Raw genomic sequence first — 42,500 nt, 5'->3', positions numbered from 1 at the left:
CACGATAATATTTATTTGGCAAGGGTTTTTTAAAGAAAAAATGGCGGTCCCGACGGGAATCGAACCCGCGATCTCCTGCGTGACAGGCAGGCATGTTAACCGCTACACCACGGGACCAGTATTTTGATTGTGTATAAGAAAGTGACCCATACGGGATTCGAACCCGTGTTACCGCCGTGAAAGGGCGGTGTCTTAACCGCTTGACCAATGGGCCTTGATATAAAAATGTGTAACTGGCGGAGAAGGAGGGATTTGAACCCTCGCGCCGCTTACGCGACCTACACCCTTAGCAGGGGCGCCTCTTCAGCCTCTTGAGTACTTCCCCAAAAAATGGCTCCGCAGGTAGGACTCGAACCTACGACCGTTCGGTTAACAGCCGAATGCTCTACCACTGAGCTACTGCGGAATAATGAAAATTGGGTTCCTTTTTCACGCTCAAGGACCTTAGTGTTTGTCGTTAAGGACAAGTTGTTATCTTGTCGACTCTTATGATTATAAAGAGGTTGCAACCTAAAGTCAAGAGTTCTTTTGTGCTTTTTTATTTTTTTGTTTTTTGCTCCTTAAACCCTTGGTAAATCAATGTTCCACGACATTTACCACAAACGAAACGGGTAGTGTCGATTCGTTTTTTTCTTATATATACCTGCTGACAGTCTTCACATTTATATTGAATTGTATTCATCTTTTTCTTTAATTGGTTAGATGGCAGCGGCTCGCAAAATCTCGGTGCCCCCACTTTTTTGAGTAAATGCTTAAAGTCCGCATCACGATGCTGGTACCCCTTCTTCTCGATGTGCAGATGGTAATGGCACAATTCATGCTTAATGATTCCAATCATTTCTTCCACACCGCGTTCATCAAGATACTTCTTATTTATTTCTATATTGTGTGAACGGAGCAAGTATCGTCCTCCTGTTGTCCGGAGACGCGGATTAAAACTCGCTTGGTGTCTAAAGGCCTTTTTAAAGTCTTTCAACGAAATTTCTTCTACTAGTTTTTGCAATTGACGATTATCCATTTCCCCCTCCCTTTCCTTGGTAACATGACAACCCATTATAACATAGACTAATAATACAATAGGAAACTAAGGGAGGAAAAGCTATGCCTAATTGGTTCCAGAATCAAATCCGCAAAGCCTTTTATGAAAAGGATTATTATCAAGTGAAGATGTTGAATCAATGTTGGTTTTTTTATCAAAAGAAAGAAAGTCTCAGGTTATAGATTCGACATTGTTCCAAGTATAAATACATCATTTCAAAAAAAACCCCTTCTAATATAGAAGGAGCTTACCTTAGGCTAGTTTTGATCCTTTGGCTCGAGCATCGTTAAAGATACCCTTTGCTTTTGGGAGTCAACAAGTTCGACCCAGACTGTGACAACATCCCCAACGGCAACTACATCCAATGGGTGCTTTACAAACCGGTTGCTCAGTTTAGAAATATGCACCAGTCCATCCTGTTTAACACCGATGTCCACAAACGCACCAAAATCCACAACATTCCTCACTGTACCTTGTAATTCCATCCCAGTTTGCAGATCCTCCATTTTTAGTACATCCTGCTTAAGCAGCGGTTTTGATAACTCATCCCGAGGATCTCTTCCCGGTTTCATCAAATCATCGATGATATCTTTAATCGTAATTTCCCCAATTTCCAATTCATTGACCAAATCAGCCGGATTTAATTTACCTAACTCTTCATTCAGTGCATCACTGCCTAAATCATCAGATGTGAATCCCATTTTCTTCAATAATTTATTCACGGCACTGTAGTTCTCAGGATGTATCGCGGTTTGATCTAAAGGTTCATCTCCATTAATGATACGTAAGAACCCTATACATTGTTCATATGTTTTGGAACCCAGCCGGGGAATCTTCTTTAATTCCTTCCTGCTTGAAAACTTTCCTTCCACTTCCCTTTTCTTCACAATATTTTGAGCAACCGATTTTGATAAACCAGCTACATATTGTAATAGAGACGATGAAGCGGTATTGACATTAACACCCACCTGGTTAACAGCTGTTTCCACTACAAAGGTGAGGGATTCCGTTAACTTTTTCTGAGACACATCATGTTGATACTGGCCTACTCCCACCGATTGCGGATCAATTTTTACAAGTTCAGCAAGGGGATCTTGAAGCCTTCTACCTATCGAAACGGCGCTTCTCTGTTCTACTTGAAGATCCGGAAACTCTTCACGGGCAATATCCGAAGCTGAATACACACTAGCTCCCGCTTCATTAACAATTATATATGAAATGTTCCCTTTCACTTCTTTTAGAATATCTGCAATGAATTGCTCTGATTCACGTGATGCCGTACCATTGCCGATTGCCACGATCTCAACCGAGAACCGCTGAAGTATTTCGATCGTTTTTTCACGGGCAGCATGAAGTTTCGCAGCAGGAGGATGCGGATAGATCACACTGATATCGAGTACTTTTCCGGTTTCATCAATGACAGCAAGTTTACAGCCAGTCCGATATGCCGGATCTAAGGCGAGGACCACTTTTCCTTTAAGCGGAGGCTGCAAGAGCAGGTTCCGGAGGTTTTCAGAAAAAATGTGGATAGCTTGATCCTCCGCTTTTTCCGTCAGCTCTTTTCTGATCTCCCGCTCTACAGAAGGCATGATCAAACGCTTAAGTCCATCCTCAATCGAAGATTTAAGAACAACTTGGGCTTCAGATTTGTTATTTTTAATGATTTTACGTTCCAGATGACCAATGATGACTTCAGTCCTGGGCTGAATGGAAATTCGCAAAACCTCTTCCTTTTCACCTCTATTCAGCGCCAATACCCGATGTGGTACGATTCTTTGAACCGGCTCCTCATATTCATAGTACATTTCGAAGATTTTTTTCTCGTCTTTCTCTTCATTTTTCACAGTTGAAACCACTTTTCCAGCTTTGAAAATTTCAGCCCTTATCCACTTCCTTAATTCCGCATCATCGGATATATGTTCAGCTATGATATCCTGCGCACCTGCAATAGCCTCTTCAATAGAAGGAACTTCTTTTTCTGCCGATATGAATTCAGCTGCTTTTTCGCTGACTCGAGGATGCATTTGACATTCCAAAAGCCAATTAGCCAGTGGTTCAAGACCCTTTTCTTTAGCAACTGTCGCTTTCGTTCTCCTTTTTTGCTTGAATGGCCTGTATAAATCCTCGACTTCCTGCAGTTTTGTTGCCTTCTCGATTTGTTTTGTTAATTCTTCCGTCAATTTTCCCTGTTCACCAATTGAACGCGTAACTTCCGCTTTCCTCTGGCCAAGGTTTTCTAGATAGTTCCATCTTTCCATAATGGAACGAATCTGCACTTCATCAAGTGAACCAGTCATTTCTTTTCTATACCGTGCGATAAAAGGGACAGTATTCCCCTCTTGCAGCATCTGTATGACGTTTTGGACCTGATGATTTTTCAAAGTCAGCTCATTGGATATTTGTTTTATCAATTCTTTTAATGTATCTTCTATAACGATCATTTTGTATACCTCCAACCTTTTAATCTAATATATATAGTCTAGCAAATGAGCGATGAAGTTGCGAATTCCATACAAAAAAGCTCACTTCCGAATCATGGCGAAAGTAAGCTTCCTAAAATGAAAGTTGTATCATCTGCAGTTAATGGACTGCTTTTTAATATGCATTGGGCGTTCTTATCGATAGGGACCAGCCTTTTTAAAAAAGACTTAGCTCCCTTAAGTTCCAAACCATCGGAATGAAGAATGAATTTTGCATTTGGTTCATATTTGTATCTCTGCGTCCTGTATTTTTGTTTCCTGCCGGATAAATACCCTGTAACAGGTAAAGGGTAAACGAGTTTATCGTCGCTTGGATTATACAGGAAAAAGCGGATGTTACCCACTGAACTGTATACAAATTCATTCTTGTCATAAAAGATTTTCAAAATGGAAACGGCTGCCCCCCGTTTATCGACTAAAACTTGATTGCACACTGCCATTAATGCATCCACATCCAAATCATGATTACGTTTAACTTCCTCGATGACGGCATGGGATGAATCGTATGCATTTTTCCCGCTGCCTAGCCCATCTGCCAGGACACATACAAAGTATTCTTCCGTATGAAGAAAAAAGTAATCATCGCCACAGTAAACCATCCCATTTTTAGACGATTGAGAGACAAGGACTTCTATTTTTTCTCCCCTCAGAATATCTTTGATCACTGAATTAACTCCGAGTTTTCAGCATTAATGGCTTCTTGAAGTTTCTTGATCGCTCGGCGTTGGAGCCTTGACACATGCATTTGGGAAATCCCAAGCTTATCGCCAGCTTCTTTCTGGCTTAAATTCTCTAAATAAGTATGTTGAATGATCATCTTTTCACGGTCACTCAGCACATGAAGCACTTTTTCAAGCACAAGACGCTGATTGACCTTTTCAAAACCTTCATCGACATTTCCGAATATATCAAGCAATGTGACAGTGCCGCCATCAGAATCCGCCTCAATAGAATGATCCACGGATAAAGCTTGATAGCTTTTTCCCATTTCCATCGCCTCTAAAACTTCTTCCTCGGTCACGCCTATACTATCGGCTATTTCATCTATTCTTGGTGAACGGTGCAGAGTTGTCGTTAACTCCTCGACAGTCACCCTGATTTTCGGACCTAGTTCCTTAATTCTCCTTGGCACATGGACACTCCATGTTTTGTCACGAAGGAACCTTTTGATTTCCCCGATAATAGTGGGGACGGCAAATGCCTCAAAGCTCTTGCCGAAGGATTCATCATATCGTCGAATGGCACCTAATAGACCAATCATGCCGACTTGGGAGATATCCTCCTGAAATGATTTCCCTTTCGCATACTTACGGGAGATTGTTTCAACCAAACTTTTATAATGGATGACGAGATTACTCTGCGCTTCTTCATCTTGATTCTGCTGGTAAGCTCTGATCCATTCATTTACCTGTTCTCTTTGTGCCTGATTAGGTTGAGACTGTTTTTGCATCCATCTCCACCTGCTCTCCTTCTAAAAACTTAGTCATAAATACAGTAACCCCATCATGCTGATGAATTTTTACATCATCCATCAGAGTTTCAATAAGGTAAAGACCCAAGCCTCCTTCTCTCAAAAGTTCGACTTTTTGTCCATTTTCGTATGGACCTAGCCCTTGACGAACCTCCTCGAAATTACAGCTCTTGCCACTATCGGAAACCATGACCTCCAAACGGTCAGGATAAAGGCCGAAACTTACTTTCACTTCACCTTTTTCAGAATCCTTATATGCATGCTGTACCGCATTTGTACAAGCTTCACTGGTAGCGATTTTCAAATCCTCTATTTCATCATACGCAAATCCCATCCGGCTTCCAATTCCAGAAAGCGTTAAACGAATGACACCGATGAATTCTGGTTTTGCAGGTATTTTCATTTCGATGTAATCATATACTTGACTCATTCTAACCCACCCTCTGTACCACTTTTTATATCAATGATATCTGCAAGACCTGTTATATCAAATAAACGTCGTAACCTTTCCGATAATCCAACTAACGTGAACTCGCCATTATGCGCCCTTACGCTTTTAAAAGCACCGACGAATACCCCGAGTCCCGTACTATCCATATACGAAACTTCAGTTAGATCAATAGTAATCGAAACATTTTCCTGCTCTGAAATTGGAAATAATGATTCTCTTAGTTTCGGTGCAGTATAAGCATCGATTTCACCTTTTAGTTTTACATTAAATTCAGTATTCAATTCATTAACATCTACTGTTATATTCATCCTTGACCCACCTCTTCAAATCCTCTTCATTCCTATATCTATACCCAGCAGAAACAATACTAAACATTTGATTTTAAAATTATTAATGTAAAATCATCCCTCAGTTGGAAGTTCTGCATTTTCTCCAATTGTTTATATATATTATTCACCATTTCCTGGGCTTGCAAATGCATATTCTTTCTAATCAAACCAATAAGCGTTTCCCTTTCTATGAACCCATCATTCGTGCGGCACTCCGTTACTCCGTCAGATAATAAAATGATCATGTCTCCACGATTCACCGTTTTTTCATATTGGCGATACCTTGTTTTCTTATCAACGCCAAGCAACAAGCCCTTTGCATCCAAATCGCTAAAAGTACCTGTAGCTGCGTCATAGTAAAATCCAGGTTCATGTCCGGCTGAAGCATAGGAAAATTGCCTGTCATGCGGATCATATAAACCATAGAACATGGTTATGAACATGCTTGGATCAACATTATGCTCCACAACCCGGTTCAAGCTCTCAAGTACACTATTCGGTTCATGACGATGCTCCGGAAGACTGTCCATCGCATATTTGATCATCGACATGCACAGCGCAGCAGGGATCCCTTTTCCTATGACATCGGCTATCCCTACCCCTATACGCTCATTTTCATCCTGGACGAAGTGATAGTAATCCCCGTTCATCTGCCTCGCAGGAACACTGATCGCCCCAATTTCAAGAGCTTTGATATCAGGGATTTCCGTTTCCAAAAGAGTGTGTTGAACGTTTGCCGCTATCTCGATTTCCGTTTTCAGTTCCTGCTGTTGATGTCTGAGGCTTTGATGTTCACGGTATGCAATGCCGTAGCCCATCATGACTTCTAGCAGAAAATCGAAAGAATCCAATACTTTTCCCGGTAATTCCGGGTAAAGTTCCATTAAGTTATTTTTATGCATACTTATGATTTCTTCTGGAGATATATTGTATTTGATATGTAGGCGGCTAATCTTCTGCCCTTGATAGAGTGCCTGCTCATTTTGGTCTTTAAGATAAGTAGAAAGCGCCTCATGATACTTTTTCTCCATGTTCTCCCTAATATCCATAGTCCCCCCCTAACGGAGCCATTTCGTCGCGATAATCTTAGTCCCTTCACCTGGTATCGATTCAATATCAAAGTCATCCATTAAACGTTTGGCTCCAGGAAGGCCTGCCCCCAGCCCCCCTGAGGTGGTATATCCATCTTCCATGACTCTGCGGATATCCTCAATTCCCGGCCCTTGGTCTTCTGCAATGATTTTCAATCCTGACTTCCCATTTATATTTAGCTTTTCTATGCTAACACTGCCTTGTCCAGCATATAGGTATATGTTTCGGGCCAATTCGCTAATGGCCGTTGTGATTCTGGCCTGGTCTACAGTACCGAACCCCAACTCTTTAGCGACATTTCTTCCGAGCTGCCTTGCAGCTACGATGTCCCATTCATTTATGATTTTTACGCAGGATTGGAACTCCATTCTTTAATCCCCCAATTCCTGTTGTAATTTCTCCAGGCCTTTCTCTAAGTCTAATGCTGTCAGAACATCATCGAGACTAATTCCTAGTTCAATCAATGTTATTGCAACAGCAGGCTGGATTCCCGTAATTACAACTTTGGCCCCCATAAGCTTAGACATGCTAAAGACATCGCCTAATACCTTTGCGATAAAAGAATCAATAAAATCGATTGAGGTAATATCTATAACAACGCCATTCGCGCTTGTTTCATGAATCTTATGCAGTAAATCCTCTTGAAATTGAAGGGCTGTCACATCATCCAATTCCCACTGTATAGAGACTAACAAGCAGTCATAAAGCTTTAATATCGGAATCCTCATACTTATCCCTCCACCTTTACGATCTTACGGCTCGTTAATTCCAACGCAACTTCTATCCCTTTTTTCAACGTATTTTTTGTAATCACTTCATTTAAATTAATGCCAAGATTAACGATGGTTTGAGCTATTTCAGGGCGGATGCCGCATAGTATACATTTGGCGCCCACTAATCTGACTGCCTCAGCAGCTTGAATGATATGGTGGGCAACCATGGTATCCACAACCGGCACGCCCGTAATATCAATAAGAACGACTTCAGATCTATGCTTAACCACGCCAGTCAACAGGTTTTCCATTATCTGTTTGGCACGTTCCGTATCAATCGTACCAATCAGCGGCATTACCGTAATTCCTTCCAATACAGGAATGAGCGGTGCCGAAAGTTCTTGCAACGCTATTTTTTGCATGGAAACGGTTCTTTCCCAAGTTTGAGTATATATATTGACTATTTCATTATTTATCGGTGTCGCCCATTTATCCAAATGGTTAACGAGATTGACTTGATTATCAGGAGTAACGAGACCCTTTTCCACCATTCCATTAATGACAATTAACGTGAACTTATGAAGTCCTTCATTGACGAAAGTAAGAGGCCATCCCAATTGGACGACTTTCTCGGCAAAATCTGAAAGCTTCAATGTGAATTCCTTGTTTTTACTATCAACGTTCGTGATGATCATATCTATAAATTCACTGCTCGTTTGCGTGAACATTCGATCTGAGACAACTTTAATTAATCTTTCGTCCGTACTTTCCTTCATGATGCCCATCCACTCAGTAAGGATGTAATCTTGATTTTGCTTAATAAAATCGTAAACCAATTGATTCATAATATCCTCCCATTCTAACACAATTGCTATGTTTCCCTGTCCACGTCACAAGGATGTTAACTAACTGTAATGTTATTTCCATTTGGATTTCCTTCGAGTTTCTCCACTGCACTTTTGCTTTTTTTAGGTATTTACAACATAACTACATACCCGAAATTCAGGTAAGAAAAACATAAATTAATGAAAAGTTAGGGAGATACCATAAAAAACAATGACATTCCATCCAATATCTAACTGTATAATGTTTTTATTCGTCAAATTTTTCATATTTCCTCCCTGTTTACTTTTTGGACACATGTTTATGTTATTTCATAAAAAAACACGATTCCCACAGTACAGGAATCGTGCCATCTAAATAATATCAAGAATGATTTGTATTATAATAACGCCCGGTTTAACGGGAAAAATTCTCTTTAAAACTCAATGAGGCCTAAACTTATTTGCAAAGCTTCATTGACTTTTTGCATCATCGGTTCGTCAAGATGCGTAATTTTATCAGTTAAACGCTGCTTATCGATAGTCCGGATCTGTTCTAATAAAATGACGGAATCCCGTTCGAATCCGTACTTTTTTGCATTAATCTCAACATGCGTAGGCAATTTCGCTTTTTGAATTTGAGCTGTAATGGCTGCCACGATCACAGTCGGACTAAAGCGATTACCAATATCGTTTTGTAAAATTAGTACCGGACGGGTTCCACCCTGCTCTGAACCGACTACCGGGGAAAGGTCTGCGAAGTATACGTCACCACGCTTAACAACAATCAATGGCTCAGCCTCCGCTAACTAATCGTTCAACGCAATGACCAGCCTCGAATTCAGCCTGGAAGGCTTCAGAAGCAATCGTTAAATTAATGGCCGCCATTTCAATATAACCGCGTTTCATCGATTCACGAAACTCTTTCTTTTTACGTTCGCGAAGATACATTTTTGTGGCACGATAAATAAATTCACTGCGATTCACATTTTCCTCACTCGCATACCCGTCTAACTCTGTTAAAAAATTTTGAGGTAATCGAATTAATATCTCTCTTGTTGCGCTGGATTCAGACACAAACATACACCTCCACCATCACTACACACCTTTATTATATATCCTTTTCAATATTACCATTAAATTGCCTATCTGCAAAGAGTATATTCTATTCTCAATCCTATTATCAGCATAATAAAGGAAATCTTATTCACAATCTTAGGATTTTTTTACAATCCGCTCATTCCAAAATGAAGTTGCGTGCATGATTCATCTGATTGTCTTTCATATATATGCGGGGCACTCTTGCTCCTATCATGCATGTCACCTCATAGTTGATCGTTTCCAGTTTTGCCGCTATCTCATCGACAGTGATCGATTCATCCCCATCATTCCCGATTAATGTGACCACTGTTCCTACAGGGTATGGTCCAGGAAGCTTGATCATGCATTGATCCATGCAAATCCTTCCGACTATGGGCACTCTTTTTCCATCCACAAGAACTTCCTGACCTTGCAGCTTACGGATCCAACCGTCAGCATACCCGATTGGCAAAGTTCCAATCCATTCATCACCTTCAGACGTATAAGTCGCTCCATAACTAACGCTTTCACCCTTAGCAAGCTGTTTAACCGCGACCATTTCCGTTCTCAATGATATAGCCTGTTTTAATGGAAATGGCAATATCGGCTTCATTTCCATGGAAGGACTCAAACCATACATGGAAATCCCCATTCTTATTGCATTCCATTCTAAATCGGTGAACCTTAAAGAAGCTGCACTATTGGCTGCATGAACATATTCCGGCTTTCCCGTCAATTCGGAAAGCATCCCTTTAAAGAAAGCAAGCTGCTTTTCATATAAGTCCGTCTTCATTTCATCCGCAGTCGCGAAATGAGTGAATATCCCTTGGAAATTGAAACAAGCTTCCCTCTTAAGCAAACTTTCCACTTTCATGAGTTTACCTTTATCTCGAATGCCGATTCTCCCCATGCCGCTATCCACTTTTACATGGATTTGCAAAACTTGTCCCGGTTTCAACAAATCCTTTGCCTTCTCCAACCATGCTTCATCGAAAACCGTCACGGAAATCCCATGCTCGGCAGCAAGCGCTGCACTTTCAGGCCTAGAAGCCCCAAGGACAAGAATCGGAGCCAATATACCTTTTTTCCGTAAGGCAAGAGCCTCATCCAAAAAAGCTACACTTAAAAAATCCGCCCCCGCATCAAGCGCCGTTTTAGCCACTTCATAGTCCCCGTGGCCATAAGCATTGGCTTTAACGACAGCGAAAAGACTAACGCCCTTTCTCAGACTTTTTTTCATTGAAGAGATATTTTCAAAAATATTATCCAAATTTACTTCTGCCCACGTATCTCGATGAAATATTTTCGTTTCCAAGACCTTTTCCTTCTTTCCTGCACTCACCATAAGATTCTTCCCAGTAGCGAAGTTTTCGTTTCATTATAGGACCATTCTATAACCAACCGCTAGAAAGATAAAGTGCTTTTTCACCTTGATCCTCTTTTCCCAGCTAACAGCCTAAATCAAATAATGGGTTAAAAATGTCAACAAGCCGCTTCCCCGCCTATCCTACCCAGAAGAAACCTTCGTAAGGAGACGGGAAACATCAGCTTGTTATGTAATCCTATTTGACTGGATCTTCCCCAACCGAACGGGCGACTTCTATCATCTCTTCCTGTGTCAAATCCTTTGATGCTAGCATGTAATCGACACCTTCAAAAGTCCATGCAATCGTATTTCCCGTCATGGCACCGACAGTATAACCCAAATCAACAGGTTCTCCATTCACATTCGTCGAAACGGAAGTTTGGACTACCTCAGCTTTTTCCTGAACTAATGTAAAACTTTTTGTACCCTCATAGGTCAAAACGACACGTTCTCCCTTTTCCGTCGTAATTTCTTTTTCTTCCGTTAAATTCATATCACCAATATTTTCAGGGTATTTCACTGCAAACCCCTCATTTTGGACTTCTGCCATAACGGGAGCTTCAAGTTGTGCACTTGTCATGTTTTTCTTCATGTCGAATGAATCTTTATCAAAACTCGTATCGAATTTTACTTTTGAGAATTCAACAAGAACCAAAGCGGTCCTATCAGGGTCCATGACTTTTACACTGACTGGGGATAAATCCTTTTTGTTTATAGTAATCTCTTGAAATGGTAACATTTTATTGTTTTGGTAGCGCGTTTTCGTTTCAAAGACATAATGTTTATCCGTTTCTTTATATGTCGCACTTTTATCTTCCGTAATGTCTTTCACCAACGACTCGAACAAATAGGCCTGACTGCTGTTCTCCGGCCACTCGCTTTGAAATTTAAAACTTTTATTCAAAGCAGGCGTCAAAACATATACACCATCATCATTTTTCAAAATCATCTGGCTTTGATCTTTCTCTTCATTTTTCAGATTCACGCGGTAAAAAGAAGGGTCCTTATGCCAAATCTCCACATTATACACTTGAGGTTCCGTCCCCATCTTTAATGTCATCTTCGCGTTAGCTTTATATCCTTTCATTTCACCAAGCTTCTCATTCAATTCACTTACTACATCACTCTGCGATTTTTGGCCGCAAGCAGAAAGAGCAAGCAAGAGCATGATCCCTGCAAAAAGCATTACCATCTTCTTCATCTTTTCAACCCCTTTTTGTCATTTGAACGTAAAAGGGAGAGGAAAAGGCAGGATCCGGACATTGGCTCGACTGATGTCTTAAATTCCTCAGTATTTTAGACAGGACCATTTCTCGATCCGGCTAAAAACTTTTCGAGAGCACCTACTCTGCCATGTACCTTTTACCGGGCCTTGTCTCCCTATAGCACTAAATGTATATGAGACAACCTTAAGGTTTATGACCCGATTGGACAAAACTCCACTCACCCTTCAATTACGACTTGAGCAACCGCATAATCCCTGCTATGGCTAATCGAAAGATGGACACCTTCAGAAAACGGCTTAGAAATCACCGGCTTTCCTTTATCATCCGAGATGATTTCAATATCCAAAAAGGATAAGTGTTTACCGATCCCTGTACCGTTCGCTTTTGAAAAAGCCTCCTTTGCCGCAAAACGCCCAGCAAAATACTCGACCTTCCTTCTTCCATTTAACTTTTCGAAAATCAAGATTTCACTTTCCGTCAATATACGATCCTTTAAACGGGGTTGCCGATTAATCAATGTTTCCATTCTATCCAACTCAGTAATGTCCACGCCTATACCTTTAATCACTTTGACACCTCTTCTATTAATTTAATAAGTTGCATATCATTAGGAGGACTCTTTTACCTGAAAATGATAATATTGTATCTAATTAAAAACGATTTATAGGAGGAATTTATGTTTACAAGAACAGAAAGCTTCCGCGAATATGCAAATTCTTATCGAGCTGTAACTGTGCTCATACTCATTATGATGCTTGTATTCGTTCTCGTCCTTTTCCCCGTACTTCCCGGCAATGTACTCTTTTATTATGGCACAGGTGTGAATTTATACATCGCTGATGGACAATGGTGGCGTTTGATCACCCCCATCTTTCTACATAGCACGTTTACACATTTACTGTTTAATGGATTCTCACTTGCCATCTTTGGCCCATTCCTGGAGAAATTACTTGGAGCCTTCAAGTTTTCAATCTTCTTTTTATCGACAGGGATCCTTGCCAATATCGCAACCTTCCTGATTAACCCACTGACATATAACCACGTAGGTGCTAGCGGAGCAATTTTTGGTTTACTCGGATTCTTTCTATATCTTGTACTGTTCAATAAAACCAATTTTACGAACAACGAAAGAAATACAGTATATACATTGACCGGAATTGCCATTATCATGACTTTCATCCAACCGCAGATCAACGTTGTCGGTCATTTGGCTGGAATGGCAACCGGCTTTTTAACAGCTCCATTATTCTTAAGAAAAAAATGGTAGGCCAAACAGCCGACTCTTCCTTTCAATCATTGGGAGTCGACTGCTTTTTTAGGTGAATACCATGATTTAATTATTAGGCAATCCTTTTCTTCCACATCAGCAACCATACCGACCCGGGAGGTAATTCCTGATTTAATCGATGCTGTAATGGTGGCTAATTCTTTTCGATTCTGAAACCAGCTTTTTTTATATGTGATTGATTGAATTCTGCTTCTCTGCATGATCAATGTTTGCTTCGAGAAAAAACGGCTGCTCATTAGCAATAAATTCCCTTCTATGCTCCAACCTGAATCTCTATATTGCATGTATGCCCAAAAAATCGCCAACGGTACAAGCAAGAAGGAAAGATAACCCCAAGGTCTGAAAAACCATACCAAGGCACCGATGATCGGGATGAGGTATAGAAACTTTCGAAACACATACCTGGAAAGTGCACGCTTGGGTATTGGTGTCATCTCCGTATCCGTTTCATAAACCGGTAAGATTTCCAGGATTTTCTTCTGTAAATGCTTCTTCCTGATTAAAGGGAACAGCATGATGGAAAGACTTTCTTTATCTTCCATGCTCCCTCCCGCATATTCAATATAAACCGTCGCCAATCCCAATGGCTTTCGAATTAAATTCTCCATGATCCGGATACCTTGAATTTTATGGATAGGGATTGTCAGCCGTCTTTTCTCGAGAAGCCCCCTGGAAATAACGATCTCCTCATCCGTTTTTATCACGGTAAAGGAAGCGTATTTAATTACCATACTTAATGTGGCCAGCACATAAACCGCCAATAAAGCCACAAGGGCAAACAAGGTCAGAATGAAGGTCCCCATTTCAATAAAATCTTCATAATCCTTAAATATTCTCTCAAAAGGTATCATTTCATCGAACTGTGAAATAAAAGCGACTGCCCCGGATAGGAAGACACCTACCGCTCCCGAAGTGGCAGCCATAGCGAATAACTGCGGCAGCGTCTGCTTAAAAACGGCAGATGATTTTGCTGTAATTTCATTATCCACGACTTCATCTTTATCCCTATCAAATGGGTTATACGCATTTTTTTCCTCACTTATATAAGCATTGATTCGATCCGCATCACTTTTGCTTATGGCTGATAATACGGCATCCGCCTGAGACCCGCCTGCCGTTTCAATATTCAGCTTCACCAGGCTGAATACCCTCTGGATGATGCCCTCTGATATATCCATGCTATGAATCCGATCAAACTTTATATACCGTTTCTTCCTTACGAATACCCCGGACTCAATTCTGAATTCGCCCTCTTCTATCCGATATGTAAAGCGTAACCATTGCAAGAATGCATTCCCTATAATCAAAAGTATAATAATGGCAATGACCAGCGGTTGTATCCATCCGGGAATTCCTTCATTCTTCCCAGGAATGACGACCACTAATAAAAAAGGGATGACTAACTCCTTAATCGATTTAATGATGTTAAGCAATACAGCTATGGGGTGAAGCCTTTTAGGATCAGACATCTTCTTCCTCCACACTTGCCATTCTCGAAATATAATGCCGCAATTCATCTGCCTCTGCAAGGTCCAAGGCAGGGATAACATGAAGAGTAGCTGCAGTGGAAATTTCAACGGAGGCTAAATCGTATTTTCTTAATAATGGCCCTTGCTTCGTTTCAACATGCTGAACCCTTATCATGGGTATGAGTGTTCTTTTAATGACGAAAATACCACTTTGGATATCAATTTCAGTATTTCTTACTTCGTAACGCCACCTCTTCCATTTAACCGACGGAATCAGAAAGATGGCCAGATAGGATTGGATTATCGAAATTAGGACCAACGCGCCAATCACCCAATATGTCCAATCAAAAATGATTGTAAGCACGAGTACGGCGATGCTTATAATCCAGGTTATTGAACAGCTTATAAGACCACTGATTTTCCATACGGTTAAGGCCTTATTCGATATACGATTTTCAGGTTCCATGTGCTTCTCCTATTCCGGACAGGTAATGCTAATTGAATCATCATCATCCATCCTTGCTTTCATCCATTATACTATATTTAAATACTGGAAATTAACCCCTTTTCAAACAAAGGCTGTGAGCATTCCATCCAAAAACCGCGGATACCTTCATGAAGAGTTGGAGATGCACATAAAAAAATGCCGCTCAAATGAGCGGCATTCCCAATTCAATTAAATCTTATTAGTTTTTTCTCTTTTTTGGCTCGTGCTGCGGTTTCCGTAACCATTCGATTTACGGTTCGTGCTTGGGCGTTTCCCTGATCCGCTGCCGTAATCTTTTCTGCCTGAAGAACTGCGGCCATTGCGCTGTCTGTTGCCAGAAGATCCGCTTCCTCCGCGATTGCGACGCATTGGAGATGGAGATTCTTCCGTTAACTTGATAGGCGTTTGATCCGGTTCTTTTGTCATTGATTTAAGCATGGCTGCAACTAAATCCGCTGCGCTATGTTTTTGCAATAACTCTTCCGCTTGACCAAGATATAAAGTTAAATCCTCATTCTCGATTGTATTAAGGATTTTTTCCGTTACTGCTTTTTGTTGACCTTCCAACGCTTCAGTTAACGTAGGAGTCTTAAGTTTCTCCATACGTTTTTTCGTTGTATGTTCAACTGCATGCAGTTGGCCTCTTTCTCTTGGTGTTACAAACGTAATGGCTATACCATGTTTACCCGCACGTCCTGTACGTCCAATACGGTGAACGTAGCTTTCCGGATCTTGAGGGATATCAAAGTTGTATACGTGAGTAACGCCGGAAATATCAAGTCCACGTGCAGCAACGTCAGTAGCAACGAGCACATCGATGCTACGGTCTTTGAACTTTTTCAATACAGAAAGGCGTTTTGCCTGGCTAAGGTCACCATGAATGCCTTCAGCCATATAACCGCGGATATTCAATGCAGATGCCAATTCATCTACACGGCGTTTCGTACGTCCGAAGACGATCGCAAGATCCGGTGTTTGAATATCGAAAAGGCGTGCAAGTGTATCGAATTTTTCACTTTCTTTTAACTCCAAGTAATATTGTTCGATACGATCCACTGTCATTTCTTTTGCTTTTACACGTACAAGAACTGGTTCTTGCATGAATCTTTCAGCAATTTTACGGATCGGATCAGGCATTGTAGCTGAGAAAAGCAATGTTTGCCTTTCATCAGGAACCGTTGAAAGGATTAATTCAATATCCTCAATGAATCCCATGTTAAGCATTTCATCCGCTTCATCAAGAACTACAGTGTGAACTCCGCCTAATTTAATATTTTTACGTTTGATATGGTCTAAAAGACGACCAGGCGTACCAACGATAATATGTGGTTTTTTCTTTAAAGCACGGATTTGACGGTCGATGTCTTGTCCACCATAAACTGCAAGTACACGAGCACGTTTTCCGTAACCAAGCTTGAAAAGTTCCTCGGAAACTTGAATGGCAAGCTCACGTGTAGGTGCAATGACGATCCCTTGCACGTTTTCGTTATTGATATCGATGTTTTCCATCAATGGAATACCGAATGCTGCTGTTTTACCTGTTCCTGTTTGCGCTTGACCGATTATATCTTTACCTTCAAGTGCTAGAGGTATCGTTTGGGATTGAATCGGGCTCGCTTCCTCAAATCCCATTTTTTCTATTGATTTCATGGACGTTCTATCTAATCCTAATTCGCTAAACAATGTCAATGTTTTCGTACTCCTTTTTATATCGTAAATTTACACGTGCATTCATGGATCATGCACAGATGTTTTAGTTCAAATCCTCATCATCATGACGGATGTTCTTCTTTATCTCTTAATAAAAAGTTTATCATTATCACCTAAAAGTATGTCTGCCTTTTAGTTCAAATGAACTCAATATGATTTTTTAAAAAGGAAATATACCAGTACGGACATTCACTGGCATTTTTAATTTCGCGCACGTGTAAACTTATCATTAACCTACGCTCATCTTTTTAAAAGTACATGTAACCAAAATTAAATTCAATATGGAAAATTAAAAGTAGCATAAACGGTGTTTGACCGTTTTATTCAGGTGAGGGCTGCTGCACCTATTATTCATCAAACTTAAAAAGGCTGGATGAACAAAACTTGACGAGAGCCAAGATTCTTATACAAAACAGGCCCGGTGCGTTGAGGATTTGCAGAAGTGGAAAAGCGCTAAAAATGCGGCTTGATTCCCTAATAGCTACTAAAGCCGCCAAGAGATGCAGCTTTTATATATGACCAGACGCGCGGCCTATTTAATCTAAAATAATCTCAAGAATGAACTCATGAAACATGTAAGAACATACAATTTTGTTGCCTCAACCTGATTAATTTAAATAATCATCAATGATAAGACATTTAAACTCATACTCATATTACCATTTTCAAACTGTTAATGCAATAAAGGATATCGCCCCATTCACAGTTACTAAAACTTTGGATCGTTTCAAGAACGGTGAAATTGGATATCACCACCTGATAAATGTACAACTGATTTATTCAACAGAATTACCTTAGTTACTATAACCTATCATGCGTAAGTGGATTCAGACCGGAAACGACAGTTGGCTTCAGGAATCCAGTTGGGAGGATTTCAGTAACCTATTCCTGTTTTAAAATAACGGTTCGGGATAAACCATTCCAGACCACTTACTATATCCATGTGAATTTTTCACAAAACGAACATCCATTTATATATGATATGAGTTTAAATCAAATAGTTTCAACAAACCTTTTTCAGGAAGGATTAAATCTAATGATAACACCCTTCCACGGTTGCCCCCGTTGGAAGAAAGGGCTTATCATGATTGAATTTCCAGGTACATGGGATCATTCATTTTTCCGAAAATTACATCTTTTTGTCTAAAAATTATAGTAAATAACTCTAAATACAGTATGATTGACCTATCAACAAATCAACGGGGGGTTATATGAACATATTCACAATAGATGTTCCTTTATGTAAGGATTTTGGTCGAATCTTAAAGAAAATGAACAAGAAAGTCACTTTTTTGGAGGATCCACTCAATCAAAGTCATCTATTCGAAGATTCATCGGACTTAATGAAATCATTATTTATTTTGCCTTTACACATATCAAAAGATTCTTGGCAGCAAACTTCTTTATTCGCCTTAGCTGAATCTCACGAAATCCCTATCTTATTCATTTACAAACGCACTTTAGGAATGGATCCCCCTCAGACCTTACCGGAAAAGACCTTTTATGAAACCATGGCAGTCCCTGCCGATTCAGTAGAAGTCCGGATTAAATTAAGGTCACTCAAAAACATCAGCATGCAATTGTTTTCGGCAAAACTGAAGGGGCAGGAGCTTGAAAAGATACACCAAAAATCGGCAAGGAGCCTGCGAATTGCAAAGGGCATTCAACTTTCAAGTTTACCTTTGTCGATAAATAATGAAGATATAGAGATCAAAGGCCTTTTTCAGCCTTCGAGTGACCTTTCTGGGGATTTATTTTACTGGGCGGAGGTTGATGACAGTATATACGGCTTCATCATGATCGATGTATTTGGAAAAGGCATCCACACAGCCCTTATAAACATGTCCATAAGGGCTTTGATGCCCGACCTTATCAAACGGGTAAAAGACCCCATTTACATAACAGAGGAACTGGGCAAACATATTCGGGACCTATTTCAAGGAGTTAATCGGCAAAACAAAAAACATGCTCGTATTACAGCCTTCATCGCATACGTGAATACAAAGGATCGACTCATCGAATATGTGAACTACGGACTTCCTTCAGCCTTTTTGTATTCCCCATGCACCAACCAAATTCTCAATTTAAACGAAGGGGCCACCCCAAGCGGACCGATCCCCGAATTGCCCATAAAAAAAGTAGTCTTTCATTATGAACCAGGAAGCCGATTCATCATCTATACAGATGAACTGTCTAAAACGCCTACACCTTCCGCCATTGACCGATCTGACAATATCGAGAGGGAATTCATTGAAAATGTCCATCTCGATACAAATGACCTTCTTCAGAAGCTATTGGTCTCAAGGATGAGGCATTCAGTGATTAACGATGACATCTGCATTATAGCCGGGACACTGTTTTAAACACAATAAAAAAGGCCGTTTCAAAAAAGAAACGGCCTCAGTTTGTAGACAAAAGGGGTTCGGAATTAAAAAATTCTGAACCCCTTTTGAAATTCCCTTTGAATTTTCGCCTAAAGTTTAGAGATTGGGGCTCTACGAGCCCACTATGTTAGGCCATTTTTGGACCTTGCCATGTCCAATTGGCCATCTTCTTTAAATTAATGGCAGCGAAAGTAAGCATCGCCTGCATCGACAATTTTTTAAGTCCCCTTAAAGTAGTCCAACGCATACCATGCTTTTCTTTTGCATCTGCGAATACACGCTCAATCGTTTCTTTACGTTTTGCATATATAGGTTTTACATCTTGATGATGACGCAGATGATCTGCTTCTTCCACATGTGTTTGCCAGATATGCCGTGTCACCACTTTTTGACAGTCTTTGCTTTCTGTACACCGAGATAAAAATGAGCATGTTGTACAAATTTGTTTTGGCGATTTGTACTCGCGATAGCCCTCTTTATTTGTTGTTGAGTACTTTAAAGTTTCGCCCGAAGGGCAAAGGTAACAATCAAAATGTTCATCGTATACATAGTCCTGTTTGCGGAAAAATCCTTCTTTGGTGCGAGGACGTGTATAAGGTAAAGCCGGTATGATTTCTTTGTTAAATAGGTAGCTTGTAATCGCTGGTGTTTTATAAGCTGCATCTGCGGCAACGGCTTCCGGTTTTCCAACTTTCTCAATCACTTGTTCAACTAGTGGCTCTAAGATCTGACTGTCATGTGTATTTCCAGGTGTTACAATCGTTCCCAATACAAAACCGTTGCGGTCTGCGGCCGCGTGGAATGAATAGGCAAACTGTTTTGTTCGTTCATCTTTCACATAGTAGCCACTCTCAGAATCCGTTGTACTTTCTTTAATCTCTTTGGTCTCTTCTTTATCAAATTTATCTGGTGGAAAAGGCTTTTTTCCATGGTTTTCACGATCTTGATTGATTTCTTCTTGAAGACGTCCTTGATACGCTCGTGTTTCTTTACGAACGATTTTCTTTTCAAATTTCCGTTTATTCGCACTGGCTTTCACATGTGTGGAATCCACGAAAACGTGTTCAGCACTTATTAACTTTTTATTAGCAGCTGTCATTAAAATGCGATAGAAAATCTGTTCAAACAGATCTGTATCTTTGAAGCGTCGCTCATAATTTTTCCCGAACGTAGAGAAATGAGGTACTTTATCATGGAAACCATAGCCTAAGAACCAACGGTAAGCCATATTGGTTTCAACTTCTTCAATCGTTTTACGCATGGAACGAATACCGAAGGTATATTGAATGAAAGTCAGTTTAACTAAAATAACTGGATCAATACTTGGGCGTCCTACCTCTGAATACATATCTTTCACCAAGTCATAAATGAAAGTGAAGTCAATGGCAGCCTCCATTTTACGAACCAAATGGTTCGGTGGCACCAATTGATCTAAAGTAATCATTTCAAGTTGATCTCGCTGAATAGAATCATGTTTAGAAAGCATCCTCATCACCTCAAGTTTTAATACTTCTATTTTAAAACAAACATGACTCCAGGCAAAAGTGTTCTATCTAAAAGGTAAGACAAAGTTGATTGGAGCGGGTGTTCGAGACTCCTGCGGGAAAAGCGCGTCTAGGGGAGACCCCGCAGGCGAAAGCCGAGGAGGCTCCCCGACCGCCCGCGGAAAGCGAGTGCCTGGAGTGGAAATCAACGTCCAAATTGTACAAGCCATAAAAATAGACAAACTCGATTTTCATCGAGTTTGTCTACAGTCTGAGGCCGTTTCAAAAAAGAAACGGCCTTTTCTTTATTTTTTATTTTTGTAGAGCTTGAACGACTTCCTCCAGCTTCATGCCCCTGGAAGCTTTAACAAGTATGATGTCATTTTCCTGTGTGGACGACTTAAGTTCCTCTATAAGCTCCTGCTTATCTTGAAAAGGGCGAACCTGCTCCGATGAAAAAGACTTGCTCGCTCCCTTGGCAATAAACTCGGCTAAAGTACCATATGTGAAAATCTTATCAATCCGCTCATTGGAAATCAATTCACCAATTTTCGTATGAAAGTCTTTTTCCTGCGGCCCTAACTCCAACATATCTCCCAATACAAGGATCTTATTCTCGAACCCAGATAAGCCCTCAACCAACTCCACTGCCGCCTTGACTGAAGTTGGACTGGCATTATATGCATCATTGATGATTTTCTGCCCTTTTGCGCCTTCAACCAATTCCATCCTCATATTAGTTAACTGAATGGCCGATAGGCCTTTACGGATCGCCGAATCATCTACATTGAATTCTTTAGCAACCAAGATGGCAGCCAACGCATTAAGAACATTATGATGACCTAAAACAGGTATCTCATAACCGATTTCCTTATTACCGCTTGCGATTGTAAACGTGGTACTGTCTGCCCCTTGGCTAATGGCCTGTGGATATAAATCATTTTGTTCCGTACGTCCAAAAGATATTACGTTTAAATCAGGAAAATCCTTTTTGATCCGATTGCGAAGCAATGGTTCATCACCATGATATATCAGCGTTCCATCTTTCGACAAACCTTCGACAATTTCCAACTTCGCATTCGCGATTTCCTCGCGTGATCCTAAATCCAATAAGTGTGATTCACCGATATTGGTAATGATCGCTACATCAGGCTTTGCCATTTTGGATAAGAACTCGATTTCACCGCGGCTGCTCATTCCCATTTCCAAAACAGCCGCTTCCGTATCCTCTGCCATAGAAAGCACCGTTAACGGCAAACCTAAATGATTATTGAAGTTTCCATTTGTTTTATGAACCTTATAGGCAGTGGCCAGCAGCGCAGCGGTCATATCTTTCGTAGTGGTCTTACCGTTGCTCCCTGTTATCCCAATGACTTTTATATTCAACTCCTGGCGGTAAGAACGCGCCAATTGCTGAAGTGCTTTCTCAGTGTTTTCGACAATGATTATCGGTAAATCAACAGGAGGATTCGGAACATCCCTTTGCCAAAAGGAAGCTGCAGCCCCTTGCGCTAAAGCCTGCTTGACATACTGATGGCCGTCAACCTGCTCACCCTTAAGCGGAATGAACAAACACCCTTCCTTAACCGTTCTTGAATCGATGGTAACCCCATTAATTCCTTTGGACTGGAATGGACTGATATCATTCAATCCCTCTGCCATTTCATGTACTTGTTTTAACGTTCTCTTTATCATTTTGTTCCTCCTACATTCATCGAACCGTTAATCGCTCTCCGTTAACCAAACGAAGCAGAAACCAGTTTAAATCGCACCGGTTCCTGCTGATTGGAATCCATCAAATCAAGGCTTGATGGATTGTGGAGTTTACTGATACTTTACCTGCATGATCAAACTGTATATTTGATTTGTTGTTTTTCCTGATGACGTTCCAAGGCAAGTTTCACGAGTGTTTCAATTAATGCTGGATAGTCGACACCTGTGTGCTTCCACAATAACGGAAACATGCTGAATGGAGTAAACCCAGGCATTGTATTCACTTCATTAATATAGATTTGCCCCTCATGCGTCAAGAAGAAATCTGCGCGAACCAATCCAGAGCAATCCAATGACTTAAAGGCAGTAATGGCCATTTCGGATAAAGCTGCATACTCGCTTTCCGTTATCTCCGCCGGAATGACCATCGCTGAATTACCGTCTACATATTTTGCTGAATAATCATAGAAGGCAAAATCTTTCTTAGGGATGATTTCGCCTGCCACTGAACAAGACGGTTCATCATTACCAAGAATACCAAACTCGAGTTCACGAGCAATGACCCCTTCTTCAATGATGACCTTCCGATCGAATTGAAAAGCTTCCGCTACCGCTTTTTCCAGTTCATCAGCATCATTACATTTGCTGATACCGACACTTGAGCCTAAATTGGCAGGTTTGACAAAACAAGGGTACCCCAAATCATCCGCTACCTTTTTGATGGCACTTTCAGTATTCTTCTCCCATTCAGAACGGATGAACCAAGTGTATTTCACTTGAGGAAGTCCCGCCTGGGCAAAAATGTTTTTCATGATGACCTTATCCATTCCTGCTGAAGAAGCTAAAACGCCATTCCCTACATAAGGGAGGTTCAACAGTTCCAGCATCCCTTGTACGGTTCCATCTTCTCCATTCGGTCCGTGAAGCAATGGGAAAATTACGTCATACCCTGTTGATTCACTATTTTCATCAGTTGAATGTGCTTGCAAGGCAAGAGGCGAGCTCGATTTTTCCGGTGAAAATGTCAATGCCTCCACGTTCTCGGCAGGACCTGTTAACTTTGGTCCATTAATCCATGAACCATCTTTTGTTATGTAAATCGGATATATATCAAACTTTGCTAAATCGAGAGCTTTAATGACCGCTAAAGCCGTCTGCATAGAAACCTCATGCTCCGCAGATTTTCCACCATAAAGCAAACCAAGTTTAGTTTTCATGAGTTATTACCCTCCAATATTCTTTTAACCATGTTCATTGTATCACTTTACACTAAAACGGATAAAGCGAAACTTCCATCATTGAGGCTTTTCCAATGATTACTATTTTGCAGAACACAGGATAAAACCGCCACATCCTGTGGCAACTCCTGTGCTAGCACATCCTGTGCGTCGCAATCGGGCATTTACAGGCTGTTGGCTCACCACATTTCTTTTTCATTACATTTGTCACCGAGCATCCTTACAGCCTGTTAATGCGGGGTAAAGCGAAACTTCCATCATTGAGGCTTTTCCAATGATTACTATTTTGCAGAACACAGGATAAAACCGCCACATCCTGTGGCAACTCCTGTGCTAGCACATCCTGTGCGTCGCAATCGGGCATTTACAGGCTGTTGGTTCACCACATTTCTTTTTCATTACATTTGTCATCAGGCTTCCTTACAGCCTGTTAATGCGGGGTAAAGCGAAACTTCCACCAATGAGTATTTCCAATGATTACTAATTTACTGAACACAGGATAAAACCGCCACACCCTCTCTTATCTCTTATGCATGAGACGGTAAGTCTTACACCTAAAAAGTTCAAGGACTTCAAATAAAATTAGGAGGATGGTGTATTTTTAATAACACTTTCCCAAATCTTCTCTTTTCGATTGAAGATAATAAATGCATCGGGCTCCTTACTATCTCTATCAGAAAAGGAATCATGCATCTCATCCATGTTTAAATAATCCCCTACGACCCATGCCGGTATCTCAATTTTCGTTCTAGTATACTTAACATCCCGAAAGGAAAAAACGAGCCCCTCTGCCAGAATATGAGCCAAAGAAGCAATGATTTCTGCAGGAATCGCCGTCAGCTCTTTTTTCTTTCTGATTCCAAGCCACGTCCTCTCTACTTTTAATGGCTCCAGCTTTAGCGGAATCAGACTTCCTAACATCATATAATATGTCGAAAGAGAACGAAAATAAATTTTATTGAACCAGCCATCATCCTGGGCAAGGTACACAAATTGGTTATTCAATTTACGAAAAAACGGGGGATCCAGATGGGTTTTAGCATGTCCTAAATATAAAAGTTCCGCTATTTCCCTTCCATCCAATTCATCCAGCCCTTCCGCTTCTTCAAAATCGATCCAACAGAAATCTCCATATGCCCGGACATTTTCTTTAACGAGCTTCGCAATAGCTTCAGATGAAGCGCTCTCAAGCAGGACATTCAAATTGTATTCCCCACCATCGAATTGATGTTTCAATAATAAGATCGAATCCAAGGTATACGGAAGCGAATTGACGAATTCACGAAAATTGAGTCCATTAAAAAGGACAAACCGTTCGGAAGCCTGCATATACATGTATAAGATATCATTGCTATCATTCTTCATAACCTGACCCCCTCCGAGCTCTCAATCAATAATGTTATTTTATCAAACTTTTGGAGTTTCACGTAAGTTATATAACCCCAATATTAATCATCATCTGCATCGTTTAAATAACATGAATCAAAATCCATTTTAACCAATAGGAAAAAATATAGAATTCGAAGAATGGATCATGACTGGTTTTATCATTCATTCACTCATTTCATGTGGCCGCTCCCCTTTATGCTGATGATCCCCTGCGCAAAATACCCGACATTAGTCAAATCAACCGTAATTTAAAGCCTGAAGGTAGTTTCATTTCACAACACATGACCTTCTGGGAGGAAGAGGATATGATTTGGTTTTGGGGTAAACAATGAAAGGCTTTATGAATTTGGGGGTATTTTGACATCCAGGAAGACCCGTCAAGAAGTAGTTCCCTCCATAACACCTGAAGGAAGCAGATTTTTACAGTATCGAGAAAAATTAAGGAAGCGCTTTTTCATTCAATAAAAAAAATCCAGAGTGACATTTCACTCTGGATTTTTTGTATCAAGAAACTTGTTGTTCTAGTTCTTTTTTGGAAGGAGGGTTGAATTGACCTTCCCATTTAGAGATAACGATTGCCGCAAGTGAATTACCAATAACGTTTACCACTGTACGTCCCATATCAAGAATACGGTCGATACCGGCAATAAATGCTAGACCTTCAATAGGAATACCGACAGTTCCCAATGTCGCTAAAAGAACTACGAAAGATACACCTGGTACACCCGCAATCCCTTTGGATGTGATCATTAACACTAGCATTAGCGTGATTTGCTCATACATGCTTAAATCGATTCCATACATTTGAGCGATGAAGATAGCTGCTAACGCTTGGTATAATGTAGAACCATCAAGGTTAAAGGAGTATCCAGTCGGAATAACAAATGTAGCAATATGTTTCGGACATCCCGCTTTCTCCATTTTTTCCATGATTTTCGGAAGAACCGCTTCTGAACTTGCAGTAGAGAAAGCAAGAATCAATTCTTCTTTTAGAAGTTTAATCAAAGTAAAGATATTGAATCCTACAAATTTTGCAATAAGACCCAGAATGACAATTACAAAGAAGATCATTGTTCCGTAAACAGAAAGCGCTAACTTTCCTAACGGAATTAGAGATTCCAAACCGAACTTGGAGATAGTCACACCGATTAGTGCAAATACACCGATAGGAGCGAATTTCATGACCATGTTAGTTAGGTAGAACATTCCTTCAGCTACACCTTGGAAGAAACGGAATACTGGTTTACCCTTTTCACCGATGGCCGCAATACTTAGTCCAAACAACACGGAGAAGAAAATGATCGCTAGCATATCGCCTTCTACCATGGCTTTAACTGGATTGGATGGCACGATGTGTACAAGTGTATCTACGAACGATTCATGCTGCTTAGTTTCTGCTGTATCAACATATGTCGAGATATCAGTTTGTTCCAGGTTATTCATATTCACACCAGCACCAGGCTGGATGATATTCGCTGAAATTAAACCAACAGCAATCGCTATCATAGTTACGACAACAAAGTATGATAATGATTTAGCACCTAGTTTTCCTACCGCTTTCAAGTCACCTACACCGGCAACTGCAACGATAAGGCTGGATACGATGATCGGCACTACGATCATTTTAATCATTCGTAGGAAAATGTCTCCGAATGGCTGTAAAAAGCTTTGGGCCGACTCATTACCATAAAAAATGGCACCAACGATAATCCCTAGAATTAAACCAATGAAAATTTGGCTAGCTAAACTTAATTTGAATTTCTTCATTTACTTTCCTCACCTTCCATAAAGTCTTTGATGCAAAAACATTTTTGTCTCGGTAAGGGAAACAAGATACTAATAAAAAGAAAGTAATTTTTCTTTTTTTGAAAAACTCTGTCTTTACGCCGAAAAAAAAGACACTTCATGTGTCGATTTCTTATTGGCGTGAATATTCACACATGTTCCCTTAAAGACGCTGACGAGGTTAGCTGTCGGGTTAGGAATTGGAAACACAAATGCCCTTTCATTTCTGAATTCACCCCTAGCGGATAAAATCCACAAAAATGGGTCCCCCGTTCTTGGAATAAGATTAAGCGAGTTAACTTATAATAAAATATTATACTAAAAATGATAATCTGTAAATATTTATTCGCATCAGTTCTAGAAAAAATCTTTTAATATGTCTGAATATTCTGCATTAAAGGCTGTTGTATCTATAATTACGTTTCCCGATTTTTAATCAAATAAGTTATATTGATATAATTAATTCCTAATTTAACATCACCTCTCTTGTGAAAAAAGCGGTTATTTTTCCAGAATGCCAAGTAACAGATATCTTACTTTTTCCCTAGAGGTGAATTTTTTATAAGTTCTAGCTTTCACTTTTTCAAATTGAATCGGGGTTATAAAATAAGAATGGTTCTTCACTGCCGCATTCGACTCCAGCAGGATGACGTCACCTACAGACGGTCCCTTTATGATTTCTTGCTTCCCTTCAGCCTTAAGACCTTTTGTAATGTAATGTTTATCCACATGGCCTTTATTAGTCAACTTGTAAATATAAGGCTGCTTTTGGTATTGTACGGCCTCTATCGGAATGGAGGGTACACCGGCTTTCTCATTGGTTATTACAGTAAGATTCACTTTCGATCCCACCAACAATGGTTCAGTTTCTTCGCCTTCCGGTTCGATTAAAGCCTGAAATGGAAATCTGTTATCTTTTTTTAATGATGGTTCTTCAGCGGGATAGGAATGGATACGGCCTATCTTCCCTTTCAATGCCTTTTTTGAATCAGAGGAACTTGCTTTTATAGTCATGCCCACTTCAGCCTTTTTCATTTCCTCTTCGGAGAAATCCCCTTCAATTGCCATATTTGTCGAAACAATGGATATAATGGGATTATTCAGGTTTTTATTGATATTTTTAACGACACCATCAGCCTCGCTAGTCGTTACAATTGCACTGGACTGCTGCTCAATCGAACTTAATTTAGCATCAAGCATTTTTACTTTTTCATCCAACCTGTTTTTTTCTAGTTCCTGCTTGTACATTTCTTGCTCAATGTTACTTTTAATAAGATCTGAAGAGCTTGTCGTTATATCAATATTCAAGTTCTTTTCCACCGATTCATCAATTGCAGCTTCAGGTTCACTGGTCACGGTCCCCTGATAAGACCTCAACTTCCCTATGTATTCCTCAATCCCTGCAATTTCCCCCTCGGCGGCCGTTTTCTCCGCTTCCAAATTCGTCTTAAGCGCATCAAGTTCGGTCGTCGTAAACTCAAACAACGAGGAGCCAGCCGTAATCGCATCGCCTTCTTTTACAAGGAATTTCTTAAAATCATTTTTCTTGGCATCAAAATAAATATCATACTCTTCTACTGGTTTAATTACCCCATTTGTTTGAATAGTATCCGTAATTGTATCTTTTTTTACCTTAGTCCAGTTTTCAACGAAAACCGTCCGTTCCACTTTGCTTTCTTTTTTTTCAATAAGGTATAAGTTAACGGTTATTAACACTATCGACGCAATGGAGACCGCCGCTATTTTCCATTTACCGCTCATTCATTTCACCCGCTTTATACAAATACGCCTACTTGGATGTATCCTAAAAAGGCTTTAACAAACCATGTGGCCAAATAGAATAGAACAATCATTAAAAGGACCAAATAATTATTACGTTCTGTAAATTCCTTTAAATAAAAATATTGCAGAGCAATAATAAGAAATTGAAAAATGGTAATTCCGCTGAAAAAGTGAATGAAATAATCACTTCTGAGAAAATACTGACTGATGATCCCCAATGAAAAAGGATTGGCATCGCTGCCTAAATCCATTAAAACGAATAAGGGAATCAATAATGTTTTTTCTATTAATTGCAAGCCAAAAAGAATCATTTGAACGATAACTAATTTTATATAGGGGATATCAGTAACGATCCAAAAGAATAGAGCTGCTAAAAATATGTATATGGAAGGGTCGATTATTCCTGTTATTATATTGCCGCTCAAAATCAGCAACTTTGCTGCTTCGAATTCATTGGCGCTCATCTTCGTGATTTCTTTGGAGAATGATTCTGAACCAATGCCAAAATATCCCCCAACGGCGAATACTATAAGACTAACAAAATATAAAACTATTAATTTCAATCCAAACTTTGTGACTGCCTCTGCATTTTGCAGCTGATAACGACTCCGATAAGGCTCTAAAATGCCCTTTAACAATCCGACCTGGTACACCATAATTGGTCCTCCTGCAAAAAATGATATATCATCATACATTTTATCCTATTTTGGAAACAATTGCAGAAATAAGGAATGAATATACAAAAAAAACACATAAGCCTTTCCCTTCAAATGTAATCCTCATACTAATTTGGTGTTAATACTGACAAATGGTGGGCGAGGACTTTAATGCGCGAAGGAGTTTGCCTATAGTTCTCTCCATCCATATCCACATCAAGCGGCCTCTTGGATTCAATAGTCAAGGTACCTGCTTGTAAATAAGTCACCCCAGAGTCAGAACTCATATTTTCAGTCCATGAACGTTTCATCGCTATTATTTCTAAAAATGCACCAAGGCTTGCATTTTCCAAGATGGCAACGCCAAAGAGCCCATCGTCTGGACTAATCATGGGGAAGGGTAATAAATTAGTGCCGATAAAACAACCATTCAAGACCAAAATCATAACGGCTTCCCCTTCAATGAAATTCCCATCATATTCTAGTTTATAGGAAAAGGGAGCATTCTCACCAATCGTCCTTACAGCGCTTAATAAATATCCTATCTTTCCGAACCTGCTTTTTTCCTGCTCATCAATATTGTTAAGCATCTGAAATAAGTCCCACTCCCCAGAAATTGAAAAAAAATCGTTATTGGACTTCCCAATATCAATTGGACGAACCTTGCCATTTACTAATGCTTCCGCAGCTTGACGAACTTTTTGAGGAATCTTTAATGTCCTGGAGAAGTCATTGCAAGTCCCTCCAGGTAAAATCCCAAACAAAGGCCGCCTCTGAAGGGGTGAAAGGCCATTTACACACTCATGTACCGTTCCATCTCCTCCCAATACGAAAACTACATTCATTTCTTCACCATATTCCAAACAATAACGGCATGCATCGCCTTTTTGCTTGGTTTGTAGAATGAGAAACTCATCAATATGTGGAGCTAATACCGGAAGACAACCCTCTAAATTCCTTTCGAGTTTATCTTTCCCTGCATTTTTATTATAAATCAGCATTCCTTTTTTCCATCGCACGATTCTTGCCCCCATATCATTGAAAGAATGGTCTTCTTCCCATCACTTTTTACTTTTTCCTAAACCTCCGTTTTTAACACTCATTAAAAATTCAAATGAAAAAGAGGCTATTCGCCCCCTTTCAGTAAAGCCTTCATATATACAACAAATAATCCTTCATCATTAAGATAAGCTTTGAACACAAGGGACTTCTTTTTTCATTTTTTTCCAAAAATAATAAAAGGCTTTCCAAGATGATGGAGCTTGGCCTAACTTTTGAAAATTCTTCCTGGAGCGCTTTTAAAGCTTCCGTATTTTTACGCGTTTCCATCCCCTCTTCTTTACGTGTTTCCACTTCCAGCATCCTGGCGATAATCGAATGGATTTCTTCTTTTGGGCTCATATCCCGCATCGAGCAACCTGGTAGGGGAAATTGTTTCAATAATGGATCTTCCATGTTTTCCAGACTTGTGACAATGGAATCCATCCGGTTCAATATGAAGCTAGGTAACAATTCCACATCGAAAGCATTTTGTTTCCTGATCAATATTCCGATATATCCTTTGAAAAGCGAATCTAAAATAATGGTGCAATCGGGTAGAAGATCAGATGAAAGCCCCGGGTATAACTCAATGATTTTACGCTTGAACCAAATCAAGCCCTCTTCATGGATATAATGTAAAAATCCATCTAGTTCCTTGCTGATATGAACCATTTGTTCCTGCATCATCATTTGAATCAAGTTGGTATTTCCCGTCATATGCTCAATGTGAACAGTGATCTGCCTCATGAATTTGTCTTTACTGGACAATGAAGCATCCAGTTCAAGATCAAGTAATGAGTCTGTCAACGCTTCATAATAAAATTTAAAAATGGAGACTAGTAATTCCTCCTTCGATTTAAAATAATTATAAAAGGACCCTTTTGCTATCCCGCATTTTTCAACAATTTCCTGAACCGAAGTTGCATGATAGCCTTTCTCCGCGAAAAGCTCTACAGACTTATCTATGATCATCTTATTTTTTTCTTTCATCAAATTCATCCTATCTCTTAAAATTGTCCATTGGTGACCAATGGGTCACATCTTCCAAATTGTATCCCAAAACCCTTGAAATCACAACGTTAACACTAACGGATATTATCTGTTGCAATCATAATCCATATACTATATATTTGAGTTTGTGACCGACTGGTCACAATTTTATGTATGGAGGGTACAAGCTTGAATTCAATAATTAAATTTTCATTAAAGAATAAATTGGCAATCTGGTTGCTTACCATCATCATCGTTGCAGCTGGTTTATACTCCGGTTTAAACATGAAACAAGAAACCATACCAAGCATCTCCACTCCTTTAATTAGCATCTCCACTGTTTATCCTGGAGCTGCACCTGAAGAAGTAGCAGATAAGCTCACCGACCAGATTGAGCTAAAAGTAACAAATTTGCCAGGAGTCGAATTAGTCAGTTCTTCGTCCATGGCCAATGCCTCTTCCATCCAATTACAATATGATTATGATACGGATATGGACGATGCAGTAAAAGAAGTGAAAGAAGCTTTAGAGAAATTGGAACTGCCAGAGGGAGTAGATGACCCGAGCGTATCTAAATTAGAATTAAACGCTTTTCCTGTCGTCGCACTCAGTGTAACAGATAAGGCTTCTGATTTACCAGCCCTTACAAAAAATGTCGAAGAGGTGTTAGTACCTAAACTTGAAGGAATTGACGGCGTGACATCCGTATCCATTTCCGGACAGCAAGTAAATGAAGGCAGCCTTGTATTCGACCAGGACAAGATGGCTCAATACGGGCTCGATGAAGAAACCGTAAAGAAGGTTATCCAGGCCGCAAACGTCAGTATGCCGCTTGGCATATATAACTTTGATGATAAAGAGAAAACGATCGTTGTGGATGGAAACATTTCCACATTAAAGGACCTGAAAAATGTAAAGATACCTTTAACCGGCGGCCCGCAAACAGGAGCTCCAGCACAAACTGGACAGGAAACCAATCAATTATCTCCTGAAATGGCAACAGGTCCTGCCCAAATGCAAAATGTGAAATTATCAGACATTGCCGATGTTAAAATCACCGGTAAGGCTGAGTCGATTTCAAGAACAAACGGTAGCGAATCGATTGGAATTCAGGTTACAAGATCACCTGATGCCGATACAGTTGCAATCGTCGACGAAGTAAATGAAGAAGCATCGAATTTCAAAGAAGAATTTAACGGGGTAAGTGTACACACTACTCTCGATCAAGCTAAACCGATTAAAGATTCTGTTGAAACCATGATCAGCAAGGCACTCTTCGGCTGTCTGTTTGCCGTCATTGTTATCATGCTGTTCCTTAGGAACTTTAAAACGACTCTCATTTCCGTCATTTCGATTCCATTATCCCTATTAGCAGCCCTTTTGGTGCTCAAACAAATGGATATTTCATTGAATGTCATGACACTTGGGGCCATGACCGTTGCGATTGGCCGAGTCGTCGATGACTCCATTGTCGTCATAGAAAATATTTATAGAAGAATGGCTTTAAAAGGCGAACAATTAAAAGGCGGCGAATTAATACGATCTGCCACTAAGGAAATGTTCATCCCCATCCTTTCATCGACAATCGTTACTGTAGCCGTATACCTGCCTTTAGCAAGCGTTACAGGACCTGTCGGGGAACTATTCATGCCATTTGCCTTAACAATGGTGTTTGCATTAGTCGCTTCATTAATAATCGCCATCACACTTGTTCCGGCAATGGCAGACTCTTTATTTAAAAAGGGACTATCTAAAAAAGAATTACAATCACATGAAGAAAAACCAAGCAAACTATCAGCATTCTATCGAAAATCACTGGATTGGTCGTTAAACCATAAGCTAATCACTTTCGGTACAGCCATTGTATTATTAGTTGGAAGCTTATTCCTAATCCCAAGCATCGGTGTCAGCTTCATGCCTGCAGATGAAGAAAAAACGATCATCGTAACTTACACTCCCGCACCTGGAGAGTTAAAAGAGGATATTGAAAAGCAAACAGAAAAAGTGGAAAAATACTTCATGGATAAAGACGATGTGAAGACCGTTCAATACACACTTGGTGAAAGCATGATGGGCGGCGGCATGATGGGCGGTTCGAGTAACTCGGCTCTCTTCTATGTACTCTATGACGAAGACACCGAAAATTTCGGGGACAAAAAAGAAACCGTCATAAAAGAATTAACTGAACTTGATTCACCTGGAACATGGAAACAACAAGATTTCACATCAACATCAAGCAACGAAACCACTCTATTTGTTTACGGAAATACACAAAAAGATATTGAACCGGTAATTGATGATATTCAAAATATCATGAAGAAAAACGAAGATTTAAAAGATGTTGATACAAGTCTTTCGGATGCTTATGAGCAATACACTCTAGTAGCAGACCAAGAAAAGCTAAGTGACCTTGGACTGACAGCTGCACAAATTGGCATGTCCATTGCCAATACGAATAAAGATGATGCTTTAACTACCATTAAGAAAGATGGAGAAGAAGTCAAAGTATATGTCGAGACAAAAGAAACGACATTCGAAGACAAAAAAGATCTAGAGAATACGAAAATTTCTTCTCCAATGGGAATGGAAATCCCATTGAAAGAGCTTGTGAAAATCGAAGAAGGCAAAGCTTCCGATACAATCAGCCGCCGCGATGGAAAAATTTATGCCGACGTGTCTGCAACAATCAAATCGGATGATGTGGCCGCAGTGACAGCTGAGGTACAGAAGGAAGTTGATAAATTAGATCTTCCTGCAAGCGTATCTATAGACTACGGCGGAGTGACGGAAGATATCCAAGAATCATTCACTCAACTTGGTATCGCTATGTTAGCGGCAGTTGCTATCGTATACTTTGTCCTAGTCGTTACTTTCCATGGTGGTTTAGCACCAATAGCCATTCTCTTCTCCTTACCATTTACGGTAATCGGGGCATTGGCAGGGCTATTCATTGCAGGTGAGACCATCAGCGTTTCGGCAATGATGGGTGTCCTGATGCTTATTGGTATCGTCGTGACCAATGCCATCGTATTAGTGGACCGTGTTATCAAGAATGAAGAATCCGGGCTATCTACCAGGGAATCTTTACTCGAGGCAGGATCCACCCGTCTACGCCCTATCCTGATGACTGCCCTTGCCACAATCGGCGCTTTAATACCTTTGGCAATCGGTGCGGAAGGCAGCGGATTAATATCACAAGGTTTGGGAATTACCGTTATCGGCGGACTGGTGAGTTCTACATTGCTAACACTTGTAATAGTGCCGGTAGTATATGAAGTTATAATGAAAATAGGTAAAAAGAAGAAAAAAACAGTTAAGTAACGAAGAAAAAGAAGAGGGGATTCCTGATATAAGGAATCCCCTCTTTTTTGATTCAACAATGCATCAATATGTTCGGCCCTTTTGACTGAACTATATTCCTCTTCTTTCAACCTGTCCCGTCTCTTAAGATAAAACGTCCTATTCGTCATTTCCAAGGAAATCTGTTTGTTTAAACAAAAAAAGGAAAGATCTCGCTTCCCCTTTTAATTTCTATATATTAGTGTTTGGTGAAAGTTTGATCTATCGCATTTGCCAGATCCAGAGATTTTTCTTTTAGATAACGCTTCGTTACGTTTAAATCTTTATGACCGGCAAGCTTGGATATCGTTTGTATATCTATTCCATTATCCACTAACCTTTGACAAAAAGTATGTCGCAGTTTATGCGGATGCACATTGTATTTTTTCAATATATATTGAACTGACCTCGGAGTGATCCTTTGATTATAGCTTGAGATGAATAGCGGATCTGCTTTTTCTTTTAAAGACAAAAGATAATTTTGTACATGTTGTATAGCCGATATCGTAAGGGGTACGGATCTGTCGATTTCACCTTTTGCGTTCCGGACAAGTATATAATTACGCTCTGTTTCCATGATGACATCACGGCCATTTAAGTCACATAATTCGGAGACACGAATTCCAGTATGTAACAAAAGGTAGACGATGGCAATATTCCTTAGATTTCCTTCTGCTTCTATATCTCTTAACAGTATCTGCTGCTCATTGAGGCTTAAAGTTTCAGGTACCTCAAGCTTGTGCTCCTTAACTTTACGTTCCACAGAAAGCATCACTTGCGGTTTGCCTAAAAATTTAAAGAAGACATTTAATGCGATATAGTGTTTTTCGATTGTCCCTGGGCTTTTCTTGCAATTTTCTAAATAATCAAGATAACCCTGAACATCTTCAGAATGGATCTCCATCAATATCTTTTGTGTCTGGTCACAAAACTGTGAAAGGACACCAGTATACGTTTTGATCGTATTAGCTGATTTGCCTTGGTCTCTCAACCATTCAGCAAACGAAAAAATCATTTCATCTTTAGCAGAGGTATCCATCGGCTATTCCCCCAATGACAGTTTCAGAACTATGTTAAGTTTAACATATATCCCTACAGAAACGAAGAATTCTGTCCCTTTGTCTTAAACTGATATGGATAAGACAGATAGCTGTAGAAATTCAGATACATTAATAGAATGTCCTACCATTTACCCTGCATATAACTTTCTTTAAGGTCTTTAACAGGTTTAAATAATAAGTACTGAAGATAACGACCTCAAAAAAAGACCAGCCGGATGGCTGGTCTTTTCAAATGGCTTGGCGGCGTCCTACTCTCACAGGGGGAAACCCCCAACTACCATCGGCGCTGAAGAGCTTAACTGCCGTGTTCGGAATGGGAACGGGTGTGACCTCTTCGCTATCGCCACCAAACATAAAAGGAACGTTGTTCCTTCAAAACTAGATAATAAGAAGGTATTTCATTTTTTAAAAAGCGTTGGTTAAGTCCTCGATCTATTAGTATCAGTCAGCTCCACATGTCACCATGCTTCCACCTCTGACCTATCAACCTGATCATCTTTCAGGGATCTTACTAGCTTGCGCCATGGGAAATCTCATCTTGAGGGGGGCTTCATGCTTAGATGCTTTCAGCACTTATCCCGTCCGCACGTAGCTACCCAGCTATGCCTTTGGCAAGACAACTGGTACACCAGCGGTGCGTCCATCCCGGTCCTCTCGTACTAAGGACAGCTCCTCTCAAATTTCCTGCGCCCGCGACGGATAGGGACCGAACTGTCTCACGACGTTCTGAACCCAGCTCGCGTACCGCTTTAATGGGCGAACAGCCCAACCCTTGGGACCGACTACAGCCCCAGGATGCGATGAGCCGACATCGAGGTGCCAAACCTCCCCGTCGATGTGGACTCTTGGGGGAGATAAGCCTGTTATCCCCGGGGTAGCTTTTATCCGTTGAGCGATGGCCCTTCCATGCGGAACCACCGGATCACTAAGCCCGACTTTCGTCCCTGCTCGACTTGTAGGTCTCGCAGTCAAGCTCCCTTGTGCCTTTACACTCTACGAATGATTTCCAACCATTCTGAGGGAACCTTTGGGCGCCTCCGTTACTCTTTAGGAGGCGACCGCCCCAGTCAAACTGCCCACCTGACACTGTCTCCCACCCCGATAAGGGGCGCGGGTTAGAATTTCAATACAGCCAGGGTAGTATCCCACCAACGCCTCCACCGAAGCTGGCGCTCCGGCTTCTCAGGCTCCTACCTATCCTGTACAAGCTGTACCAAAATTCAATATCAGGCTGCAGTAAAGCTCCACGGGGTCTTTCCGTCCTGTCGCGGGTAACCTGCATCTTCACAGGTACTATAATTTCACCGAGTCTCTCGTTGAGACAGTGCCCAGATCGTTACACCTTTCGTGCGGGTCGGAACTTACCCGACAAGGAATTTCGCTACCTTAGGACCGTTATAGTTACGGCCGCCGTTTACTGGGGCTTCGGTTCAAAGCTTCGCTTGCGCTAACCTCTCCCCTTAACCTTCCAGCACCGGGCAGGTGTCAGCCCCTATACTTCGCCTTGCGGCTTCGCAGAGACCTGTGTTTTTGCTAAACAGTCGCCTGGGCCTATTCACTGCGGCTTTTCTGGGCTATTCACCCTAAAAAGCACCCCTTCTCCCGAAGTTACGGGGTCATTTTGCCGAGTTCCTTAACGAGAGTTCTCTCGCACACCTTAGGATTCTCTCCTCGCCTACCTGTGTCGGTTTGCGGTACGGGCACCTTACATCTCACTAGAGGCTTTTCTTGGCAGCGTGGAATCAGGAACTTCGGTACTATATTTCCCTCGCCATCACAGCTCCGCCTTAATGGAAACGGGATTTGCCTCGTTTCCGGCCTAACTGCTTGGACGCGCATATCCAACAGCGCGCTTACCCTATCCTTCTGCGTCCCCCCATCGTTCAAACGATGTATAGGTGGTACAGGAATATCAACCTGTTGTCCATCGCCTACGCCTTTCGGCCTCGGCTTAGGTCCCGACTAACCCTGAGCGGACGAGCCTTCCTCAGGAAACCTTAGGCATTCGGTGGAAGGGATTCTCACCCTTCTTTCGCTACTCATACCGGCATTCTCACTTCTAAGCGCTCCACCAGTCCTTCCGGTCTGACTTCAACGCCCTTAGAACGCTCTCCTACCATCGACACCATACGGTGTCAATCCACAGCTTCGGTGATACGTTTAGCCCCGGTACATTTTCGGCGCGGAGTCACTCGACCAGTGAGCTATTACGCACTCTTTAAATGGTGGCTGCTTCTAAGCCAACATCCTGGTTGTCTAAGCAACTCCACATCCTTTTCCACTTAACGTATACTTTGGGACCTTAGCTGGTGGTCTGGGCTGTTTCCCTTTCGACTACGGATCTTATCACTCGCAGTCTGACTCCCAAGAATAAGTATTTGGCATTCGGAGTTTGACTGAATTCGGTAACCCGTTGGGGGCCCCTAGTCCAATCAGTGCTCTACCTCCAATACTCTCATCTTGAGGCTAGCCCTAAAGCTATTTCGGAGAGAACCAGCTATCTCCAGGTTCGATTGGAATTTCTCCGCTACCCACACCTCATCCCCGCACTTTTCAACGTGCGTGGGTTCGGGCCTCCATTCAGTGTTACCTGAACTTCACCCTGGACATGGGTAGATCACCTGGTTTCGGGTCTACGACCTCATACTCATTCGCCCTATTCAGACTCGCTTTCGCTGCGGCTCCGTCTCATCAACTTAACCTCGCATGAAATCGTAACTCGCCGGTTCATTCTACAAAAGGCACGCCATTACCCATTAACGGGCTTTGACTACTTGTAGGCACACGGTTTCAGGATCTATTTCACTCCCCTTCCGGGGTGCTTTTCACCTTTCCCTCACGGTACTGGTTCACTATCGGTCACTAGGGAGTATTTAGCCTTGGGAGATGGTCCTCCCTGCTTCCGACGGGATTTCTCGTGTCCCGCCGTACTCAGGATCCACTCAGGAGGGAACGAAGTTTCAACTACAGGGTTTTTACCTTCTTCGACGGACCTTTCCAGGTCGCTTCATTTACCCCGTTCCTTTGTAACTCCATGTTGAGTGTCCTACAACCCCAAGAGGCAAGCCTCTTGGTTTGGGCTAATTCCGTTTCGCTCGCCGCTACTCAGGAAATCGCGTTTGCTTTCTCTTCCTCCGGGTACTTAGATGTTTCAGTTCCCCGGGTCTGCCTTCAGTACCCTATGTATTCAGGTAAAGATACTGTTCCATTACGAACAGTGGGTTTCCCCATTCGGAAATCTCCGGATCAAAGCTTACTTACAGCTCCCCGAAGCATATCGGTGTTAGTCCCGTCCTTCATCGGCTCCTAGTGCCAAGGCATCCACCGTGCGCCCTTTCTAACTTAACCGTTAAAAAAGATCTTACAGATGCTTTGAAAAAAATTAATTGCCTTCTATCTATTATCTAGTTTTCAAGGAACAAAGCAGAAAGAATCCATCACATCGTGATGACTGTCTTTCCTATTTGAATGAATTACTCATTCAAAACTGAACAAAACAAAAGCGCTCTCGTAATTATCCTTAGAAAGGAGGTGATCCAGCCGCACCTTCCGATACGGCTACCTTGTTACGACTTCACCCCAATCATCTGTCCCACCTTAGGCGGCTGGCTCCATGAAGGTTACCTCACCGACTTCGGGTGTTACAAACTCTCGTGGTGTGACGGGCGGTGTGTACAAGGCCCGGGAACGTATTCACCGCGGCATGCTGATCCGCGATTACTAGCGATTCCGGCTTCATGCAGGCGAGTTGCAGCCTGCAATCCGAACTGAGAATGGCTTTATGGGATTCGCTTACCTTCGCAGGTTTGCAGCCCTTTGTACCATCCATTGTAGCACGTGTGTAGCCCAGGTCATAAGGGGCATGATGATTTGACGTCATCCCCACCTTCCTCCGGTTTGTCACCGGCAGTCACCTTAGAGTGCCCAACTGAATGCTGGCAACTAAGATCAAGGGTTGCGCTCGTTGCGGGACTTAACCCAACATCTCACGACACGAGCTGACGACAACCATGCACCACCTGTCACTCTGTCCCCCGAAGGGGAAAGCCCTATCTCTAGGGTTGTCAGAGGATGTCAAGACCTGGTAAGGTTCTTCGCGTTGCTTCGAATTAAACCACATGCTCCACCGCTTGTGCGGGCCCCCGTCAATTCCTTTGAGTTTCAGCCTTGCGGCCGTACTCCCCAGGCGGAGTGCTTAATGCGTTAGCTGCAGCACTAAAGGGCGGAAACCCTCTAACACTTAGCACTCATCGTTTACGGCGTGGACTACCAGGGTATCTAATCCTGTTTGCTCCCCACGCTTTCGCGCCTCAGTGTCAGTTACAGACCAGAAAGTCGCCTTCGCCACTGGTGTTCCTCCAAATCTCTACGCATTTCACCGCTACACTTGGAATTCCACTTTCCTCTTCTGCACTCAAGTTCCCCAGTTTCCAATGACCCTCCACGGTTGAGCCGTGGGCTTTCACATCAGACTTAAGGAACCACCTGCGCGCGCTTTACGCCCAATAATTCCGGACAACGCTTGCCACCTACGTATTACCGCGGCTGCTGGCACGTAGTTAGCCGTGGCTTTCTGGTTAGGTACCGTCAAGGTACCAGCAGTTACTCTGGTACTTGTTCTTCCCTAACAACAGAACTTTACGACCCGAAGGCCTTCTTCGTTCACGCGGCGTTGCTCCGTCAGACTTTCGTCCATTGCGGAAGATTCCCTACTGCTGCCTCCCGTAGGAGTCTGGGCCGTGTCTCAGTCCCAGTGTGGCCGATCACCCTCTCAGGTCGGCTACGCATCGTCGCCTTGGTGAGCCATTACCTCACCAACTAGCTAATGCGCCGCGGGCCCATCTATAAGTGACAGCGTAAACCGTCTTTCCATCTTCTCTCATGCGAGAGAAGAACGTATCCGGTATTAGCTCCGGTTTCCCGAAGTTATCCCAGTCTTATAGGCAGGTTGCCCACGTGTTACTCACCCGTCCGCCGCTAATCTCAGGGAGCAAGCTCCCATCGATTCGCTCGACTTGCATGTATTAGGCACGCCGCCAGCGTTCGTCCTGAGCCAGGATCAAACTCTCCGAAGAAATGTTTGACTTGCTCATTTGCTTTTTTGATAGTGTGTGCTCACTTAAAATTTAACGTTGGCGCTTTGTTTTGTTCAGTTTTCAAAGAGCAATTTCCACAATCGTTCTTTCGAACGGCTGTTTATTCATCATAACATCTTATTGATTAGTTGTCAACTTCTGCGAAGTTTTTAACTTATTTTAAATCGCTGTGTTTTTCAGCGACCATTTCATCTTATCATTTTCATAGTAAGAAGTCAATAGTTATTATTTCTTTCAGCAAATGCCAAAAGCGATGAAGTTTTTTGCATGTCTTAGTTGGTGCTTATTTATATTAATCCTTTTCCACCATAAAGTCAATACATTTCACAATAAATAATTCCTTTTCTTAAAGTTAGGTGAAAAATGTTTCAAGGTCCGTTTTGCTAGTTGAACAGATCTGAAGGCAACCCGTCCAAAGCCTTAATACATTTTATCTTTTGAGCTGTTTTGGTAACGTCTGTTGTTTTGAACAAAGGAATAGTAGTAGAAGCAACCTTTTCAAGGGGTGATTAAACGGCATATGCTTATACTTTATTTATTATCGGCTGATTAAAAAGAAATCAGTACCTTCAAATAGATACACACCTTATGATGACATCAAAATGGGAATTAAAGATGACGATATAAACCCGATACAGGATACTACAAATGATCACATTCAATATGAAGAGAAATCAAATAACGACAAGACCGTTTAAAGCAGCCAAGATATGCGAAAAAAGATGGCAGTTTTCGTGACCTTATGAAAACAAAAAAAGACCAGCCAGATGGCTGATCTTTCAAATGGCTTGGCGGCGTCCTACTCTCACAGGGGGAAACCCCCAACTACCATCGGCGCTGAAGAGCTTAACTGCCGTGTTCGGAATGGGAACGGGTGTGACCTCTTCGCTATCGCCACCAAACATAAAAGGAACGTTGTTCCTTCAAAACTAGATAATAAGAAGGTATTTCATTTTTTAAAAAGCGTTGGTTAAGTCCTCGATCTATTAGTATCAGTCAGCTCCACATGTCACCATGCTTCCACCTCTGACCTATCAACCTGATCATCTTTCAGGGATCTTACTAGCTTGCGCCATGGGAAATCTCATCTTGAGGGGGGCTTCATGCTTAGATGCTTTCAGCACTTATCCCGTCCGCACGTAGCTACCCAGCTATGCCTTTGGCAAGACAACTGGTACACCAGCGGTGCGTCCATCCCGGTCCTCTCGTACTAAGGACAGCTCCTCTCAAATTTCCTGCGCCCGCGACGGATAGGGACCGAACTGTCTCACGACGTTCTGAACCCAGCTCGCGTACCGCTTTAATGGGCGAACAGCCCAACCCTTGGGACCGACTACAGCCCCAGGATGCGATGAGCCGACATCGAGGTGCCAAACCTCCCCGTCGATGTGGACTCTTGGGGGAGATAAGCCTGTTATCCCCGGGGTAGCTTTTATCCGTTGAGCGATGGCCCTTCCATGCGGAACCACCGGATCACTAAGCCCGACTTTCGTCCCTGCTCGACTTGTAGGTCTCGCAGT

32 protein-coding genes, 4 tRNA genes, 5 rRNA genes and 1 riboswitch (1 of these 42 cut by a window edge) are annotated in these 42,500 nt (G+C 41.5%); of the genes, 4 read left to right on the top strand and 37 right to left on the bottom strand.

Features of this window, described 5'->3' with window-relative positions:
• Positions 1-41: 41 nt before the first annotated feature.
• From MHB45_RS26150 to MHB45_RS26130, 5 genes are all read right to left on the bottom strand, one after another.
• A tRNA-Asp gene (locus MHB45_RS26150) sits at positions 42-117 on the bottom strand.
• A gap of 25 nt (positions 118-142) precedes the next feature.
• Positions 143-214, bottom strand: a tRNA-Glu gene (locus tag MHB45_RS26145).
• 20 nt (positions 215-234) lie between these two features.
• Positions 235-325, bottom strand: a tRNA-Ser gene (locus MHB45_RS26140).
• Positions 326-331: 6 nt separating this feature from the next.
• Positions 332-406 (bottom strand) — tRNA-Asn (locus tag MHB45_RS26135).
• Positions 407-538: 132 nt separating this feature from the next.
• Entirely contained in the window at positions 539-1,018 is a 480-nt protein-coding gene (locus MHB45_RS26130) for a SprT family protein (RefSeq protein WP_048682064.1), read from the bottom strand.
• Between the two features lie 83 nt (positions 1,019-1,101).
• Here MHB45_RS26130 and cmpA point away from each other — a divergent pair, with 83 nt between their 5' ends.
• Entirely contained in the window at positions 1,102-1,221 is a 120-nt protein-coding gene (gene cmpA / locus MHB45_RS26125) for a cortex morphogenetic protein CmpA (RefSeq protein WP_089364909.1), read from the top strand.
• 75 nt (positions 1,222-1,296) lie between these two features.
• On the opposite strand, the gene MHB45_RS26120 is transcribed toward cmpA, so the two are convergent.
• From MHB45_RS26120 to acpS, 14 genes are all read right to left on the bottom strand, one after another.
• The gene (locus tag MHB45_RS26120; RefSeq protein WP_105718971.1) at positions 1,297-3,480 is read right to left on the bottom strand and encodes a Tex family protein; all 2,184 of its coding nucleotides are present in this window, start codon (positions 3,478-3,480) and stop codon (positions 1,297-1,299) included.
• Between the two features lie 92 nt (positions 3,481-3,572).
• Positions 3,573-4,184, bottom strand: coding sequence for a SpoIIE family protein phosphatase (locus tag MHB45_RS26115; protein WP_226990439.1), 612 nt, complete (start codon positions 4,182-4,184; stop codon positions 3,573-3,575).
• Positions 4,181-4,969 (bottom strand): RNA polymerase sigma factor SigB, encoded by a 789-nt coding sequence (gene sigB / locus MHB45_RS26110; protein ID WP_034306363.1) that lies wholly within the window; start codon positions 4,967-4,969, stop codon positions 4,181-4,183. The genes MHB45_RS26115 and sigB overlap by 4 nt, the downstream gene beginning before the upstream one ends.
• Positions 4,947-5,420, bottom strand: a complete 474-nt coding sequence (rsbW, locus tag MHB45_RS26105; protein WP_034306366.1) for an anti-sigma B factor RsbW — start codon at positions 5,418-5,420, stop codon at positions 4,947-4,949. The genes sigB and rsbW overlap by 23 nt, the downstream gene beginning before the upstream one ends.
• The gene (locus tag MHB45_RS26100) at positions 5,417-5,749 is read right to left on the bottom strand and encodes an anti-sigma factor antagonist (protein WP_034306369.1); all 333 of its coding nucleotides are present in this window, start codon (positions 5,747-5,749) and stop codon (positions 5,417-5,419) included. Before MHB45_RS26100 ends, rsbW begins: the two co-directional genes overlap by 4 nt.
• Before the next feature lie 59 nt (positions 5,750-5,808).
• The gene (locus MHB45_RS26095; protein WP_048682059.1) at positions 5,809-6,819 is read right to left on the bottom strand and encodes a PP2C family protein-serine/threonine phosphatase; all 1,011 of its coding nucleotides are present in this window, start codon (positions 6,817-6,819) and stop codon (positions 5,809-5,811) included.
• Positions 6,820-6,828: 9 nt separating this feature from the next.
• The gene (locus tag MHB45_RS26090; RefSeq protein WP_048682056.1) at positions 6,829-7,230 is read right to left on the bottom strand and encodes an anti-sigma regulatory factor; all 402 of its coding nucleotides are present in this window, start codon (positions 7,228-7,230) and stop codon (positions 6,829-6,831) included.
• A 3-nt stretch (positions 7,231-7,233) separates the two neighbouring features.
• Entirely contained in the window at positions 7,234-7,590 is a 357-nt protein-coding gene (locus MHB45_RS26085; protein ID WP_048682053.1) for an STAS domain-containing protein, read from the bottom strand.
• Between the two features lie 2 nt (positions 7,591-7,592).
• A complete protein-coding gene (locus MHB45_RS26080; RefSeq protein WP_048682050.1) occupies positions 7,593-8,420 on the bottom strand; it encodes an RsbT co-antagonist protein RsbRA in 828 nt (275 codons plus the stop codon).
• Between the two features lie 413 nt (positions 8,421-8,833).
• Positions 8,834-9,184, bottom strand: coding sequence for a type II toxin-antitoxin system PemK/MazF family toxin (locus MHB45_RS26075; RefSeq protein ID WP_034306610.1), 351 nt, complete (start codon positions 9,182-9,184; stop codon positions 8,834-8,836).
• 7 nt (positions 9,185-9,191) lie between these two features.
• Entirely contained in the window at positions 9,192-9,473 is a 282-nt protein-coding gene (locus MHB45_RS26070; RefSeq protein WP_034306380.1) for a CopG family ribbon-helix-helix protein, read from the bottom strand.
• Between the two features lie 160 nt (positions 9,474-9,633).
• On the bottom strand, positions 9,634-10,821 hold the full coding sequence (alr, locus tag MHB45_RS26065) for an alanine racemase (RefSeq protein ID WP_048682044.1): 1,188 nt from the start codon (positions 10,819-10,821) through the stop codon (positions 9,634-9,636).
• Positions 10,822-11,038: 217 nt separating this feature from the next.
• Complete coding sequence (locus MHB45_RS26060) at positions 11,039-12,043, bottom strand: LolA family protein (RefSeq protein ID WP_048682041.1); 1,005 nt, start codon at positions 12,041-12,043, stop codon at positions 11,039-11,041.
• A gap of 242 nt (positions 12,044-12,285) precedes the next feature.
• A complete protein-coding gene (gene acpS, locus MHB45_RS26055; protein ID WP_048682039.1) occupies positions 12,286-12,636 on the bottom strand; it encodes a holo-ACP synthase in 351 nt (116 codons plus the stop codon).
• A 108-nt stretch (positions 12,637-12,744) separates the two neighbouring features.
• Between acpS and MHB45_RS26050 the strand changes: the two genes are divergently transcribed.
• Complete coding sequence (locus MHB45_RS26050; RefSeq protein WP_048682037.1) at positions 12,745-13,335, top strand: rhomboid family intramembrane serine protease; 591 nt, start codon at positions 12,745-12,747, stop codon at positions 13,333-13,335.
• Positions 13,336-13,361: 26 nt separating this feature from the next.
• On the opposite strand, the gene MHB45_RS26045 is transcribed toward MHB45_RS26050, so the two are convergent.
• The 3 genes from MHB45_RS26045 to MHB45_RS26035 form a co-directional block, all read right to left on the bottom strand.
• On the bottom strand, positions 13,362-14,825 hold the full coding sequence (locus MHB45_RS26045; RefSeq protein ID WP_340908147.1) for a PH domain-containing protein: 1,464 nt from the start codon (positions 14,823-14,825) through the stop codon (positions 13,362-13,364).
• Entirely contained in the window at positions 14,818-15,291 is a 474-nt protein-coding gene (locus MHB45_RS26040; RefSeq protein WP_048682031.1) for a PH domain-containing protein, read from the bottom strand. The genes MHB45_RS26045 and MHB45_RS26040 overlap by 8 nt, the downstream gene beginning before the upstream one ends.
• Before the next feature lie 210 nt (positions 15,292-15,501).
• Positions 15,502-17,001: a DEAD/DEAH box helicase gene (locus MHB45_RS26035; protein WP_048682025.1), complete on the bottom strand. Its 1,500-nt coding sequence runs from the start codon at positions 16,999-17,001 to the stop codon at positions 15,502-15,504.
• A gap of 1,232 nt (positions 17,002-18,233) precedes the next feature.
• Here MHB45_RS26035 and MHB45_RS26030 point away from each other — a divergent pair.
• Entirely contained in the window at positions 18,234-19,385 is a 1,152-nt protein-coding gene (locus MHB45_RS26030) for a PP2C family protein-serine/threonine phosphatase (RefSeq protein ID WP_048682022.1), read from the top strand.
• A 148-nt stretch (positions 19,386-19,533) separates the two neighbouring features.
• Here the strand turns inward: MHB45_RS26030 and MHB45_RS26025 are convergent, their stop codons facing one another.
• The 9 genes from MHB45_RS26025 to MHB45_RS25985 all read right to left on the bottom strand — a co-directional run bounded on the left by MHB45_RS26025 (position 19,534) and on the right by MHB45_RS25985 (position 31,484).
• A complete protein-coding gene (locus tag MHB45_RS26025) occupies positions 19,534-20,892 on the bottom strand; it encodes an IS1182 family transposase (RefSeq protein WP_072272405.1) in 1,359 nt (452 codons plus the stop codon).
• A gap of 310 nt (positions 20,893-21,202) precedes the next feature.
• On the bottom strand, positions 21,203-22,585 hold the full coding sequence (locus MHB45_RS26020) for a UDP-N-acetylmuramoyl-tripeptide--D-alanyl-D-alanine ligase (protein WP_048679936.1): 1,383 nt from the start codon (positions 22,583-22,585) through the stop codon (positions 21,203-21,205).
• Positions 22,586-22,737: 152 nt separating this feature from the next.
• Positions 22,738-23,820: a D-alanine--D-alanine ligase gene (locus MHB45_RS26015; RefSeq protein WP_048679932.1), complete on the bottom strand. Its 1,083-nt coding sequence runs from the start codon at positions 23,818-23,820 to the stop codon at positions 22,738-22,740.
• Between the two features lie 603 nt (positions 23,821-24,423).
• A complete protein-coding gene (locus MHB45_RS26010; RefSeq protein ID WP_048679928.1) occupies positions 24,424-25,206 on the bottom strand; it encodes a hypothetical protein in 783 nt (260 codons plus the stop codon).
• A gap of 528 nt (positions 25,207-25,734) precedes the next feature.
• Positions 25,735-26,997, bottom strand: a complete 1,263-nt coding sequence (locus tag MHB45_RS26005; RefSeq protein ID WP_048679924.1) for a cation:dicarboxylate symporter family transporter — start codon at positions 26,995-26,997, stop codon at positions 25,735-25,737.
• Between the two features lie 173 nt (positions 26,998-27,170).
• A riboswitch (cyclic di-AMP (ydaO/yuaA leader) is annotated at positions 27,171-27,318 on the bottom strand.
• Between the two features lie 198 nt (positions 27,319-27,516).
• Positions 27,517-28,776, bottom strand: coding sequence for an efflux RND transporter periplasmic adaptor subunit (locus MHB45_RS26000; RefSeq protein ID WP_048679921.1), 1,260 nt, complete (start codon positions 28,774-28,776; stop codon positions 27,517-27,519).
• Positions 28,777-28,790: 14 nt separating this feature from the next.
• The gene (locus MHB45_RS25995) at positions 28,791-29,453 is read right to left on the bottom strand and encodes a hypothetical protein (RefSeq protein WP_202187086.1); all 663 of its coding nucleotides are present in this window, start codon (positions 29,451-29,453) and stop codon (positions 28,791-28,793) included.
• A 128-nt stretch (positions 29,454-29,581) separates the two neighbouring features.
• Positions 29,582-30,472, bottom strand: a complete 891-nt coding sequence (locus tag MHB45_RS25990; RefSeq protein ID WP_340908146.1) for a YegS/Rv2252/BmrU family lipid kinase — start codon at positions 30,470-30,472, stop codon at positions 29,582-29,584.
• A 133-nt stretch (positions 30,473-30,605) separates the two neighbouring features.
• Positions 30,606-31,484 carry a TetR/AcrR family transcriptional regulator gene (locus tag MHB45_RS25985; RefSeq protein ID WP_048679911.1) on the bottom strand — a complete coding sequence of 293 codons (879 nt, stop codon included), beginning with the start codon at positions 31,482-31,484 and terminating at the stop codon, positions 30,606-30,608.
• A gap of 189 nt (positions 31,485-31,673) precedes the next feature.
• On the opposite strand from MHB45_RS25985, the gene MHB45_RS25980 reads away from it, so the two are divergent.
• Entirely contained in the window at positions 31,674-34,805 is a 3,132-nt protein-coding gene (locus MHB45_RS25980; protein WP_048679908.1) for an efflux RND transporter permease subunit, read from the top strand.
• A gap of 217 nt (positions 34,806-35,022) precedes the next feature.
• Here MHB45_RS25980 and MHB45_RS25975 read toward each other — a convergent pair whose 3' ends face one another.
• From MHB45_RS25975 to MHB45_RS25950, 6 genes are all read right to left on the bottom strand, one after another.
• On the bottom strand, positions 35,023-35,862 hold the full coding sequence (locus MHB45_RS25975) for a tyrosine-type recombinase/integrase (protein ID WP_048679905.1): 840 nt from the start codon (positions 35,860-35,862) through the stop codon (positions 35,023-35,025).
• Between the two features lie 257 nt (positions 35,863-36,119).
• Positions 36,120-36,235: ribosomal RNA gene (gene rrf, locus MHB45_RS25970) — 5S ribosomal RNA — on the bottom strand.
• Positions 36,236-36,299: 64 nt separating this feature from the next.
• Positions 36,300-39,232, bottom strand: a 23S ribosomal RNA gene (locus MHB45_RS25965).
• A gap of 176 nt (positions 39,233-39,408) precedes the next feature.
• Positions 39,409-40,959: ribosomal RNA gene (locus MHB45_RS25960) — 16S ribosomal RNA — on the bottom strand.
• A gap of 807 nt (positions 40,960-41,766) precedes the next feature.
• A 5S ribosomal RNA gene (rrf, locus tag MHB45_RS25955) occupies positions 41,767-41,882 on the bottom strand.
• 64 nt (positions 41,883-41,946) lie between these two features.
• Positions 41,947-42,500 (bottom strand): 23S ribosomal RNA (locus tag MHB45_RS25950) (it continues 2,379 nt past the right edge of the window).
• Together the 16S, 23S and 5S rRNA genes form the textbook arrangement of a ribosomal RNA operon.

This window comes from Peribacillus sp. FSL K6-5616, assembly GCF_038008245.1.
Lineage (GTDB): Bacteria > Bacillota > Bacilli > Bacillales > DSM-1321 > Peribacillus > Peribacillus frigoritolerans.
Note: the sequence above shows the minus strand (reverse complement) of the source record. Positions and strands in the feature narration are given on the sequence as shown.

Coding starts and splice junctions, on each gene's coding strand:
- MHB45_RS26095 (WP_048682059.1), bottom strand. CDS start 6,819: ATGGATATTAGGGAGAACATGGAGAAAAAGTATCATGAGGCGCTTTCT.
- MHB45_RS26130 (WP_048682064.1), bottom strand. CDS start 1,018: ATGGATAATCGTCAATTGCAAAAACTAGTAGAAGAAATTTCGTTGAAA.
- MHB45_RS26030 (WP_048682022.1), top strand. CDS start 18,234: ATGAACATATTCACAATAGATGTTCCTTTATGTAAGGATTTTGGTCGA.
- sigB (WP_034306363.1), bottom strand. CDS start 4,969: ATGCAAAAACAGTCTCAACCTAATCAGGCACAAAGAGAACAGGTAAAT.
- rsbW (WP_034306366.1), bottom strand. CDS start 5,420: ATGAGTCAAGTATATGATTACATCGAAATGAAAATACCTGCAAAACCA.
- alr (WP_048682044.1), bottom strand. CDS start 10,821: ATGGTGAGTGCAGGAAAGAAGGAAAAGGTCTTGGAAACGAAAATATTT.
- cmpA (WP_089364909.1), top strand. CDS start 1,102: ATGCCTAATTGGTTCCAGAATCAAATCCGCAAAGCCTTTTATGAAAAG.
- MHB45_RS26060 (WP_048682041.1), bottom strand. CDS start 12,043: ATGAAGAAGATGGTAATGCTTTTTGCAGGGATCATGCTCTTGCTTGCT.
- MHB45_RS26090 (WP_048682056.1), bottom strand. CDS start 7,230: ATGGAGTTCCAATCCTGCGTAAAAATCATAAATGAATGGGACATCGTA.
- MHB45_RS25975 (WP_048679905.1), bottom strand. CDS start 35,862: ATGGATACCTCTGCTAAAGATGAAATGATTTTTTCGTTTGCTGAATGG.
- MHB45_RS25985 (WP_048679911.1), bottom strand. CDS start 31,484: ATGAAAGAAAAAAATAAGATGATCATAGATAAGTCTGTAGAGCTTTTC.
- MHB45_RS26000 (WP_048679921.1), bottom strand. CDS start 28,776: ATGAGCGGTAAATGGAAAATAGCGGCGGTCTCCATTGCGTCGATAGTG.
- MHB45_RS26050 (WP_048682037.1), top strand. CDS start 12,745: ATGTTTACAAGAACAGAAAGCTTCCGCGAATATGCAAATTCTTATCGA.
- MHB45_RS26025 (WP_072272405.1), bottom strand. CDS start 20,892: ATGCTTTCTAAACATGATTCTATTCAGCGAGATCAACTTGAAATGATT.
- MHB45_RS26010 (WP_048679928.1), bottom strand. CDS start 25,206: ATGAAGAATGATAGCAATGATATCTTATACATGTATATGCAGGCTTCC.
- MHB45_RS26080 (WP_048682050.1), bottom strand. CDS start 8,420: ATGAATCAATTGGTTTACGATTTTATTAAGCAAAATCAAGATTACATC.
- MHB45_RS26085 (WP_048682053.1), bottom strand. CDS start 7,590: ATGAGGATTCCGATATTAAAGCTTTATGACTGCTTGTTAGTCTCTATA.
- MHB45_RS26020 (WP_048679936.1), bottom strand. CDS start 22,585: ATGATAAAGAGAACGTTAAAACAAGTACATGAAATGGCAGAGGGATTG.
- MHB45_RS26120 (WP_105718971.1), bottom strand. CDS start 3,480: ATGATCGTTATAGAAGATACATTAAAAGAATTGATAAAACAAATATCC.
- MHB45_RS26100 (WP_034306369.1), bottom strand. CDS start 5,749: ATGAATATAACAGTAGATGTTAATGAATTGAATACTGAATTTAATGTA.
- MHB45_RS26045 (WP_340908147.1), bottom strand. CDS start 14,825: ATGTCTGATCCTAAAAGGCTTCACCCCATAGCTGTATTGCTTAACATC.
- MHB45_RS26005 (WP_048679924.1), bottom strand. CDS start 26,997: ATGAAGAAATTCAAATTAAGTTTAGCTAGCCAAATTTTCATTGGTTTA.
- MHB45_RS26015 (WP_048679932.1), bottom strand. CDS start 23,820: ATGAAAACTAAACTTGGTTTGCTTTATGGTGGAAAATCTGCGGAGCAT.
- MHB45_RS25995 (WP_202187086.1), bottom strand. CDS start 29,453: ATGGTGTACCAGGTCGGATTGTTAAAGGGCATTTTAGAGCCTTATCGG.
- MHB45_RS26040 (WP_048682031.1), bottom strand. CDS start 15,291: ATGGAACCTGAAAATCGTATATCGAATAAGGCCTTAACCGTATGGAAA.